Annotated in this window: 55 protein-coding genes and 3 tRNA genes (1 of these 58 cut by a window edge); 19 read left to right on the forward strand and 39 right to left on the reverse strand. The window is 72.5% G+C overall.

Going from position 1 to position 55753, the window contains the following annotated elements:
* The first annotated feature begins 171 nt into the window (after positions 1-171).
* Positions 172-453 carry a hypothetical protein gene (locus tag AB3M81_RS13475; RefSeq protein ID WP_412904430.1) on the forward strand — a complete coding sequence of 94 codons (282 nt, stop codon included), beginning with the start codon at positions 172-174 and terminating at the stop codon, positions 451-453.
* 18 nt (positions 454-471) lie between these two features.
* Here the strand turns inward: AB3M81_RS13475 and AB3M81_RS13480 are convergent.
* The 3 genes from AB3M81_RS13480 to AB3M81_RS13490 all read right to left on the reverse strand — a co-directional run bounded on the left by AB3M81_RS13480 (position 472) and on the right by AB3M81_RS13490 (position 1572).
* A tRNA-Val gene (locus AB3M81_RS13480) sits at positions 472-545 on the reverse strand.
* A gap of 170 nt (positions 546-715) precedes the next feature.
* The gene (locus AB3M81_RS13485; protein ID WP_412904431.1) at positions 716-1189 is read right to left on the reverse strand and encodes a peroxiredoxin; all 474 of its coding nucleotides are present in this window, start codon (positions 1187-1189) and stop codon (positions 716-718) included.
* Positions 1186-1572: a DUF3052 domain-containing protein gene (locus AB3M81_RS13490; protein WP_412904432.1), complete on the reverse strand. Its 387-nt coding sequence runs from the start codon at positions 1570-1572 to the stop codon at positions 1186-1188. The genes AB3M81_RS13485 and AB3M81_RS13490 overlap by 4 nt, the downstream gene beginning before the upstream one ends.
* A 117-nt stretch (positions 1573-1689) precedes the next feature.
* Here AB3M81_RS13490 and aceE point away from each other — a divergent pair, with 117 nt between their 5' ends.
* Together aceE and AB3M81_RS13500 are read left to right on the forward strand one after the other, a co-directional pair.
* Positions 1690-4449 (forward strand): pyruvate dehydrogenase (acetyl-transferring), homodimeric type, encoded by a 2760-nt coding sequence (gene aceE, locus AB3M81_RS13495; protein ID WP_412904433.1) that lies wholly within the window; start codon positions 1690-1692, stop codon positions 4447-4449.
* A 36-nt stretch (positions 4450-4485) separates the two neighbouring features.
* The gene (locus AB3M81_RS13500; protein ID WP_412904434.1) at positions 4486-5574 is read left to right on the forward strand and encodes a phosphatase PAP2 family protein; all 1089 of its coding nucleotides are present in this window, start codon (positions 4486-4488) and stop codon (positions 5572-5574) included.
* Here the strand turns inward: AB3M81_RS13500 and AB3M81_RS13505 are convergent.
* Positions 5508-6488, reverse strand: coding sequence for an alpha/beta fold hydrolase (locus AB3M81_RS13505; protein WP_412904435.1), 981 nt, complete (start codon positions 6486-6488; stop codon positions 5508-5510). The genes AB3M81_RS13500 and AB3M81_RS13505 overlap by 67 nt on opposite strands.
* Positions 6489-6546: 58 nt before the next feature.
* Here AB3M81_RS13505 and AB3M81_RS13510 point away from each other — a divergent pair, with 58 nt between their 5' ends.
* Positions 6547-7059, forward strand: a complete 513-nt coding sequence (locus AB3M81_RS13510; protein ID WP_412904436.1) for a hypothetical protein — start codon at positions 6547-6549, stop codon at positions 7057-7059.
* 16 nt (positions 7060-7075) lie between these two features.
* Here AB3M81_RS13510 and AB3M81_RS13515 read toward each other — a convergent pair whose 3' ends face one another.
* From AB3M81_RS13515 to AB3M81_RS13540, 6 genes are all read right to left on the reverse strand, one after another.
* On the reverse strand, positions 7076-7546 hold the full coding sequence (locus AB3M81_RS13515) for a DUF3145 domain-containing protein (protein ID WP_489671977.1): 471 nt from the start codon (positions 7544-7546) through the stop codon (positions 7076-7078).
* Positions 7547-7703: 157 nt separating this feature from the next.
* Positions 7704-8708: a LacI family DNA-binding transcriptional regulator gene (locus AB3M81_RS13520; RefSeq protein ID WP_412904438.1), complete on the reverse strand. Its 1005-nt coding sequence runs from the start codon at positions 8706-8708 to the stop codon at positions 7704-7706.
* A 188-nt stretch (positions 8709-8896) separates the two neighbouring features.
* Complete coding sequence (locus AB3M81_RS13525) at positions 8897-9340, reverse strand: phosphatase domain-containing protein (RefSeq protein WP_412904439.1); 444 nt, start codon at positions 9338-9340, stop codon at positions 8897-8899.
* A 22-nt stretch (positions 9341-9362) separates the two neighbouring features.
* A complete protein-coding gene (locus AB3M81_RS13530; RefSeq protein WP_412904440.1) occupies positions 9363-10355 on the reverse strand; it encodes an HTTM domain-containing protein in 993 nt (330 codons plus the stop codon).
* On the reverse strand, positions 10352-11125 hold the full coding sequence (locus tag AB3M81_RS13535) for a DUF5819 family protein (protein ID WP_412904441.1): 774 nt from the start codon (positions 11123-11125) through the stop codon (positions 10352-10354). Before AB3M81_RS13535 ends, AB3M81_RS13530 begins: the two co-directional genes overlap by 4 nt.
* A gap of 84 nt (positions 11126-11209) precedes the next feature.
* Positions 11210-13312, reverse strand: a complete 2103-nt coding sequence (locus tag AB3M81_RS13540; protein WP_412904442.1) for a choice-of-anchor G family protein — start codon at positions 13310-13312, stop codon at positions 11210-11212.
* Positions 13313-13576: 264 nt separating this feature from the next.
* On the opposite strand from AB3M81_RS13540, the gene AB3M81_RS13545 reads away from it, so the two are divergent.
* The gene (locus AB3M81_RS13545) at positions 13577-15946 is read left to right on the forward strand and encodes a helix-turn-helix transcriptional regulator (RefSeq protein WP_412904443.1); all 2370 of its coding nucleotides are present in this window, start codon (positions 13577-13579) and stop codon (positions 15944-15946) included.
* A 1-nt stretch (position 15947) separates the two neighbouring features.
* Here AB3M81_RS13545 and AB3M81_RS13550 read toward each other — a convergent pair.
* The 9 genes from AB3M81_RS13550 to AB3M81_RS13590 all read right to left on the reverse strand — a co-directional run bounded on the left by AB3M81_RS13550 (position 15948) and on the right by AB3M81_RS13590 (position 22421).
* Positions 15948-16021: transfer RNA gene (locus AB3M81_RS13550), tRNA-Ile, on the reverse strand.
* Between the two features lie 77 nt (positions 16022-16098).
* Positions 16099-16171 (reverse strand) — tRNA-Asn (locus tag AB3M81_RS13555).
* Entirely contained in the window at positions 16134-16841 is a 708-nt protein-coding gene (locus AB3M81_RS13560; RefSeq protein ID WP_412904610.1) for a sigma factor, read from the reverse strand. The genes AB3M81_RS13555 and AB3M81_RS13560 overlap by 38 nt, the downstream gene beginning before the upstream one ends.
* A gap of 113 nt (positions 16842-16954) precedes the next feature.
* Positions 16955-18835 carry a DNA primase gene (dnaG, locus tag AB3M81_RS13565; protein ID WP_412904444.1) on the reverse strand — a complete coding sequence of 627 codons (1881 nt, stop codon included), beginning with the start codon at positions 18833-18835 and terminating at the stop codon, positions 16955-16957.
* Positions 18836-18886: 51 nt separating this feature from the next.
* Positions 18887-20107 carry a deoxyguanosinetriphosphate triphosphohydrolase gene (locus AB3M81_RS13570; protein ID WP_412904445.1) on the reverse strand — a complete coding sequence of 407 codons (1221 nt, stop codon included), beginning with the start codon at positions 20105-20107 and terminating at the stop codon, positions 18887-18889.
* Between the two features lie 33 nt (positions 20108-20140).
* Positions 20141-20986 (reverse strand): bifunctional DNA-formamidopyrimidine glycosylase/DNA-(apurinic or apyrimidinic site) lyase, encoded by an 846-nt coding sequence (gene mutM, locus AB3M81_RS13575; RefSeq protein ID WP_412904446.1) that lies wholly within the window; start codon positions 20984-20986, stop codon positions 20141-20143.
* Positions 20970-21704, reverse strand: coding sequence for a ribonuclease III (gene rnc / locus AB3M81_RS13580; protein WP_412904447.1), 735 nt, complete (start codon positions 21702-21704; stop codon positions 20970-20972). Before rnc ends, mutM begins: the two co-directional genes overlap by 17 nt.
* Before the next feature lie 10 nt (positions 21705-21714).
* Positions 21715-21900 (reverse strand): 50S ribosomal protein L32, encoded by a 186-nt coding sequence (gene rpmF / locus AB3M81_RS13585; RefSeq protein ID WP_412904448.1) that lies wholly within the window; start codon positions 21898-21900, stop codon positions 21715-21717.
* Positions 21901-21902: 2 nt separating this feature from the next.
* The gene (locus tag AB3M81_RS13590; protein WP_412904449.1) at positions 21903-22421 is read right to left on the reverse strand and encodes a YceD family protein; all 519 of its coding nucleotides are present in this window, start codon (positions 22419-22421) and stop codon (positions 21903-21905) included.
* 342 nt (positions 22422-22763) lie between these two features.
* Here AB3M81_RS13590 and dinB point away from each other — a divergent pair, with 342 nt between their 5' ends.
* Entirely contained in the window at positions 22764-23951 is a 1188-nt protein-coding gene (gene dinB, locus AB3M81_RS13595; RefSeq protein ID WP_412904450.1) for a DNA polymerase IV, read from the forward strand.
* Between the two features lie 10 nt (positions 23952-23961).
* On the opposite strand, the gene coaD is transcribed toward dinB, so the two are convergent.
* From coaD to AB3M81_RS13615, 4 genes are read right to left on the reverse strand one after another with little or no spacing between them, the layout of a single operon-like run.
* Positions 23962-24438, reverse strand: a complete 477-nt coding sequence (coaD, locus tag AB3M81_RS13600; protein WP_412904451.1) for a pantetheine-phosphate adenylyltransferase — start codon at positions 24436-24438, stop codon at positions 23962-23964.
* A gap of 1 nt (position 24439) precedes the next feature.
* Entirely contained in the window at positions 24440-24979 is a 540-nt protein-coding gene (rsmD, locus tag AB3M81_RS13605) for a 16S rRNA (guanine(966)-N(2))-methyltransferase RsmD (protein ID WP_412904452.1), read from the reverse strand.
* Between the two features lie 13 nt (positions 24980-24992).
* Complete coding sequence (locus AB3M81_RS13610; protein ID WP_412904453.1) at positions 24993-27164, reverse strand: ATP-dependent DNA helicase RecG; 2172 nt, start codon at positions 27162-27164, stop codon at positions 24993-24995.
* A gap of 4 nt (positions 27165-27168) precedes the next feature.
* Positions 27169-28764, reverse strand: a complete 1596-nt coding sequence (locus AB3M81_RS13615) for a DAK2 domain-containing protein (protein ID WP_412904454.1) — start codon at positions 28762-28764, stop codon at positions 27169-27171.
* Positions 28765-28873: 109 nt separating this feature from the next.
* Here AB3M81_RS13615 and rpmB point away from each other — a divergent pair, with 109 nt between their 5' ends.
* Both rpmB and AB3M81_RS13625 read left to right on the forward strand, forming a co-directional pair.
* Entirely contained in the window at positions 28874-29059 is a 186-nt protein-coding gene (gene rpmB / locus AB3M81_RS13620; RefSeq protein ID WP_187411817.1) for a 50S ribosomal protein L28, read from the forward strand.
* Between the two features lie 60 nt (positions 29060-29119).
* Positions 29120-30544: an amidase gene (locus AB3M81_RS13625; protein WP_412904455.1), complete on the forward strand. Its 1425-nt coding sequence runs from the start codon at positions 29120-29122 to the stop codon at positions 30542-30544.
* A gap of 108 nt (positions 30545-30652) precedes the next feature.
* Here the strand turns inward: AB3M81_RS13625 and AB3M81_RS13630 are convergent, their stop codons facing one another.
* Positions 30653-31597 carry a thiamine-phosphate kinase gene (locus AB3M81_RS13630; protein ID WP_412904456.1) on the reverse strand — a complete coding sequence of 315 codons (945 nt, stop codon included), beginning with the start codon at positions 31595-31597 and terminating at the stop codon, positions 30653-30655.
* Between the two features lie 98 nt (positions 31598-31695).
* Between AB3M81_RS13630 and AB3M81_RS13635 the strand changes: the two genes are divergently transcribed.
* Positions 31696-31932: an Lrp/AsnC family transcriptional regulator gene (locus AB3M81_RS13635; protein WP_412904457.1), complete on the forward strand. Its 237-nt coding sequence runs from the start codon at positions 31696-31698 to the stop codon at positions 31930-31932.
* A 47-nt stretch (positions 31933-31979) separates the two neighbouring features.
* Positions 31980-32879: an SMP-30/gluconolactonase/LRE family protein gene (locus AB3M81_RS13640; RefSeq protein WP_412904458.1), complete on the forward strand. Its 900-nt coding sequence runs from the start codon at positions 31980-31982 to the stop codon at positions 32877-32879.
* Position 32880: 1 nt separating this feature from the next.
* Here the strand turns inward: AB3M81_RS13640 and AB3M81_RS13645 are convergent, their stop codons facing one another.
* On the reverse strand, positions 32881-33933 hold the full coding sequence (locus AB3M81_RS13645) for a D-alanine--D-alanine ligase family protein (protein WP_412904459.1): 1053 nt from the start codon (positions 33931-33933) through the stop codon (positions 32881-32883).
* A gap of 34 nt (positions 33934-33967) precedes the next feature.
* Between AB3M81_RS13645 and AB3M81_RS13650 the strand changes: the two genes are divergently transcribed.
* A complete protein-coding gene (locus AB3M81_RS13650; protein WP_412904460.1) occupies positions 33968-34996 on the forward strand; it encodes a trans-sulfuration enzyme family protein in 1029 nt (342 codons plus the stop codon).
* 18 nt (positions 34997-35014) lie between these two features.
* Here the strand turns inward: AB3M81_RS13650 and AB3M81_RS13655 are convergent, their stop codons facing one another.
* From AB3M81_RS13655 to leuC, 4 genes are all read right to left on the reverse strand, one after another.
* Positions 35015-36016, reverse strand: a complete 1002-nt coding sequence (locus AB3M81_RS13655) for an NAD(P)H-dependent glycerol-3-phosphate dehydrogenase (protein WP_412904461.1) — start codon at positions 36014-36016, stop codon at positions 35015-35017.
* Positions 36016-36750, reverse strand: coding sequence for a lysophospholipid acyltransferase family protein (locus tag AB3M81_RS13660; protein ID WP_412904462.1), 735 nt, complete (start codon positions 36748-36750; stop codon positions 36016-36018). Before AB3M81_RS13660 ends, AB3M81_RS13655 begins: the two co-directional genes overlap by 1 nt.
* A gap of 68 nt (positions 36751-36818) precedes the next feature.
* Positions 36819-37418, reverse strand: a complete 600-nt coding sequence (gene leuD / locus AB3M81_RS13665; RefSeq protein WP_412904463.1) for a 3-isopropylmalate dehydratase small subunit — start codon at positions 37416-37418, stop codon at positions 36819-36821.
* Positions 37419-37429: 11 nt separating this feature from the next.
* Complete coding sequence (gene leuC, locus AB3M81_RS13670; protein WP_412904464.1) at positions 37430-38827, reverse strand: 3-isopropylmalate dehydratase large subunit; 1398 nt, start codon at positions 38825-38827, stop codon at positions 37430-37432.
* A 56-nt stretch (positions 38828-38883) separates the two neighbouring features.
* Between leuC and AB3M81_RS13675 the strand changes: the two genes are divergently transcribed.
* Positions 38884-39594: an IclR family transcriptional regulator gene (locus AB3M81_RS13675; RefSeq protein WP_412904465.1), complete on the forward strand. Its 711-nt coding sequence runs from the start codon at positions 38884-38886 to the stop codon at positions 39592-39594.
* 1 nt (position 39595) lies between these two features.
* On the opposite strand, the gene AB3M81_RS13680 is transcribed toward AB3M81_RS13675, so the two are convergent.
* Entirely contained in the window at positions 39596-40435 is an 840-nt protein-coding gene (locus AB3M81_RS13680) for a thioesterase family protein (RefSeq protein ID WP_412904466.1), read from the reverse strand.
* 73 nt (positions 40436-40508) lie between these two features.
* Here AB3M81_RS13680 and AB3M81_RS13685 point away from each other — a divergent pair, with 73 nt between their 5' ends.
* Entirely contained in the window at positions 40509-41468 is a 960-nt protein-coding gene (locus AB3M81_RS13685) for a winged helix-turn-helix transcriptional regulator (protein ID WP_412904467.1), read from the forward strand.
* 2 nt (positions 41469-41470) lie between these two features.
* On the opposite strand, the gene AB3M81_RS13690 is transcribed toward AB3M81_RS13685, so the two are convergent.
* Together AB3M81_RS13690 and AB3M81_RS13695 are read right to left on the reverse strand one after the other, a co-directional pair.
* On the reverse strand, positions 41471-41932 hold the full coding sequence (locus AB3M81_RS13690; RefSeq protein WP_412904468.1) for a methylated-DNA--[protein]-cysteine S-methyltransferase: 462 nt from the start codon (positions 41930-41932) through the stop codon (positions 41471-41473).
* Positions 41929-42780, reverse strand: a complete 852-nt coding sequence (locus AB3M81_RS13695; RefSeq protein ID WP_412904469.1) for a DNA-3-methyladenine glycosylase family protein — start codon at positions 42778-42780, stop codon at positions 41929-41931. Before AB3M81_RS13695 ends, AB3M81_RS13690 begins: the two co-directional genes overlap by 4 nt.
* 387 nt (positions 42781-43167) lie before the next feature.
* On the opposite strand from AB3M81_RS13695, the gene AB3M81_RS13700 reads away from it, so the two are divergent.
* The 3 genes from AB3M81_RS13700 to AB3M81_RS13710 are packed head-to-tail and all read left to right on the forward strand — an operon-like array spanning position 43168 to position 45843.
* Positions 43168-44268 (forward strand): S-(hydroxymethyl)mycothiol dehydrogenase, encoded by a 1101-nt coding sequence (locus AB3M81_RS13700; RefSeq protein ID WP_412904470.1) that lies wholly within the window; start codon positions 43168-43170, stop codon positions 44266-44268.
* Positions 44268-44876, forward strand: a complete 609-nt coding sequence (locus tag AB3M81_RS13705; RefSeq protein WP_412904471.1) for an MBL fold metallo-hydrolase — start codon at positions 44268-44270, stop codon at positions 44874-44876. Before AB3M81_RS13700 ends, AB3M81_RS13705 begins: the two co-directional genes overlap by 1 nt.
* Before the next feature lie 49 nt (positions 44877-44925).
* On the forward strand, positions 44926-45843 hold the full coding sequence (locus tag AB3M81_RS13710) for a DMT family transporter (RefSeq protein WP_412904472.1): 918 nt from the start codon (positions 44926-44928) through the stop codon (positions 45841-45843).
* Here AB3M81_RS13710 and AB3M81_RS13715 read toward each other — a convergent pair whose 3' ends face one another.
* The 6 genes from AB3M81_RS13715 to AB3M81_RS13740 are packed head-to-tail and all read right to left on the reverse strand — an operon-like array spanning position 45844 to position 50914.
* Positions 45844-46356 carry a flavin reductase family protein gene (locus tag AB3M81_RS13715; protein ID WP_412904473.1) on the reverse strand — a complete coding sequence of 171 codons (513 nt, stop codon included), beginning with the start codon at positions 46354-46356 and terminating at the stop codon, positions 45844-45846.
* Positions 46353-46862, reverse strand: a complete 510-nt coding sequence (locus AB3M81_RS13720) for an NAD(P)H-dependent oxidoreductase (protein ID WP_412904474.1) — start codon at positions 46860-46862, stop codon at positions 46353-46355. Before AB3M81_RS13720 ends, AB3M81_RS13715 begins: the two co-directional genes overlap by 4 nt.
* On the reverse strand, positions 46855-48204 hold the full coding sequence (locus AB3M81_RS13725; protein ID WP_412904475.1) for an LLM class flavin-dependent oxidoreductase: 1350 nt from the start codon (positions 48202-48204) through the stop codon (positions 46855-46857). The genes AB3M81_RS13720 and AB3M81_RS13725 overlap by 8 nt, the downstream gene beginning before the upstream one ends.
* A 17-nt stretch (positions 48205-48221) precedes the next feature.
* The gene (locus AB3M81_RS13730; protein ID WP_412904476.1) at positions 48222-49064 is read right to left on the reverse strand and encodes an ABC transporter permease; all 843 of its coding nucleotides are present in this window, start codon (positions 49062-49064) and stop codon (positions 48222-48224) included.
* A complete protein-coding gene (locus AB3M81_RS13735) occupies positions 49057-49869 on the reverse strand; it encodes an ABC transporter ATP-binding protein (protein ID WP_412904477.1) in 813 nt (270 codons plus the stop codon). The genes AB3M81_RS13730 and AB3M81_RS13735 overlap by 8 nt, the downstream gene beginning before the upstream one ends.
* Positions 49870-49879: 10 nt before the next feature.
* Positions 49880-50914 carry an ABC transporter substrate-binding protein gene (locus AB3M81_RS13740; protein ID WP_412904478.1) on the reverse strand — a complete coding sequence of 345 codons (1035 nt, stop codon included), beginning with the start codon at positions 50912-50914 and terminating at the stop codon, positions 49880-49882.
* A 152-nt stretch (positions 50915-51066) separates the two neighbouring features.
* Between AB3M81_RS13740 and AB3M81_RS13745 the strand changes: the two genes are divergently transcribed.
* Positions 51067-51978: a LysR family transcriptional regulator gene (locus AB3M81_RS13745; RefSeq protein ID WP_412904479.1), complete on the forward strand. Its 912-nt coding sequence runs from the start codon at positions 51067-51069 to the stop codon at positions 51976-51978.
* Here the strand turns inward: AB3M81_RS13745 and AB3M81_RS13750 are convergent.
* A complete protein-coding gene (locus AB3M81_RS13750; protein WP_412904480.1) occupies positions 51962-53173 on the reverse strand; it encodes a Bcr/CflA family efflux MFS transporter in 1212 nt (403 codons plus the stop codon). The genes AB3M81_RS13745 and AB3M81_RS13750 overlap by 17 nt on opposite strands.
* Positions 53174-53309: 136 nt before the next feature.
* On the opposite strand from AB3M81_RS13750, the gene AB3M81_RS13755 reads away from it, so the two are divergent.
* Complete coding sequence (locus AB3M81_RS13755) at positions 53310-54713, forward strand: FAD/NAD(P)-binding protein (protein ID WP_412904481.1); 1404 nt, start codon at positions 53310-53312, stop codon at positions 54711-54713.
* Positions 54710-55753, forward strand: the 5' portion of a protein-coding gene (locus AB3M81_RS13760; RefSeq protein ID WP_412904482.1) for an LLM class flavin-dependent oxidoreductase. The gene runs 93 nt beyond the window's last position; only the first 1044 of its 1137 coding nucleotides appear in the window; the start codon lies at positions 54710-54712; the stop codon falls past the right edge of the window. The genes AB3M81_RS13755 and AB3M81_RS13760 overlap by 4 nt, the downstream gene beginning before the upstream one ends.

Consider the following 55753-nt stretch of genomic DNA (forward strand, 5'->3'; position numbering starts at 1 on the left):
GACTTAGACATCTCCACTAAGCCGGGAGGTCCTCCTCTTTCACAAGCCCCGTGTCACCAACGTGTCTGCCGAGTACAGCTAGGCGACGCCGATACGACGACGCTGTTCACGATCGCCCACCGCTGGGTCGCCGATCCCGACCCGCTCGTCCAGCGGGCGGCCGTCGCCGCCGTGTGCGAACCGCGTCTGCTGCGCAGCCCCGAGGCGGCCGCCGGGGCGATCGAGATCTGCCGCCGGGCGACGCGGCGACTCGCGTCGATGCCGGCCGACCTCAGCCGCGGACCCGGCGCCCGCACCCTGCGCCAGGCGCTCGGCTACGCGTGGAGCGTGGCGGTCGCAGCGGACCCGCCCGCCGGTCTCGAGGCGTTCGGCGCCCTCGACACGACGGTCCCGGACATCGCCTGGATCGTGACCCAGAACCGGCGCAGGAAGCGGCTGTCCGCCCTGCTGTAGCCGGACCGCGCGCGAGGGTGGGCGAAGAGGGTCTCGAACCCCCGACCTTCCGGGTGTAAACCGGATGCTCTGACCAACTGAGCTATTCGCCCCGAGTGCAGGAGAACGGTAACGCACACCCGGACGAGCGCCCTCCGGAGACGAAAAAGCCGCGCCGCCGGGGTCTCGGGTCCCCGGCGGCGCGGTAGTGCCATCAAACCAGATCCACATGGTCTAGGTGGATGATTTTGGCCCAAAAAACATGGGTCATTCGCCCAAGTTGTCAGGCAAGTGACTGGAGTGCCTCGAGGTACCCGTTGAGCTCGCGAGCGTCACCCAATCCGTTCTCGATCTTCCACCGGACGACGCCCTCGCGGTCGATCACGTAGGTGCCGCGGGCGGCCGCTCCGGGGCCCTCCTGGAAGATGCCGTAGGCCTTCGCGACCGCACCGTGCGGCCAGAAGTCGCTCAGCAGGCTGAAGGAGTAGCCGTCCTGGTCCGCCCAAGCCCGCAGCGAGAACATCGGGTCGCACGAGATGGCCAGCACCTCGGCGTCCGCGTCGTTGAACGCGCTGAGGTTGTCGCGGATCTCGCACAGCTCGCCGGTGCAGATGCCGCTGAAGGCGAAGGGGTAGAACAGCACGACGACGTTGCGGCCGCGCAGCTCGGAGAGCGTGACGTCCTGGCCGTGCTGGTTCTTGAGCGTGAAGTCGGGGGCCGGCATGCCCACCTCGACGACGCCGGTCGAGGCGCTCATCGCTTGTGCGTCCCGAGCTTGGTGGCGACCCAGTTCGGGCCGACGGCGGACGTCGTGGTGATCGACAGCCCGGCGATGGGCGCGGCCTCGCCGATGTCGGCGCCGGAGACGTGTCCCTCGCGGCCCACCTTCGGCGTCAGCAGCCAGACGAAGCCACCCTCGTCGACGTCCTGCAGCGCATCCACGAGGGCGTCGGTCAGATCACCGTCCTCCTCGCGCCACCACAGGATGACGCCGTCGACGACCTCGCCGATGTCGCCGTCCACCATCGCGTGGCCCGTGTGGGTCTCGATCGCCGTCCGCAGCTCCTCGTCGGCATCCTCGTCCCAGCCGAGCTCCTGGATGACGGAGTCAGGTTTGAAGCCCAGCTTCCCCGCGTCCACCGCACCTCCTTGTTCCCTACTTCTCAGTAGGTCGTCATGGTCCTTGCCGGACTCACACTAGCGAACTCCGGGTGGTTTGATGGAGGAGTCCATCCCGACACCCGAGGGAGAGAGCACATGGCCTCATCCGGCCCCGATCGCCCCATCATCCATGGGGGCATGCCGACGCAGCTGCCCGACGTCGATCCCGACGAGACGCGCGACTGGCTGAGCTCGCTCGACCAGATGGTCGACGAGCGTGGGCGCGACCGCGCCCGCTACGTCATGCTGCGCATGCTGGAGCGCGCCCGCGAGCAGAACGTGGGGATGCCCGCGCTGCGCAGCACCGACTTCATCAACACCATCCCGCCCGAGCGCGAGCCGGACTTTCCCGGTGACGAGGAGATCGAGCGCCGGATCCGCTCGTACATCCGCTGGAACGCCGCCGTCATGGTCTCGCGGGCGAACCGCCCCGGCCTGGGCGTCGGCGGCCACATCGCCACCTACCAGTCGGCGGCCAGCCTCTACGAGGTCGGCTTCAACCACTTCTTCCGGGGCAAGGACCACCCCGGCGGCGGCGACCAGATCTACTACCAGGGCCACGCGGCGCCGGGCATCTACGCCCGCTCGTTCCTCGAGGGCCGCTTCGACGAGGCCCGGCTGAACAACTTCCGCCAGGAGCACTCGCAGGGCTTCGGCCAGGGCCTGTCGTCCTACCCGCACCCGCGCCTCATGAGCGACTACTGGGAGTTCCCCACCGTCTCGATGGGCCTCGCGGCGATCAACTCGATCTACCAGGCGCGGTTCAACCGCTACCTGCAGCACCGCGGCATCAAGGACACCAGCGAGCAGCACGTCTGGACGTTCCTGGGCGACGGCGAGATGGGCGAGCCCGAGTCGCTCGGCGCGATCAGCGTCGCCGGCCGCGAGCAGCTCGACAACCTCACGTTCGTCATCAACTGCAACCTGCAGCAGCTCGACGGCCCCGTGCGCGGCAACGGCAAGATCATCCAGGAGCTGGAGTCGATCTTCCTGGGCGCCGGCTGGAACGTCATCAAGGTCGTGTGGGGCCGCGAGTGGGACGACCTGCTCGCCCGCGACACGACCGGCGCGCTGGTGAACCAGATGAACCGCGTCCCGGACGGCGAGTTCCAGAACCTCTCGATCGCCGACGGCGCGTACAACCGCGAGCACTTCTTCGGTCCCGACCCCGAGCTGCGCAAGATCGTGGAGCACCTGTCGGACGAGGACATCGAGCGCCTCCCCCGCGGCGGCCACGACTACCGCAAGGTCTACGCCGCGTTCGACGCCGCTCGCAAGCACCGCGGCCAGCCGACGGTGATCCTGGCGCACACCATCAAGGGGTGGCTGCTGGAGTCGCTCATGGCGCGCAACGCCACGCACCAGATGAAGAAGCTGACCACGGACGACCTGAAGAACTTCCGTGACCGGCTGCGCATCCCGATCACCGACGAGCAGATCGAGTCGCCCGACGGCGCGCCCTACTACCACCCGGGCAAGGACCACGAGCACATCCAGTACATGCTCGAGCGCCGACGCGCGCTGGGCGGCCCGCTGCCGTCGCGCATCGTCAAGGCGACCCCGCCGACCCTGCCGGGCGACGAGGCCTACGCCGACCTGCGCAAGGGGTCGGGCAAGCAGCAGATCGCCACGACGATGGCGTTCGTGCGGCTGCTGCGCGAGCTCATGAAGGACAAGCAGATCGGCTCGCGCATCGTCCCGATCGCCCCCGACGAGTATCGCACGTTCGGCATGGACTCGATGTTCCCGTCGGCGAAGATCTACAGCCCGCACGGCCAGATGTACGAGTCGGTCGACCGCAAGCTGCTGCTGGCCTACAAGGAGAGCGAGAAGGGCCAGCTGCTCCACGAGGGCATCAGCGAGGCCGGCGCCCTGGCGTCGGCGACGGCGGCCGGAAGCGCGTACGCCACGCACGGCGAGCACATGATCCCGGTCTACCTGTTCTACTCGATGTTCGGGTTCCAGCGGACCGGCGACTCGATCTGGGCGATGGCCGACCAGATGTCGCGCGGCTTCCTCATCGGCGCCACGGCGGGCCGCACCACGCTGACCGGCGAGGGCCTGCAGCACGCCGACGGCCACTCCCCCCTGCTGGCGCGGACCAACCCCGCCGTCGTGCACTACGACCCGGCGTACGCGTTCGAGATCGCGCACATCGTGCAGGACGGCATGCGCCGCATGTACGGCGACGAGCCGAACGAGCACGGCGGCACGGGCGAGAACGTCATCTACTACATGACGGTCTACAACGAGCCGCTCGTGCAGCCGGCCGAGCCCGAGGGCGTCGACACGGAGGGCATCCTCAAGGGCGCGTACCGCTACGCTTCCTCGCCCATCGAGGCCGACGCACCCGCGCGGATCCTCGCGTCCGGCGTGGCGGTCCCGTGGGCCCTCGAGGCCCAGCGCGTGCTGGCCGAGGAGTACGAGGTCGCCGCCGAGGTCTGGTCCGTCACGTCGTGGAACGAGCTCGCTCGCGAGGCCGAGGAGGCCGAGCGATGGAACTTCAACCACCTCGGCGAGGACGCCCGGACCCCGTGGATCACGACGAAGCTCGGCGAGGGCGGCCCGACGGTCGCGGTCAGCGACTACATGCGCGCGGTCCCCGACCAGATCTCGCGCTGGGTGCCCGGCACGTGGACGTCGCTCGGCGCGGACGGGTTCGGCTTCGCCGACACGCGCGCCGGCGCGCGCCGCTACTTCCAGATCGACGCCGAGTCGATCGTCGTGGCGGTGCTGGCGTCCCTCGGCCGTGAGGGCCGGCTCGACCCGAAGCTCGCCCAGGAGGCGTTCGAGGGCCTGCGGATCGACGATCCGACTGCGGTCGCGGGCGTCGCGCAGGAGGGCGCAGACGCCTGAGTCATGGCTGTGCGCCGCCACCGTAGACTGTCACGCATGGTCGAACGGTGGTGGCGCGCAGCACGCTCATGGCCCTACACGTTCGGCGTCCTCGTGGCGCTCGCGATCGGCATCACCGCCGTCGTCTACTCGGCCAGGCTCGGCATCGCCCTGAAGGACCCCGAGGGCTTCCTCGGCCCCGCGTACGTCCGCCTGCCGCTCATGGGCCTGGCGTTCTTCGCCGCGGGCATCGTCCCGCTCGCGCTCAAGCGCTCGGGCTTCCGCGGCTTCGGCCGCGGCGTGCGCGAGATCGTGCGCGACGAGTGGTCCTGGGCCCGCGTCGGCCACATCGCCACGGGCCTGCTGACCTTCTACGTCTGCTACGTCAGCTACCGCAACATCAAGGGCTTCCTGCCGGTGCTGCGCGAGGGCGTCAACTTCGACACGATGCTGTCGCGCTGGGACTACTGGCTCATGTTCGGCCACCACCCGGCCGACGTGCTGCACAGCCTGCTCGGCACGGGCCTCATGGCGCAGGTGCTGGCCACGGTCTACGTGAGCTACCTGCCGCTCATCCCGATCACGCTCGCGGCCTTCCTGGTGCTCAACCGCGACTTCTCGCTGGGCGCCTGGTACGCCACCGCCCTGTCGCTCAACTGGGTGCTCGGCGCCGCGTCCTACTACATCTTCCCGTCGCTGGGCCCGGCCTACACGAACGGCACGCTCTTCGACGACCTGCCCACGACGGGCGTCACGCAGCTGCAGGAGTCGCTGTTCATCAACGCGGCGCAGAACCACGAGAACCCGATGGCCGCGCCCATCTGGGGCATCGGCGCGTTCGCCTCGCTGCACGTCTCGGTGACCCTGACGGCCGTCCTGTTCTTCCAGCGCACCGACCAGCCGCGCTACCTGCAGATCACGGCGTGGGTGTACTTCGTGCTCACCGTGATCGCCACGCTCTACTTCGGCTGGCACTTCATCGCGGACGATGTCGCCGGCGCGTTCATCGGCTGGATCTCGGTCGCCCTGGCCGGCTGGGCCACGGGCAACGGGTTCTGGCACCAGCGGCACCACAAGGTTCAGCTGACGGCCGAGGGCGAGTCCGAGTCGGCGTCCGAGACCGGCACGGTCACCAAGCCCGCCTGATCCCCCCGGCGCAGCAGCGCCCGCCAGCGGCCCCGGTGGTACTGCGCCGGCGCCTGCGTGCGGCAGAAGTCCACGACGAGGCGGACGAACTGGTCCGGGTGGTCCTTGTGCGGGAAGTGCCCCGAGTCCTCGAAGACGTGCACCTGCGAGTTCTCCAGCGACGGCAGCTTGCCCGCGTGCGCCACCGGGATCACGACGTCCTGGCGGCCCCACACCATCAGCACCGGCATGAGCCGCGCGAGGTAGGCGCGGTCGGCCATCGTGACGAACTGGCCGCGCCAGTCCAGGACGGTCTTGGCCAGCCGCGTCACGGCGAGGGTCTGGGCGGGGTCGGAGAGTCGCTCATAGATGTCGGCGACCTCGCCGAGGTCGCGCACGAGCGGCACGGGCGCCTTGGCCAGCACGCGCAGCGACGGGCCCGCCACCTCGCGCACGGGGCGCAGCGTCGCCAGGCGCAGGCCGAGGCCGGCGCCGGGCAGCGTGAGCGCCCGGATGAGCGGCGAGACCTCGGATCCCAGTCCCCCGGTGGAGACCAGGACGACCCGCTCGGTGCGCTCGGGGAACTGGTACGCGAACTGCATCGCCACGCCGCCGCCGAAGCTGTGGCCGACGACCGTGACCTTGTCGATCCCCAGGATCGTCAGCAGGTCGCGCATGCCGTTGGCGAAGCCGCCGAGCGAGTAGTCGGCGTTGGGCTTGTCGGACTCGCCGTGGCCGAGCAGGTCGGGGGCGATGACGGTGAAGTGCTCGGCGAGCTGGTCGATGACGGGGAGCCACGTCGTGGAGTCGCACGCCATCCCGTGCAGGAGCAGCAGCGGCGGACCCGAGCCGCGGCGGCGGTAGGCCCGGCGGTACCCGTGGACGACGACGAACTCGACGTCGTCCACGACGTGACAGTCGCCCGGGCCGTTCATTGCGCCATCCTAGGCACGTCGGACGGGCTGCGCCGGGCAAGCCCCGTAGAATCCAAGCGTGACGTCTGCATCCGACCCCCGCCGTCCCGCCGCGCGTGCCGCCGGCTGGCTCGCCCTCATCGGAGTGGCGCTGGGCGTCGCGGTCGGCCTGTTCTCGGCCGGCGCGCTGACCGCCACCGGCGTCACGTCCGCGGACCTGCCCCCGCTGGCCGCGCCCACGACCGAGCCCAGCACCACGCCCACGCCCACCGCGGCGCCCACCACCGAGGCGCCCGAGGACGAGGCGAAGCCCAAGCCGAAGCTGACGCCCATCCCGGGCAACCGCGTCTCCCCCGGCCAGCGCTTCCCGATCGAGGGCGTCATCCCGACCGTCGACAGCGGCACGGTCCTGCAGGTGCAGGTCAAGGACGGCGACGGCCCGTGGGACGACTTCCCGGTCACCGTGGCCGCGCAGGACGGCGGCCGCTTCAAGACCGAGATCTACACGTCGCGCACGGGCGAGCGGAAGTTCCGCGTGACCGACAAGGCCTCGGGCGACTCGACGCCCGAGATCACCGTCACCATCGGCTGAGTCCCCCGCGAGCGGGTCAGATCACCTGGTGCAGCCAGCGCACGGGCGCGCCCTCGCCGGCCTGGCGGAACGGCTCGAGCTCGGCGTCCCACTTGACGCCCAGCAGTCCGTCCAGGGCCTCGTCCATCGTGATCTCGCCCTGGGCCGCCTTGACCCGGAACGCGCGGATGCGGTCCTCGGGGATCAGCACGTCCCCGTGCAGGCCCGTCATGGCGTGGAAGATGCCCAGGGTGGGCGTGAAGGAGTAGCGGGCGCCCTCGCTCGTGGCGGTGGGCTCCTCGGTGATCTCGAACCGCAGCAGGTCCCAGCCGCGCAGGGTCGAGGCCAGGGAGGCGGCGGTGCCCACCGGGGCCTGCCACGACAGCTCGGCCCGGTACGTGCCGGGCTCGGCGGGCTGCGGTGTCCACGCCAGATCGACCTTGCCGCCGAGCACGCCGGCGGCCGCCCACTCGATGTGGGCGCACAGTGCCGACGGGGCAGAGTGCACGAAAAGTACACCCCTCGTCAGGGGGGTGCCGTTCCGGACCGTATTCATGGGTACCTCCCTAGGTGCGCCTTCCCCAGCGATCTCGGGAGATTCCTCGTACACATCATGACCCATGACCGGGACCGCGACAAGGGTCGGGCCCGTCGTGGCGCGGCGATCAGGTCGTCGCGGACACCACGAGGCGCGGGTCGAGACGGATCTGCTGCGCCTCCTGCGCGCCGCCCAGCTGCGCCATCATGAGGCGCCGGGCCACCGCCCCGGTCTCGCGCAGCGGCTGGTCGACGGTGGTCAGCCCGATCGCCCGGGCCAGCACTCCCCCGTCGTAGCCCATCACCGCGAGGTCGTCCGGGACGGTGAGCCGGCGCCGCCGCGCGGCCGCCACGACGGACGCGGCCAGCTCGTCGTGGTGCGCGAACACGGCGGTGGGCCGCGGCCGCAGCGCGAGCAGCTGGTCGAGCGTCTCGTCGGCGTGCACGAAGCCCGGCCCGCACTGGAGCCGCCGGATCGAGTCCTGCGGCAGGCCCGCCAGCCGGAAGGCCGACTCGGCGCCGAACCAGCGCCGCTGGTCGGGCGCCATCGGGTCGGCGACCTGGTTCGCCTCGGCGACGAAGACGACGTGCCGGTGGCCGCGCTCGATGAGGTGCTGGCCCGCGATGAGGCCGCCGCGGTCGTCGCGCACCGAGACGGACGAGAAGCCCTCGTACTCGCCGTCCACGAGCACCGTCGCGAGGCGCCGCCGGATCAGCCGGCGCGCGAGCGTGTCGTCCAGCGGCACGCCCATGATGACGAGGCCGTCGAGTCGCCCGGAGGACGGCAGGGAGGCCAGCAGCGGCCGCTCGTCGCCTCCCGCGTCGTCGTGGTCGAACACGACGACCTCGGTGCGGCCGGTGCGGTCCTCGAGGATCCCGGCGAGGCGCTCGAGGTAGGACGGATGGGCCGTGAACGGCGCGAGGACGCCGATGCGGCCGACGCCGCGCCGGGCCCGGGAGACGGCCTGCTCCTTCGGGACGAAGTCGAGGTCGTCGATGACCTTGAGGACCCGCGCCCGGGTGGACTCGCGGACCTTGTCGGGGCGGTTGAGGACGTGCGAGACGGTGGCGACGGACACGTTCGCCACCTTCGCGACGTCGTAGATCGTGGCGCGGCGGTCAGCGACGGCCACGGTGGTTCCCCCGCCGGCGCGGGGCACGATGGTGCTCGCGCTGGTGGGGCGGCGAGAGCGTGGAGACGACCGTCGCGACAGCGACGCGAACGGAGCGGAACGTCAGGTTCATCGGGCACCCCCACACTCGGGCGATCTACCTCACAGTGAACCGGGGTCCCGGTGGTGTCAAGACGCGCGATCCGCGCTCAGGCCGGGCTGGGGACCAGAGTGACGGACGTGACTCCTGCGGCGTCCAGCAGCGCGACGATCTCGCGGTCGTCCTCCCAGGCCTCGACCACGCGGAAGCCGTCGTCGGCGATGTCGCGCAGCAGCTCGGCCTTGACCTTCGGGGCCGGCCGGTAGTCCGCCGCGAGGCGCATGTAGAGGCCGTCCCACGCGATCTCGTGAGCGGCGAGCCAGTCGATCGTGAGGTCCCGCCAGACGAACTCGCGACCGGTCCACAGCACGATCGCCAGGCCCCGCCGACGGGCGTCCTCGAGCGCCGCCCGCACCGCGGCGTCGGGCGGGCAGCCGGCCGACGCGGCGTGGAAGGCACGGTAGTCGCGGTCGGGGCCCTGCGTGAGGTGGACGATCGCCGAGGTGTCGCACAGGGTGCCGTCGAGATCGAACAGGGCGGCCTCGCGAGTCATGGCCCCATCCTCGCAGCACGGCTCAGCGTGCCGCAGCGGCTCGCACCCCGAGCGCACCCAGCCCGGCATCGAGGCGACTCAGGGCCGGCGCAAGCCGCCTCCGCAGCGCGAGCCAGGTCGAGTCACGCACGAACAGCGTGTCCAGCGCGATCATGGCGAGCGAGAACGACCACAGGCCCAGCAGGGCGGCGATGCCCAGGTGCATGAGCACGAGCGCGACGAGGCAGAAGGCGCGCGTCGGCCGCCACAGGACGGCGAGCGGGAACAGCGTCTGCGTCCACAGCGCCACGAACGTCGCCGCGGTGATGAGCAGGCCCGACTGCCACAGCAGCTCGCTGACGAGCGGCTGGACCTGGAACGCCTCGAGCCGCAGGGCGTAGAACAGCGCGGTCCCCTCCAGCCAGGCCTCGCCCGACAGCTTCCACACGCCCGACACGGCGTAGACCACCACGATCTGGAAGCAGCACAGCACGAGGCCGGCGTTGTGGGCGGCGTTCGCGACGTGGGCCGGGACGAGGCGGCGCGGTGGGCGTCCCGCGGCCTCGCGCCGACGCCGCAGCAGGGCGTCGACGGACAGGTGCGCGCCCAGGTTCGAGAACAGCATGAACAGCAGCGCGAGCCGTGTGAGCGTGTCGCCGCCGTTCAGCACGTACGGGTTGTTGGCCTGCAGGCACACGAGCAGCACGAGCAGCAGGGGCAGCACGACGCGGGTGCCGAGCCCGATCGTGAACAGGACGGCCAGCACGACGAGCGCGAGGAACACGAGGTCGAACGCCGCCGGCGAGCCCTTCGCGAGCAGCGTGTCGAACGTCCAGAAGCCGCGGCGTCGCGCCTCGGGGTCCACCCAGAACGAGGCGTCTCCCCACAGCAGCGCCCGGTCGCGCGCACTGGGCAGGAGCAGGGCCAGGATGGACAGGCCGAACAGGATCCGCAGCACCGCGAAGCTGCGCAGGTGGTGCTGGGCGCCGGTGAACCAGCGCAGCACCCGGTCCAGGAGGACGGCGGCGCGGCTCACGACGCCGCCTCGGCGAACAGCCAGCCGGCGCCGTGCCGCCGGATGAGCTCGCGGTACTCCTGGACCACCCGCGGCGCGACGGTGACGCGCGAGCGGCGCCAGCCGAAGGTCGTCGTGGCGGTGGCGAACTGACGCTCCTCGACGAAGCGGTTCTGGAAGTCGTTGGGGCGCTCGCGCACGATCCGCCACTGCACCTGCTCGATCGGCCGGCCGAACCCCGCGACTGCGTACATCGTCGCGTACCGCATGAGCATGTAGTCCAGACGCAGGAAGCGGATCACGTCCGCGTCCCCCTCCCCCAGCGTCCGGATGAGCTGCTCGTCCGCGACGGCCTCGCCGTCGGCCGTGACGAACGAGTCGCGTGCACGGTCGCGCTGCGCCTCGTCGAGCGCGAGGTAGCGCTGCAGGTAGGTGCCGGCGGCGTTCCAGCTGCTCTTGGCGATGCGGGACGGGACGACGTGCCCGGTGACGGAGCGGTGCTCGATGTCCGTGACGGAGACCCAGTCGGACTGCACGGGGCGGCCGTCCGGACCGCTCCACTGGGCGCGCAGCTCGAGCGTGCGGTCGGTCTTGAGGATGTCCGGGGCGAAGACGCGCCAGTTCTGCCCGAAGTACGGCAGGGCGACGCTGCGGGCCTCGGCGCGCAGCGGGGTTCCCGCCGGGGCGACCACGAGGACGGTGGTCAGCATCACCACGGCCGTCACCGCCAGGGCGACGAGGCCCGTGATGCGGGCGGAGCGGCTCAGCGGCGGGTCGGGGCTCGTGGACACGGATCACCTCTCGGACAGGTGGGCGGGACGACAGGGCGGGCCGGGACCGTCGTGAGACGATCCCGGCCCGCCCTGGGGCATGGATCAGCCGTCGGTGCGTCGGCGGGCGACGACGACCGCGCCGATCCCCAGGCCGATCAGGGCCAGGGCGGCGATCGCCGGCAGGACGCTGCTCGAGCTGCCGGTCGAGGCCAGCGTGCCGTCGCCGTACGGCGCGGTCGCGCTGTTGGACTCGACGCCGCTGGCGTCCGCGTCCGCGTTCGCGTCCTCGCCACCGACGCCGCTGTCGGCGTCGGCGTCCGTCGCGTCCGCATCCGTGGCGTCCGCATCTGTCGCATCGGCGTCCGTCGCGTCGGCATCCGTCGCATCGGCATCCGTCGCATCCGCATCGGTCGCATCCGCGTCCGTGGCGTCGGCATCCGTCGCATCCGCATCGGTCGCATCCGCATCGGTCGCATCCGCGTCCGTGGCGTCCGCGTCCGTCGCATCCGCGTCCGTCGCATCCGCATCCGTCGCGTCAGCATCCGCGGCGTCGGCGTCCGCGTCGGCGTCGGCCTCGTCGAGGGCGAGGACGCTGGCGGAGCCGAGCTCGATGTCCACGTCCGCGATGTCCGGCAGGACCCGCAGCGACAGGGCGCGGACCGTGTAGCTCTCGGGGCCGAGGTCGAGCGCGGCGGCCTGCGCCGTGGTGGTGGGCTGGTCCTGCTCGTTGATGGTGATCCGGGCGATCCGCTCGAGCAGTGGCTCGAGCGCGTCGTCCAGCAGCTCGGTCACGACCGGCTGGACGGCGGCCGTGACGGCGGGCTGGATGCCCCCGACGACCTCGTCCACGGCGGGCTCCAGCGGAGTGCCGATGTCGGTGACGAGTCCGCCCAGGGCGTCCGTGAGCGGCTGCGTGATGTCACCGAGCGGGATCCCGAGGGCCGCGAGGCCGCTCGTGTCGACCGTCGGCTCCGCGGCGCCCTCGCTGCCGAGGAAGCCGCCGAGCGTGCCCGTGACGCTCACGGGCGCCTGGACCACGCCGCCCACCGCGGTGACGTCGAGTCCGATGTCGAGGCCGACGTCGTAGATGCCGTCCGTCACCAGGTTCGTCGTCTTGGTCACGAGCGAGTTCGGGCCGGGACCGACCAGCGCCTCGGTGACGCCGTCGAGGATCGCGTTGACGACCGCGCCGCTGAGGACCTCGGTGTTCGGCGGCAGCGAGTTGAGGTCGTCCACGCCGGCCGCGTCGATGACGAGCGCGGCAAGGTCGACGCCGATCCGTCCGCTCGCGAGGTCGACCGTGACGGAGCCCTCGGCGTTGGACAGGGGCTCGGCCAGCAGCTCGCGACGGACGCTCGTGGAGAGCGCGGCCGTGTCGACCGACAGGCCGCTCAGCTCGGCGTCCACGAGGGGCAGCGAGTCGACGGTGTCGACGACCCCGGTGGTGAGCGTCTCGATCGCCCCGCCGGGACCGACGAGGCCGAGCACCGGCTCGACCGCGTCGTCCACGACGGCGTCGACGTCGTCCGTCAGCGCGGCGACGAGCGGGCTGTCGACGCTCAGTCGCAGGTCCGCCACGGCGTAGTCGCGCGTGACGTCGGCGCCGTCCTTCTCGGCGCGGGCTCCCAGCGCGCCGATCTGGATCTGCGCCTGGCTGATCAGGCGGTCGACCGCGTCGGCCCCGATCACCTGCCCGAGCAGGCTGGTGAGGTTGACCGTCGCGGGCTCGAAGTCGCCGCCGGCCGCGGCGTCGACGTTGAGCGAGCCGTCCTCGTTGATGATGCCCGACGAGGCGACCGAGTTCGTGGTGCTGGGCGAGGCCGCGCGACTCGACAGCGTGCCGAGATCGCCCAGGTACAGCAGGCCATTGCCGTTCGCCGTGGGGGTGATCAGGGGAAGCTCGACCGTCCCCAGGTCCACGTCGACGAGGCCCTCCAGCACGCTGAGGTTCAGCCGGTCCGTGTTCGGTCCGGGGTTCGTGCCCACCTCGGACACGGCGCGCGCCGATCCGGCGACATCCAGCCCGAGGCCCTCGACGAAGAGTCCGTGGCCGTGGGCCGCGGAGTCCGCCGTCGTGGGCACGTCGTCCGCGAGCGCGGAGCTGAGGGCCAGTGCGGGGGCGACCAGCAGCGTCGCCGCGGTTCCGATCGCCAGTCTGCGGGCGCGCCGCGCGCGGCCCGGGGGTCGTGAGTTCTGTGCGTTCACCTTGCCTCGTTTCCTTGCTCTCTCGCGCTTCCCGCGGTGCAACCCGGGGTGACTTCCTTCGGACGCTAGGTCCAGTCGGCGAGAGAGACCACGTGTGCCAGTAGCGCGTAGAGGGACGGGTGGGAATACTGAGACAAACCTCTCGAACACGGAGGGGGCACCCGGCGACGCCGGTCCGCAGCGCGCACGTGCGGCCGCTGGACCCTACGCTGTGACACAGGTCGGGCCGGACGCCGCCGGTCCACTTCTCGGGGATGGATCGACGTGCAACGACTGTTGGGGACCCCGTCCACCCAGGACGTGAGGGAGCTGGCGCGCGAGATCGTGGGGATCGTGCGCGACGGCCGCGCCGTGCTGCTCACGGGTGCGCAGGGCACGGGCAAGTCCGCCGTGCTGCAGGAGGTGCGGACCGCACTCGCCGAGGACGGCGTCCCGCTCACGGAGGCGCACGACGACGCATCGGCGCCGCCCAGCGTCCTCGTGGCCGACGACCTCGTCCTGGGTGGGCCCGGGCTCCTACGCCGCGTGCTGGAGCACGAGGGCGGTGTCGTGGTGGGCTTCGAGTCCGGCCGGCACCAGCGCGCCTACGCGACCGACGTGCTCGACGCGGTCTACGGGGCGCAACCGCTGGGCCGCGCGTCCGAGGACGTCCAGCGCTTCCACCTCGATCCGCTGACCGAGGCCGAGATGACCCGATTCCTGCACGAGCAGTCCCCCATGCCGCTGGACTCGGCCGCCGTCGACGCCGTCACGGCGCTCGCGCTGGGCCGGCGGTCGTGGGCCCTCGACCTGCTCCAGCTCCACGCGCAGGGTCAGGTGCAGGCCGACCCGCATCCGAGCATCAGCGCGACGCTCTCCCCCGGTGACGCTCCCCTGCCCGCACTGCAGCGACTGCGCCGTGCGCTCGGCGCGGTCCCGGACGACTGCGCGGCCGCGGCGGTGGCGCTCTCGGAGGTGGAGCCGCTCGACGAGCTCGCGATCGGGGCGCTCATCGACGCTCCCGTCGTGGAGGCGCTCACCCGCGCGGGCATCCTCGTGCCGCTCGACCAGGAGCAGCACCTGTCGGTGCCGGGCTTCGTCGCGGCGGCGCTGCGGCACCAGAGCCCGCTGGACCGCGTGGAGCACTGGCGTCAGCGCATCGCCGCGGGGCTGCTCGCCCAGGCGAGCCTCGGTCTGCCGATCTCCGAGCGCGAGGCCCAGCTCTGCGCCCGTGCCTGGACGTCGTGCGGGACCGTCCCGGCCGAGGTGGCGGACGTGCACCGCGACCTCGTCGTCCGGACGATCTCGCGCCTCACGGCCTTCGGCACGCCCGCCGAGATCCGTGCCGCCGTGCTGGCCTCGACGTCCCACCGGATCGAGCTGCCGACCCTGGCGCGCGCCCGCGCGATCGCCGCCCTGGGCAACCCGCGCGAGGCGCTCGCCGTCCTCGACGACCTCGTCGAGGACGATCCCGCCTCCACCACCTCGACCCGGCTCGTGCGGCACGTGCTCGCCGCCCAGGCCTCGGCGGACCCCGGGGCCGGGACGGACCGTGCCGCCGAGCTCGTCCTGCACCTGTGGAACCGCACCGAGCCCCTCGGGGACGACGTCGTGCGCCTGCGCCGGATCGCGGCCGAGCACGCCGATCCCCTCGTCGCCACGCTCGCGGCGCTGCTCGTGGACGTGGACGCCGTGTGGGACTCGCGCGTGCCCCCGTACACCGGCTCGGTGCTGGCCCCGCGTCCCCTGCCGGCGTCACGCCTGCCCGCGACGGGCGCCGTCTGCGACGCCGCCAGTGCCGCGCTCGTCGCGCAGGGGCTCGTGCTGCTGCTCGCCGGCGAGAGCGCGGCCCGGCGCGACCCGCTGCTGGAGGTGGCCGCGCGCCTGCCGGACGTCGACTACCACCGCCGCTGGCTACGGCACATGGTCGCCGCCGGCACCGCCGCGACGTTCGGCGAGATCCAGCGCTCCCGCGCGGAGTGGGAGCGGTTCGCCGAGGCCGTCCCGCGGCTGCTGCCGCTGCGGCTGCGCCACCTCGTCGACCGGGTCGGCGCCGCCCTCACGGCCGTCGCGGAGTCCCGGGACGAGCCGGTCGACCCGACCCTCGACGACGAGCTGCCGTACCGCGTGCTGCTGTACTTCGCCGGGCTGCACGGGCCGCTGCAGCGGTTCGGGACCGGCTTCCGGTCGGCCCCCGGGACGCTCGCGCTCGTGCGCCTCGCCCGGGCGCACCTCGACGCGGCCGGCGAGCGCAACCCGGCGCGCCTCGTGCGCATCGCCGAGCACTTCGAGACCTACCAGATGTGGCTGCCGAGCGCGTACGCCCTGCGCGACGCCCGGCGCATCTACCTCGGTCGCCGAGCCGTCGGGCGCGTGCGCGAGTGCGACGAGGCGCTCGCGCGCATCCACGCCGAGATCGACCGTCACGCCCCCTGGCGCGAGGCCGAGCCGGCCGACGTCCCCGTCACGCTGACCCCGCGCGAGCTGGTTGCGGCGCGGCTCGCCGCCCAGGGCCTGCGCAACCGCGAGATCGCCGAGCGGCTCGAGTGCGGCGTGCGCACGGTGGAGTCGCACCTGGCCCAGGCGCGCGCCAAGCTGGGCGCGACCACGCGCGCCGAGCTGGCGCGGCTGCTGCCGCGGCTCGACCCGCTGTGAGTAGGGCGGGTGGGGCTCGAACCCACGACCCAAGGATTATGAGTCCTCTGCTCTGACCGGCTGAGCTACCGCCCCGTCGCCGTCCGAGCGTACAAGCGCCCGCTGCGGACAGGCGAAAGGCCCGGTTCCTGACGGAATCCGGGCCTTGTCCGCTCCCCCGATTGGACTCGAACCAATAACCCTTCGATTAACAGTCGAATGCTCTGCCAATTGAGCTACGGGGGATCGGCTCCTTCACAGGAGCACGGCGACTAACAATAGCAAGTCCGTTTCGCAGATGCGAAAGGGCCCTCCCCTCCCGATCGCGCACCTGCCAGCGGGTCAGCCCGAGGTGCTCGGCGACCTCGGCGATCGTGAGGCCGACTCCGTCCTCGCACAGCAGGCCGAAACGCAGGCCGACCACCGTGGCGAGGTCCTCGGGCAGGTCGGCGAGCAGGTCCGTGCCCGAGGCCGGGATCACCTCCGCGGCCACGGCCGGCGGGGCCGGCGGTGGAGTCATGGCCCGGGCGATCCAGGTCCAGGCGTAGGTGGCCAGTCGGGTGCCGCGGTCGGGGTCGAAGTGGTCGACCGCCCGGATGAGGCCCTCGGCGCCCGCGGCGACCGCCTCGTCGAGGTCCGCCCCGCGGTGGCCGAGCCGCAGCGCGTGCAGGGCGACGTTGCGCAGGTGGGCGCAGACGAGCTCGTTGCGGGCGAGCGGGCTGCGGTGCTTGACCCGGGCGAGGGCGAGCTCGACGTCGAGCGGCAGCGGGGACTGGGCGAGGGCGTGGGCGACGAACGGGGACACGGCCCCAGCCTCGGCGGCCGGGACGCGGCGGGACAGGGGTCGGTGCGGCGTTGTGGACGCCGTGGGGCTCGTGCACAGGCGCCGCTCCCCCGCTGCAGGGGCCGTCGGCACCAGGCTCGTCGAGTGGCGCAAACAGGGGTCGCGAGTGGCGCAGAAGCGCCCGCCACTCGGCGAGTGGCGGGCCGATTTGCGCCACTCGCGGAACCGGGCGGGCGGGAGGGCGGTCAGCCGCTGAGGGCGCCGAGGGCGCGCTCGCGGATGCCACGGCGGCGCTGCTCGAGGGCGACGAGGCTGCCGAAGATCTCGGCGTACTCGGGCGCCGTGGGGTCGGTCCGCTGCAGGCGCGACTTGACGTCGTCGATCTGGCGGGACACGGCCAGCTCCTGCAGGCGCGCCAGGATCGCCGGCACGACCGTCGAGGCGCTCTGCTCGGAGGCGTGGAGCGGCTCGACGGCGGCGACGCCGAGGACGCGGCGCAGGTCGTCCCCGGGCAGCGCGTCCGCGACGGCGGGCAGCCAGCCGGCGTCGGGCTGTGTGGGGAGACCGCGCGCGACCATGTGCCGCCAGATCTCGCGGGCGACGGGGTGGACGAAGTCCTCGTCCGTCAGCTCGGCCGCGACCGGGGCCGCGAGGTGCGGGAACTGCGCGAGCGCCTTGAGGGCCTCGCGCTCGTCGGCGAACTGCGGCGCGCCGAAGCTCGCGAACACCGGCGGCGGCGCAGCGGGCGCCGGCTCGGGCTCGGCCGCGCGCGTGGCGCGCTGCGGGGCGGGGCTCTTCTCGGCGCGGCGGTGCTCGGCGCGCACGAGGTCGATGTCGACGCCGGCGCGCGTGGCGATCTCACGCAGGAACGCGTCGACCTTGGACGCGTCGCGCACCGAGCCGGTCAGCCGCACCGCGTCGCGCACGGCGTCGATGCGCTGGTCGCCGCGGTCCAGGTCGTAGCGCGCGAGCGTGTTGTCCAGCACGAACCGGTACAGCGGGATGCGCGAGGAGATGAGGTCGCGCACGGCCTCGTCGCCGTCGGCCAGGCGCAGGTCGCACGGGTCCATGCCGCGACCCTCGACGGCCACGTACGTCTGCCCGGTGAACTCCTGGTCGCCCTCGAACGCCTTGACCGCCGCCTTCTGGCCCGCCTCGTCGCCGTCGAACGTGAAGATGACCTCGCCGTGGAAGGCGTCGTGATCGAGCATGAGGCGGCGCAGCACGCGGGCGTGGCTCTCGCCGAACGCCGTGCCGCACGTCGCGACGGCCGTCAGGACGCCGGCCTGGTGGCACGCCATGACGTCGGTGTAGCCCTCGACGACGACCGCCTGGCTCTGCTTGCGGATCGGGTCGCGGGCGAGGTCGATGCCGTAGAGCACCTGCGTCTTCTTGTAGATCGGCGTCTCGGACGTGTTGACGTACTTGCCGCTCATGAAGTCGTCGTCGAACATGCGCCGCGCGCCGAAGCCGATGACCTCGCCCGAGATCTCCTTGATCGGCCACAGCAGGCGGCCCTGGAACGCGTCGAACAGCCCGCGCGCGGAGCGGCGCGCGAGGCCGCCCACGACGAGCTCCTCCTCGGTGAAGCCCTTGCCGCGCAGGAAGGCGGTCAGCGCCTGGCCGGACCTGGGCGCCCAGCCCATCTGGAAGAGCTCGGCGGCAGCCTGGTCGAAGCCGCGGTCGGTGACGAGGCGGCGCCCGGGCATCGCCTCGGGCGACGAGGTCAGCTGCTCGGCGTAGAACTGCGCCGCCAGCTTGTGCGCGGCGAGCAGCCGCTGGCGCTGGCCCGGGTCGCGGCGCGGGCCCGTGGGCGCGCCCGACTCGTCGTAGCGCAGCTGGATGCCGACCTTGTCCGCGAGCCGCTCGACCGCCTCGGCGAAGCCCAGCCCCTCGATCTCCATGACGAACTTGATGGCGTCGCCGCCGGCCCCGCAGCCGAAGCAGTGGTAGAAGCCCTGCGCGGGACGGACGTTGAACGACGGCGTGCGCTCGTCGTGGAAGGGGCACAGGCCCTTGCGCGCGCCACCGCCGGCATTGCGCAGGGTGACGTACTGCTCGACGACCTCGTCGATGCGGACCCGCTCGCGGACGAGCTGGATGTCCTCGTCCTTGATGCGTGCCATGGGGGCCATCCTAGGCGCCGGGGTCGAGCCCCGGACGCCGATCCACCGGTCTCAGCCGAGCAGGCGCCGTGCCCACTGGACGGCGGACGCGTCGGTGAGGCTCGCGACCTGGTCCACGATGACGCGCAGCCGGGCCGCGTCATCCGCCGCCGCGCGGAAGTCCTCGGCGAACTCGGGCTCCAGCTCGCCCTCGCCCTTGAGCCGCAGGTGGGCGACGAGGCCCTTCAGCAGGTCCCGCTGCTCGTCGAGGTCCTTGACCCGCAGGTCCGCGCGCATGATGTGGTGCGCGGCGAGCGACTTGAGCACGTTGATCTCGTCGAGGGTGTCGCGCGGCAGCTCCAGCGAGGCCTCGTAGCGCACGAGCGGGCCGCTCCCCCACTGCTCGACCGTGGCCTCGTAGGCGGCACCCGCGAAGCGGCCGATGAGCGCGCTCGTGAGGCTCTTGAGGACGGCGCGCGACGGGCGGTCCCCGGTGTACGGGGCGGTGGGCCACTCGCGCAGCCCGCGCAGGCGCTCCAGCGCCGCGTCGAGCCGGTCGTCGGTCGCGGACGGGTCGTACCAGTCCCGGGCGACGCGCCACGAGTCCGGCGTGTCCAGCTCGCCGACGAGGCTGATCCAGCCGCCGACGATCCCGTCCTCGATGTCGTGGACGGAGTACGCGATGTCGTCGGACAGGTCCATGACCTGCGCCTCCATCGTGAGCCGGCCCTTCGTGCCGAGCCAGTCGAAGATCGGCAGGTCGTCCTCGTAGACGCCGAACTTGGCCGTGTCGCGCTCACCGCGGCGCCACGGGTACTTCACGCACGACGAGAGCGTCGCGCGGGTGAGGTTGAGCCCGACGCTGCGGCCGGCGTGATCGACGGTTTTGGCCTCGAGCCGCGACAGCAGCCGAAGGGTCTGGGCGTTGCCCTCGAACCCGCCGATCGAGGCCGCGACCTCGTTGAGGGCGACCTCGCCGTTGTGGCCGAACGGGGGGTGCCCGAGGTCGTGCGAGAGCGCGGCGGAGTCGACGATCTCGGGGTCGCAGCCCAGGCTCTTGCCCAGCTCGCGGGCCACCTGGGCGACCTCGAGGGAGTGGGTCAGCCGGTTGCGGACGAAGTCGTCGGTGCCGGCGCCCATGACCTGGGTCTTGCCGGCGAGGCGGCGCAGGGCCGAGGAGTGCAGGATGCGCGCCCGGTCGCGCTCGAAGGCGGTGCGCTCGGACCGCTTCGGCGGCTCGGGCACGAAGCGCTCGCGCGCCTCGTCGCCGTACAGGCCCTCGGACTGCGTCACGCGGTCACCCTAGCGAGGAGCGCCCCGGCCGGCTCACCATCGGCCGTTGCGCGGCCGCGGCTGGCACGTGGGGCAGCGGAAGGACGAGCGGTTCATGAACGGCTCGCGGACGATCGGCGCGCCGCAGCGCGGGCACGGCTCGCCCTCCTGCCCGTACGCGTTGAGCGACCGGTCGAAGTACCCGCTCTGGCCGTTGACGTTGACGTAGAGCGCGTCGAACGACGTGCCGCCCTGGGCGAGCGCCTCGGTCATGACGTCGCGGACGTGCCCGAGCAACTCGAGGCCCTCGGCGACCTTGAGCCCGCGGGTGTTGCGGGCGTAGTGCAGCCGGCTGCGCCACAGCGCCTCGTCGGCGTAGATGTTGCCCACGCCCGAGACGAGCCCCTGGTCCAGCAGCGCGCGCTTCACGCCGGTCTGGCGGCGGCGCATGCGTCGGACGACCTCGGCGTCGTCGAACGCCTCGTCGAGCGGGTCGAGCGCGATGTGCGCGATCTCGGCGGGCGGGTCAGTCTCGCTGACGGACATGCCGCCGAAGATGCGCTGGTCGACGAACCGCAGCTGCTGCCCGTCGTCGAGGTCGAGCGTGATGCGCAGGTGCCGCGGGGCGGGCGCGTCGGGCGCGCTGATGAGCGCCTGCCCGCTCATGCCCAGGTGGGTCAGGATGCTCGAACCGTCGTCGAGCGCGAGCCACAGGTACTTGCCGCGGCGGCGGGCCGCCTCCACCCGGCGGTGCGCCAGGCGGGCGACGAAGTCGGTGGGTCCGGGGCCGTGCCGGCGGACGGAGCGGGCGTCGAGCACCTCGACCGCGGCGATCGTGCGCCCCACGACGTGGTCGGCCAGGCCGCGGCGGACGACCTCGACCTCAGGAAGCTCCGGCACCGGCGCTCTCGTCGGCCTGCTGCGCCTGCGCCTCGGCCATCGCCGTGATGGCGCGCCACGCGATCTCGGCCACCATCTGCTCGGCGTCCTTCTTGGAGCGGCCCGTGCCTCCCTCGAAGCGCAGGTCGCCCAGGACCACCGAGGCGGTGAACGTCTTGTCGTGGTCGGGGCCGGTGCCCTCGAGGACGTAGACGGGGACCCCGTGGCCGTGCAGCGCCGAGATCTCCTGCAGCGACGTCTTCCAGTCCAGGCCCGCGCCGAGCTCGGCGGCCTGCGCGATGACGGGATCGAAGATCGCGTGGATGACGTCGGCGGCGCGCTCGATCCCGAACTCGATGAAGATCGCGCCGAGCACGGCCTCCATGGCGTCGGACAGGATCGAGGGCTTGTCGCGTCCCCCGGACGCCTCCTCGCCGCGGCCCAGCCGCAGGTGGTCGCCCAGGCCGAGCGTGCGCGCGACCTCGGCGAGCGCCTTGGCGCTCACGACGGCGGCGCGCAGCTTCGCGAGCTGCCCCTCGGGCAGGTCGGGGTGGCGCCGGAAGAGGGTCTCGGTGACGACGACCCCGAGCACCGAGTCGCCCAGGAACTCGAGGCGCTCGTTGTTCGGGACCTGGCCGTTCTCGTACGAGTACGACCGGTGAGTCAGGGCATGCGTGAGAAGCTCGGGGTCCAGGTCAGGGACCCCGAGCGTCTCCTTCAGTGCCTCGAGCTCGGGCACGTCGGACAGGTCAGAGGACCTGTCGCTGCTGGCCGCGAGCGCCGTACTGGCCGCACTCGGCGCAGGCGCGGTGCGGCAGCACCTTGGCGTTGCACGCCGGGTTGGCGCAGTCGACGGTGACGGTCGCCGTCGTCTTCCACGCCGAGCGGCGGTGACGGGTGTTGCTGCGCGACATCTTCCGCTTCGGGACGGCCACGATTACTCCTCAGGTCGTTCGGTCAGTTGGGTCAGCGCCGACCACCGGGGGTCGATCGCGTCGCCGTGTGTGTGATCTGGATCGTCCGCGAGCCGGAAGCCGCACTCGGGGCACAGTCCCGGACATTCCGGATCACACAACGGGTTGTGCGGCAGTGCGAGCACCACCGCGTCCCGCAGGACGGGCTCGAGGTCGATCATCTCGGCCTCGACGGCCAGCTCGTCCTCGCCCGCGCCCTCGTAGAGGTAGAGCTCCTGGAAGTCCACGTCGACGTCTTGCTCGACAGGCTCCAGGCAGCGCACACACTCGCCGACGGCGTGGACCGAGGCCGTCCCGGTGGCGAGGACACCGTCCATCACGGCCTCGAGCCGTAGCTCGAGATCGATGGGCGATCCCTCGGGAACACCGAAGACGTCCAGGCCGAGGTCCGCCGGTGCGTCGAGGACGAGCTCGTACGACTTCTCGGTGCCGGGCCGACGACCCAGCACCTGGGTGTCGAACACGAACGGTCCGGAAGTCACGTCAGCCCCTCATCGAGTGCACCAGAGATCCACGACCCGCAAACGGGCCAGCGTCAATCGTACCCCGCCGGCTCACGTGAACGCGAATCGCCCGGGTGCGGTGCCAGTTTCCCCGGTTAAGCAGGAGAACTCGCACTGAACGCGGGTTGCGAACCACGCTGAGTCATGGAGAACCTCGCGAAGTCGCCGGCCTCGCTCCCGGCGGCGGTTCCACCGCTCGTCCGTTCGCCTTCTCCACCGGACGAGGTTTCCCGTCACTGAGCGTGGAGAGCAATCCTCGTGAAGTGGGAGGAAACCCACTTAACCGGGGAAACCGTCAGTGCCCGGTGGGACGCTGGAGGGGTGGAGGCGGACGCGCGACTGGGGTCCATCCTGCACGCCGACCTCGATGCGTTCTACGCCTCGGTCGAGCAGCGGGACGACCCCCGGCTGCGCGGCAGGCCGGTCATCGTGGGCGGCGGCGTCGTGCTCGCCGGGTCCTACGAGGCGCGGGCGCGCGGCGTGCGCACGGCGATGGGTGGGCGCCAAGCGCTGCGGCTGTGCCCCGACGCGATCGTCGTCCCGCCGCGCTTCGACGCCTACGTGGCGGCCAGCAGGGCGGTCTTCGCGATCTTCCACGACACCACTCCCCTCGTGCAGGCGCTGTCCATCGACGAGGCCTTCCTCGACGTCTCCGGCCTGCGCCGGCTGCGCGGGCCGTCGCTGCCGATCGCGCGCGAGCTGCGCGAGCGGGTCCGTCGCGACGTCGGCCTGCCCATCTCGGTCGGCATCGCCCGCACGCCCTACCTGGCCAAGGTGGCCAGCGCCCTGGCCAAGCCCGACGGGCTGCTCGCGGTGCCCCTCGACGGCGAGCTGGCGTTCCTGCACGCGCTGCCCGTCGAGCGGCTGTGGGGCGTCGGCGACGTCACGGCCGGCAAGCTGCACGCGGCGCGCCTGCGCACCGTGGCCGACGTGGCGCGCCTGACACCGGGCGAGCTGTCGGCGATCGTCGGCAAGGCCGCCGGGCACCACCTGCACGCGCTCGCGTCGGGCCACGACCCGCGACGCGTCCAGACCTCCACGGGTCGCCGGTCCATCGGCGCGCAGCACGCGCTCGGCCGGGGCCGGTCGTTCGCCGAGGCGGACCTGGCCCTGCTGGCGCTGTGCGACAAGGTCGGCCGGAGGCTGCGCCGGGCGGGCCGCACCGCCGCCACCGTGACCGTCCGGCTCCGGTTCGGCGACTTCCGCACGTCGACCTCGTCGCGCACGCTCCCCCGGCCCACCGAGAGCACGTCGGCGATCTCGGACGTCGCCCGCGGGCTGCTGCACGCGCGCCGCGCCGAGATCGAGCGCGACGGCATCACGCTCGTCGGGGTGGCCCTGTCGGGACTCGACGGGCACGGCGCGCAGCTCGCGCTGCCGCTGGAGGGCGAGGCCGACCCGGCGCTCGACGCGACGCTTGACCGGGTCGCCGAGCGGTTCGGCACGAGCGCCGTCCGGCGCGGCAGCCACGTGGGCCGCCGTCAGGAGCGGCGGTCGCCGATCGAGTGAGCCCCGCGGCTCAGTGGCCGAAGGCCTCGTCGAGCGCGTTCATGACGTGCTTGGGCACCAGGCCGTTGACGTCGCCACCGTGGCGCGCGACCTCCTTGACCAGGCTCGACGCGATGAACGTGTAGTCCGGCGAGGTCGGGATGAAGACCGTGTCGATGCCCGTGAGGTTGCCGTTCATCTGGGCCATCTGCAGCTCGTAGTCGAAGTCCGACACGGCGCGCAGGCCCTTCACGATGGCCTGGACGTCGTTCTGGGCGCAGTAGTCGACCAGCAGGCCCGAGTACGAGTCGAGCGTGACGTTCTCGAGGTCGCGCACGGCGTCGCGGATGAGCTCGAGGCGGCGGTCGATCGGGAACAGGCCGGCCTTGCTCTCGTTGACCAGGACCACCACGACGACCTCGTCGAACAGGAACGAGGCCCGTTCGATGATGTCGAGGTGACCGTTCGTGATGGGGTCGAAGGAGCCGGGGCACACCACGCGCGTCATGTCAGCGACCGTACCAAAGGCGCGTCTCGCCGTACGCCTTGTCCCGGAGCGGCTCGAAGCCGTCGGGCCACGTGAACGGGTCGCGGCTGGAGCGCTCGACGACCACCACGGCGTCCTCGGCCAGCAACGGCCGCAGCTGCGCGACGATCGCGGCGACCTCGGCGGTGGTCACGGCGTACGGCGGGTCGAGCAGGACGAGGTCCCACGGCCCGACCTCGTTCGCGACGAACCGCTGGGCCGTCGTGCGGTGCACGCGGGCCGGGACGCCGAGGTCGGCGACGTTGCGCTGGATGACGCGCGCGGCCCGGGCGTCGGACTCGACGAGGTCGGCGTGGTCGGCCCCGCGCGAGACCGCCTCGAGGCCGAGGGCGCCGGACCCGGCGAACAGGTCCAGCACCCGCACGCCCTCGAACCCACCGAGCAGCGACGCGAGCGAGGAGAACAGCGACTCGCGCACCCGGTCGGACGTGGGACGCGTGCCGTCGCCCGGCGGCGTCGCGAGGCGGCGCCCGCCCCAGCGTCCCGCGATGATCCTCGTCATCGGCTCCCCTGCCTCATGCGCGCTCCAGGTACTCGGCGCGCTCGGACTCCTCGAGGCGCCGGATCGAGGCCTCGAGGTCGGCCGGCACGTCGCCGGACTCCAGCGTCCGGACCGCCGCGTCACGGGCGTCCGCGATGATCTTCTCGTCCCGCACGACCGACAGCAGCCGCAGGCTCGAGCGGACGCCGGACTGCTGGGCGCCCAGCACGTCGCCCTCGCGACGCAGCTCGACGTCGAGCCTGGACAGCTCGAAGCCGTCGGTGCTGGCGGCGACGGCCGCGAGGCGCTCGCGCGCGGGCGTGCCCGCGGGCGAGCCGGTGACGAGCAGGCACAGGCCCGGCTCGGAGCCACGGCCCACGCGGCCGCGCAGCTGGTGCAGCTGGGAGACGCCGAAGCGGTCGGCGTCCATGACGATCATCATCGTGGCGTTCGGGACGTCCACGCCGACCTCGACGACGGTGGTGGCGACCAGCACGTCCAGGTCGCCGGCGGCGAACGCCGACATGACGTCGTCCTTCTCGTCCGGCGGCATGCGCCCGTGCAGGCGGCCCAGCCGCAGGCCGGCGAGCGGTCCGTCGGCCAGCGCGTCCGCCAGCTCGACGAGGCCCACGGTGGGGCGCTTCTCGTCGCCGTCGTCGTCCCCGGGCGGCTCGGCGTCCTCGTCGGTGGCGGACTCGCCGATGCGCGAGACGACGACGTAGGCCTGGCGGCCGCGCGCGACCTCCTCGTGGACGCGCTGCCACGCCCGGTCGAGCCACGCGGGCTGCTCGGCGACCGGCACGACGTTGGTCTGGATGGGCTGGCGCCCGGCGGGCAGCTGGCGCAGCGTCGAGACCTCGAGGTCGCCGAACACCGTCATCGCGATCGTGCGCGGGATGGGCGTGGCCGTCATGACCAGCACGTGCGGACTGACCCCGTCGGCCGCGGCGGCGCGGTCGGACAGGGCCGCGCGCTGCTCGACGCCGAACCGGTGCTGCTCGTCGATGACCACGAGGCCGAGGTCGGCGAACCGCACGGTCTCCTCGAGCAGCGCGTGCGTGCCGATGACGATCCCGGCCTCGCCCGACTGGATCTCCAGCAGCGCCCGCTGGCGGGCCTTGGCGCCCATCGAGCCGGTCAGCAGGGTGACCCGCGTGGCCTCGTCCGCGCCGCCGAGCATCCCGCCCTTGGCGAGGTCGCCCAGCATGCGCTCCATGCTGCGGTGGTGCTGCGTGGCCAGGACCTCGGTGGGCGCCAGCAGCGCGGCCTGCCCGCCGGAGTCGACGACCTGCAGCATCGCCAGCAGAGCCACGATCGTCTTGCCCGAGCCGACCTCGCCCTGCAGCAGGCGGTGCATCGGGTGCGTGCCCGCGAGGTCCTGGTCGATCTCGGCCGCGACCTGCGCCTGGCCCTCCGTCAGCGAGAACGGCAGCCGCTGCTCGAACGCCACCCGGATGCCGTCGCCGCGCCCGGGCCGGGCGGTGGCGCGCCGCTGCCGCGAGTCGAGCCGGCGGCGGGCGAACACGGCCTGGACCTCGAAGGCCTCCTCGAAGCGCAGCCGCGTCTGGGCGAACGCCCAGTCGGCGCGCTTGCGGGGCCGGTGGACGTACTCGTAGGCGGTGGGCGCGTCGAGCAGGCCGCGCTCGTGGCGGATCGCGGCGGGGATCGGCTCGGGGAACTCGTCGACGACGTCGAGGGCGACGGCGACCGCGCGCTCGACGTCCCACGTGGTCAGCCCGCCCCCGGCGGGGTAGATCGGCAGCGCGCCGCCGCCCCGGCCCAGGTCGGCGAGCGTCTTGCCCTCGGGCAGCTCGCGCATGTGCGGCGACGCCAGCTGCAGCCGGCCCTGGTAGACCGAGACCTCGCCGGACAGCAGCTGCTGACTGCCGACGGGCGTCTTGGCGACGGCGTACTGGTTGAAGAACACCGCCTCCATCCGGTTGCGGCCGTCCGACAGCGTCACGACGACGCGGAACTTGCGCGGGTTGTTGCGGAACGACAGCTTCCTGACGTCCAGCACCGTCGCGACGAACGCGACGACCTGCCCCTCGGCGAGGTCCTCGAACGAGTCGGGGTGCTCGAGGTCGATGTAGCGGCGCGGGTAGTGGCGCAGCAGGTCGCCGACGGTGCGGTGGCCGAACGCCTTCTCCAGCTTCTTGGCCGAGTCGCCCACGACCTTGGACAGCCGGGTCTCGAAGTCGATCACGCGCTCACTCCACCGCCAGGAACAGCGGGTAGGTCTCCTGGTCGCCCTCGAGCACCTCGACGTCGACGTGGGGCGCCTCGTGCCGCAGCCGCTCGCAGATGAGCTCGGGGGTGCCCTCGCGGCAGTCGCGGCCGACGACGAGGGTGACGATCTCGGCCGTGGGCAGGTCGAGCCGCTGCAGCACCTCGAACGCGACGTCCTCCTGCGCCGATCCGACGATCGCGAAGTCGCCGTTCACGACGCCCAGGACGTCGCCGGCGCGGCACGGGCCCGCCATCGTGATGCCGTCCTCGGCCGCGATCGTGACCGCGCCGTGACGGGTGGCGCCGGCCGCGTTCGACATGGCGACCACGACGACGTCGAAGGGCCGGCCCGGGTCGTGGACGGCGAGGGCGGTGAGCGCCTGGACCTGGACGGTCGTGGGCAGCACCGCGACCCGCGCGCCGGCGTCGCGGGCGGACGCGGCGGCGGCCTCGAACATCGGGATGTGGCCCGCGCGGTTGGGCAGGCAGATGACCTCGTCGGCGTGGGCGGCGGCGATCGCCTCGGCGACGCGCGCCACGGTGAGCTCGTCGTCGGGACCGAACGGCACGGCGACGGCTCCCGCCTTCTCGGTGAGCTCGGCCAGGCCGGGGCCCGTGACGGCGCTGATGATGGCGCGGCCGGTGCGCACGGGGGCACGGCCCGCCACCTGGTCGGCGAAGTGGATGACCGAGATCCGGAAGGGCGAGCCCGCCGCGATGCCGGCCTCGATCGCGGCGCCGACGTCGTCCACGTGCACGTGGACGTTCCACAGTCCCTCGCCGCCCACCACGACGAGCGAGTCGCCGAGCGGGTCCAGGGCCTCGCGCAGCGCCGGGATCCGGTCGTCCTCGGTGCGCAGCAGGAACATGACCTCGTAGGCCGGACCGGTCTCGTCGAGGTCCTGCCCGGGCACCGTGACCGGCACCGGGACGGTGGCCGGGCGCGGCGACGGCCGGCGGCCAGTGAGCGCGTAGGCGACGGAGTCGAGCACGACCACGAGGGCCCGCCCGCCGGCGTCCACCACGCCGGCGCGCGCGAGCAGGTCGAACTGCGTGGGCGTCAGGGCGAGGGCCTCGCGGGCGGCGCCGGAGGCGATGTCGAACAGCCGCTTCGGGTCGTCCTCGTGCTCGGTGGCCTCGCGGGCGGCGCGGGCCGCGGCGGCCGCGACCGTGAGGATCGTGCCCTCCTGCGGCCGGCCGACGGCCCCGTACGCCGCCTCGGACGCGGCGACGAGCGCGTCGGCGACGTCGGTCGCGCTGAGCGGGCCCCGGCACTCGCGCAGCACGCGCAGGCTGCCGCGCACGAGCTCGGCCAGGATCGTGCCGGAGTTGCCGCGCGCGCCCATGAGCAGGCCCTCGGCGTAGCGGCGCATGACCTCGACGTGGTCGGCCTCGGCGGGCAGGTCGTCGAGCGCCTCGCAGCCCGCCACGAACGTGAAGTACGCGTTGGTGCCGGTGTCGCTGTCGGGCACCGGGAAGACGTTGAGCGCGTCGATCTCGTCGCGCGCCAGCCCGAGCGACTCGGTGCACAGACGCGCCCACGTCCGGAACCGCTGGGCGTCGATCTGCAGGGCCATGGGTCGAGACTATCGAGGACCTCGCGGGAGCCGATTCGACCTACGCGTGTCGCTTCCGCTACGATGGAGAGGTTGTTTTCCCCCGAGTAACAGTTCAGGAGTGGTCGCCGTGGCAGCCGTCTGCGATGTGTGCGGCAAGGGACCGGGCTTCGGCCACAACGTGTCCCACTCGCACCGACGCACGAAGCGTCGTTTCGATCCGAACATCCAGCGCGTTCGCGCCACTGTCGAGGGCACCCCGAAGCGGCTCAACGTCTGCACCGGTTGCCTGAAGGCGGGCAAGGTCTCGCGCTGAGACGTTCACGACTTTGACGACAACGGCGGCCTTCGGGCCGCCGTTGTCTATTGTGCGAGGGTGACCCGCATCCACGCCTTCGGCGATGACGTCCTGTCCGACCTCGATGCCGTGGGGGTGGCGCAGCTCATCGCCTCGGGCGAGGCGAGCCGCACCGAGGTCCTCGAGGCCGCCCTGGCCCGCATCGACCGGGTCGACCCCGTCCTGCGCGGCATCGTCGACGACGACCGCGTCCGCGCGACCGTCCGCGCCGAGCAGGACCACGACGCCCACGCCCCCTTCGCGGGCGTGCCGGCGCTGATCAAGAACAACACGCGCTTCGCCGGCCTGCCCACGCGCTCGGGCTCGGCCGCGATGCCGGCCGACCCGGCGCCCGAGAACGAGCCGTTCGCGGAGCAGCTCGTGGCGACCGGCGTCAACATCGTCGGCACCAGCAGCCTGCCGGCCTTCGGCCTGACCGCGTCCACCGAGTTCGTCGACCGCGAGCCCACCCGCAACCCGTGGAACCCGGCGTACTCGTCGGGCGCGTCGTCCGGCGGCTCTGCGGCCCTCGTCGCCGCCGGCGCCGTCCCGATCGCGCACGGCAACGACGGCGGCGGCTCGATCCGCATCCCCGCCGCCGCGTGCGGCCTGGTCGGTCTCAAGCCCACGCGCGGCCGGGTCGCCTCGGCCAAGGAGATGGAGGGCGCGCCCGTCGACATCGTCTCCAACGGCGTGCTGACCCGCAGCGTCCGCGACACCGCCGTCTTCCTCGCCGCCGCCGAGCGCTGGCGACCCGTCGCGCGGCTCCCCCGCGTCGGCCACGTCGAGGGTCCGGGCAGCCGGCGCCTGCGGATCGGCCTGGTGACCGAGACCCTGCACGGCGAGCCGCTGGACCCGGACACGCAGGTCGAGCTGGAGCGCGTCGCGACGCTCGTCACGTCACTGGGCCACGAGGTCGAGACGATCCCCGTCCCGGTCGATCCGTCGTTCGAGCACCACTTCGTGCAGTACTGGCGGGCCCTGGCGTTCTCGATCGAGTACGGCGGCAGGTACCTCATCTCGCGCGACTTCGACCGCGACCGCATCGACCCGTTCACGCACGGCCTGTCGCGGGCGTTCATCCGGTCGATGTGGCGCACGCCCGCCGCGATCCGCGCGCTCAAGCGCAGCGCGGCGGAGTACAGCGGGTTCTTCGCGCACCACGACCTCGTCATGAGCCCCACGCTGGGCCACGCCACCCCCGAGCTGGGCTGGCTGCACCCGGGCGTGCCGTTCGACGAGGCGTTCGCGCGCCTGCGGGCGTACGTGGCGTACACGCCGCTCAACAACGCCTCCGGCGGTCCGGCGATCAGCCTGCCGCTCGCCCGCTCGGCCAACGGGCTGCCGCTGGGCATCCACTTCTCGGCGGACCACGGCGACGAGCGCACGCTGCTCGAGCTCGCCTACGAGCTCGAGGCGGCCTCGCCCTTCGCGCGCATCCAGGACGAGCCCGCGCTCGTGTGACCTCGATACGACGTCTCGCAAGCTCGCCGTCTACTCGATCACCGGGGGCTCACCCCGTCGGTCGAGTAGCTGGCGAGGAACGAGCCGCGTATCGAGACCACGCCCTGCTCAGGTCCAGTGGCGGTGGCCGGTGCCGCCCTCGTAGGGGGCGCCGGCGACCGTGACGCCCTCGCCCGCGCGGACCTCGCCGATGCGGGTCCAGCCCTCGGGCAGGGGCGAGCCGGCGGGGAACGTCGCGGCGAGCGCGTAGTCGTCGCCGCCGGCCAGCACGAACCTCAGCGGGTCCACGCCGCCGAGCGCGCCGGCCACGGTGCGGACCGGCTCGGGGACCTCGAACGCCTCGGGATCGACGTCGATCGCGACGCCGCTCGCCCGGGCCACGTGGCCGAGGTCGGCCAGCAGGCCGTCGCTCACGTCGATCATCGCGGTGGCGCCGGCGATCGCGGCGGCGGGACCGGCGGCGTACGGCGGGTGCGGCGAGCGGTGCTCGTCGACGGCCGCCTTGGGCGAGCGGAAGCCGCGACTCAGGGCGCCGTAGCCCGCCGAGGCGAGACCCAGCGTGCCCGCGTACGCGACCTGGTCGCCGACCCGGGCGCCCGACCGCTTGACGGGACGCTCGGCGTCGCCGAGCGCGGTGATCGAGATGACGATCTGCTCGGCGGCGGACATGTCGCCGCCGACGACGTGGGCGCCGACCTTGGCGCACTCCTCGACCATGCCGCCGATGAGGTCCTTGACCCACTGCACGGGCAGGTCGCCCGGCGCCGCGAACGCGACGACGAGGGCCGTCGCGACGCCGCCCATCGCGTTGATGTCGGAGAGGTTCGCGGCGACCGCCTTGCGGCCGATGTCGGCGGCGGTGGACCAGTCGCGGCGGAAGTGCCGGCCCTCGACGAGGATGTCCGTCGCCGTGACGTACGTGCCGTCCGCCGTGGCGATGTGCGCCGCGTCGTCGCCGGGGCCGATCAGGACGTAGTCGCTCGTGCCCAGCTGCTCGCGGACGAGCTGGATGAGGGCGAACTCGCCCACCTCGGCGATCGTGGCGTCACTCATGGGTCCCTCGCTGGCTCATGGGGACATTGTCTCAGCCACTGGCGCCCACCCCCGGCCGCTGCGGTAGCGTGTCATGGCCCCACGAAAGGACTTCTCCGATGGCTGTTCACGCGTACGTCCTCGTCCAGACCGAGGTCGGCAGGGCCAGTGAGGTCGCGGCCGCGATCGCCGGCATCGACGGCGTCGAGAACGCCGAGAACGTCACGGGTCCCTACGACGTCATCGCGCGCGTCGAGGGCCCGTCGGTCGACGAGCTCGGCACGCTCGTCGTGACCCAGATCCAGAAGGTCGCGGGCATCACCCGCACGCTGACCTGCCCGGTCGTCCGCTCCTGAGCCCGGCCCCCGTGTGACGGGGGTCACGCCTGTGGTGGGATGGCGCCATGACGACCTCCAGGCAGATCCGCACCCTCGTCGCCGGCATGGCCTACACCGAGTGCCCTCGCTGGCACGAGGACCGGCTCTGGTTCAGCGACTTCTACACGCACACGATCCGCTCCGTCCGTGAGGACGGCTCCGACCTGCGCACCGAGGTCGAGGTGCCCGCCCAGCCGTCCGGCCTGGGCTGGCTGCCCGACGGCCGACTCGTCTACGTCTCGATGAAGGACCGCAAGGTCATGCGTCGCGAGGCCGACGGCGCGCTCGTCGTGCACGCCGACGTCACCGACCACGTCACCGGCCACCCCAACGACATGGTGGTGGACCACCTCGGCCGGTGCTGGCTCGGCAACTTCGGCTTCGACCTCATGGGCGGCGCCGACATCGAGACCGCGGCGCTGCTGCGGATCGACCCCGACGGCACCGTGACCACCGTCGCCGAGGACCTGTGGTTCCCGAACGGCATGGCCATCACGCCCGAGGGATCCCTGCTGGTCGACGAGACGTTCGGCAACCGCGTCACGGCGTTCGACATCGAGGCCGACGGCAGCCTGGCCAACCGGCGGGCGTTCGCGACGTTCGGCGACCTGCCCTCGACGCGGAACCTGGCCCAGGCGCTGGGCGAGGGCGTCGTCGCGCCGGACGGCTGCGGACTCGACGCCGAGGGCGCGCTGTGGATCGCCGACGCGCTCAACGGGCGCGTGCTGCGCGTGCGCGAGGGCGGCGAGATCCTCGACGAGGTCCAGCCCGGCACGGGCGTCTTCGCCTGCCTGCTCGGCGGCAGCGATGGCCGCACCCTGTTCATGTCGTGCGCGCCCGACTTCGACGAGCACGCCCGCAGCGCGGCCCGCGAGGCCGAGATCCGCACCGTCACGGTGGAGGTCCCGCACGCGGGCCTGCCGTGACTCAGCGCAGGCCGGTGGGGCGCGCGAGGGCGAGCCGGATGAGCCGCTCGACGAGCTCGGGGTACTCCACGCCGGACGCCTGCCACAGCTTGGGGAACATCGAGAACGGCGTGAAGCCGGGCATCGTGTTGATCTCGTTGATCACCAGGCCGCCGTCGGCGCTGTCGGTGAGGAAGAAGTCCACGCGCGCCAGGCCCTCGCAGCCGATCGCGTCGAACGCCTGCAGCGCGTACTCGCGGATGCGCTGGCGCACGGTCTCGGGCAGGTCGGCCGGGACGATGTTGGTGCTGGTGCCGTCGAGGTACTTGGCGTCGAAGTCGTAGTACTCGTGGTCGGCCTCGGCCGCGACGACGATCTCGCCGACCTCGCTGGCGATCGGCATGCCGTGCTCGTCCTGGATGACGGCGCACTCGACCTCGCGCTTGTTGGCGGCGGCGGCCTCGATGATGACCTTGGGGTCGAGGTCGCGTGCCGCGAGGACGGCCTTCTCGAGGTCGGCCCAGTCGTGGACGGGCGTCACGCCGGAGCTGGATCCGGCACGGGCCGGCTTGACGAAGACCGGAAGGCCGAGCGCGTGGATGCGCGCCTCGGCGCGGTCGCGCTTGGCGTCCCATTCCCACGGCTGCACGGTGACGTACGGCAGCTGGGGCAGGCCCGCCGCCGAGAACACGGTCTTGGTGAAGGGCTTGTCCATGCCGACCGAGCTGGCCAGCACGCCGGCGCCGACGTAGCGCACGCCCGCCATCTCGAGCATGCCCTGCAGCGTGCCGTCCTCGCCCCACGGGCCGTGCAGGAGCGGGAACACGACGTCGAGGTCGCGCACGTCGTCCCAGTCGAAGGCTGGCAGCTCGCCCCGGACGGCGGGCAGCGTGCCCGGCGCGAGGTCGGCCCAGTCGGCGGTCTCGCGGACCCACCGTCCGTCCGTGGTGATGCCGATGGGGACGATGTCGTACCGGTCACGGTCGATGACCGCGAGGACCTCACGGGCCGTCAGGCACGACACGCCATGTTCGCTGCTGCGTCCGCCGAAGACGACGCCGATCGTGGTGCGCATCGTCCCGAGCCTACTCTCCTGTGACACTGGAGCCATGGAACCCGACACCGTGACCGTCATCGCAGGACGCCCCGCGCACGAGCCCGGCGCCCCGCTGAACGCCCCCATCACCCTCGCGAGCTCCTTCCACGCGGGTGGCTCGTTCGAGTACGGGCGGCACGGGAACCCGGCCTACGAGGCGTTCGAGCAGGTCGTCGGCGAGCTCGAGGGCGGCCGGGCCCTCGCCTTCGCGTCGGGCATCGCGACCGCCGCGGCGACGCTGGGGCTGCTGGAGCCCGGCGCGGTCGTGGTCCTGCCCCGTCACGGCTACAACGGCACGACGAGCCTCGCGCAGAGCGGGCCCTACGAGGTCCGGCTGATCGACCCGTCCGACACGGCCGGCAGCATCGACGCGTTCGCCGGCGCGGACCTGGTGTGGCTCGAGTCCCCGACGAACCCCGCGATGGAGGTCGGCGACCTGCCGGTCCTCGTGCGCGCGGCGAAGGACGCCGGCGCCCTCGTCGCGGTCGACAACACGTTCCGCACTCCCCTGCGCGACCGGCCCCTGTCGTACGGCGCCGACATCGTCACCCACTCGGCCTCGAAGCTGCTCGGCGGACACAGCGACCTCGTGCTCGGCGTGCTGGCGACGCAGGACGACGCGCTGTACGACCGCCTGCTGCAGCACCGCTCACTGCACGGCGCCATCCCGGGCGCGCTCGAGTGCTTCCTCGCCGTCCGCGGCGTGCGCACCCTCGCCGTCCGGCTGGACCGGGCCGAGGCCAGCGCGGCCGTCCTGGCCGACCGGCTCAAGGCGCACCCGGCCGTGGCCGAGGTCCGCTACCCCGGGTTCGGCTCGATGGTGTGCTTCGTCATCGAGGACGCCGAGCACGCGCAGCGCGCCACCGAGTCCAGCCGCGTCATCACGCACGCGACGAGCCTGGGCGGCGTCGAGTCCACGTGGGAGCGCCGCCGCCGCTTCCCCGCCGAGCCCGAGACCATCCCCGGCGGCCTGATCCGGCTCAGCGTCGGCATCGAGGCCGTCGAGGACCTCTGGGCCGACATCGAGGCCGCCCTGGGCTGAGCGGGGCCGGGCGGACCGTCAGTGGGTCTCGGGCTTGGTGGAGCGGCTGATCAGGGCGTTGACCAGCTCGAGGGGGGTCATGTCGCCCTCGACGAGCGCGCGCACGTGCTCGACGATCGGCATGTCGACGCCGTGCATCTCGGAGAGCTCGGCGACCGACGTGCAGGACTTGACGCCCTCGGCGACCTGGCGCGTGCCGGCCATGATCTCCTCGACCGTCATGCCGCGACCGAGCTTCTCGCCGAAGGTGCGGTTGCGCGACAGCGGCGACGAGCACGTGGCGACGAGGTCGCCCAGGCCGGCCAGGCCCATGAACGTCATCGGGTCGGCGCCCATCGCCATGCCCAGGCGCGCGGTCTCGGCGAGGCCCCGGGTGATGACCGAGGCCTTCGTGTTGTCGCCGTAGCCCAGTCCGTCACACACGCCCACGGCGAGGCCGATGATGTTCTTGACGGTGCCGCCGAGCTCGCAGCCGACGACGTCGGTGTTCGTGTACGGGCGGAACGCGGGCGTGTGGCAGTACTTCTGCAGCTGCAGCGCGACGGCCTCGTCGGCGCAGGCCACGACGCTCGCGGCGGGCTCGCGCTGGGCGATCTCCTTGGCCAGGTTCGGGCCGCTGATGACGGCGATGCGCTCGGGGCCCGCCCCGGTGACCTCGGCGATGACCTGGCTCATGCGCAGGTGCGAGCCGAGCTCGACGCCCTTCATGAGGCTGACCATGACGGCGGACGGCTCGATCAGGTCGCCCCACGCCTCGAGGTTGGTGCGCAGCGTCTGCGACGGCACCGCGAGCACGACGATCTCGGCGCCCGCGAGGGCCGCGGCGGGATCGGTCGAGGCCCGCACGGTCGCCGGCAGCTCGAGGCCCGGGAGGTACTCGGTGTTCTCGTGGCGCTCGTTGATGTTCTCGCACGTCTGCTCACGGCGGCCCCACAGGTGGACGTCGTGGCCGGCGTCGGCCAGCACCACCGAGAAGGCGGTTCCCCACGACCCGGCTCCCATGACTGCTGCAGTGACCATCAGCGCTCCTCGTATCGGGTCTTGGGCTTCTTGAGCGTGCGCACGTCGATGCGCGGCGCGGTGGGCCGCTCGCCGCGGATCTGCGCCTGCAGGTCCGTGATGGCGTCCATGAGGCGCTCGGTGGCCTCGTGCACCTGCTGCGCGGTGGCGTCCGGGCCCAGGCCTGACAGGTCGATCGGCGCGCCGACCCGCACGTGCATCGTCTTGCGCGGGAGCAGCCGGAACTCGCGGCGGTACGGCCACATGATCTGCTGCGGCCCCCACTGCGCGACGGGCACGAGCGGCGCGCCGGTGGCCAGGGCGATGCGGACGGCCCCGTCACGGCCCGACATCGGCCAGGCCTCGGGGTCACGCGTCATCGTGCCCTCGGGGTAGATCGCGATGATGCCGCCCTCCCGGACGGCCTCGGTGGCGGCGCTGAGCGACTGCGCGGCGGCGCCGGTCCCGCGGTAGACGGGGATCTGGCGGGCGGCCACGAGCAGCCGACCGATGACCGGAATCGAGAACAGCGGATCCTTGACCAGGAAGCGCGGCGGGATGTCGTGGTCGACGAGCCAGTGGCCGAGCACGAACGGGTCGATGTACGACAGGTGGTTGGCCGCCAGGACGTAGCCGCCCTCGCGCGGGAGGTGCTCCTCGCCGCGCCAGTCGCGCCGCATGACGACCATGAACAGGGGCCGCAGGATCCACACGACGACGCGCAGCACCGGCGGCAGCGGTCGGGTGCGGGACATGGGATGAACCCTAGTACGGCAACGGCGCGGGCCCGGCGAACCGGTGCCCGCGCCGTCGTCGGCGGGTGTCAGAGCGTGGCCGGCTTGAACGACGGACGCTTGGACTCGTACGCGGCGATGTCGGCCTCGTGGCCGAGCGTGATGCCGATGTCGTCGAGGCCCTCGAGCAGGCGCCAGCGCGTGTAGTCGTCGATCGTGAACGAGTCCTCGATCGCGTCGGGGCCCTCGCCGGCGCGCACCGTGCGCGACTCGAGGTCGACCGTGACCTGCGCGCCCGGGTTGGCCTCGAGGTACGCCCACAGCGCGGCGACGACCTTCTCGTCGACCTGCGCCGCCAGGAGCCCGGCCTTGCCCGCGTTGCCGCGGAAGATGTCGCCGAAGCGCGGGCTGATGACGGCCTTGAAGCCGTAGTTCTGCAGCGCCCACACGGCGTGCTCGCGCGACGAGCCCGTGCCGAAGTCCGGGCCGGCCACCAGCACGGTGGCCTCGCGGTACGCGTCCTGGTTGAGGACGAACTCCGGGTCGCCCCGCCACGCGGCGAACAGGCCGTCCTCGAAGCCCGTGCGGGTCACGCGCTTGAGGTACACGGCGGGGATGATCTGGTCGGTGTCGACGTTGCTGCGGCGCAGCGGGGCGCCGACGCCGGTGTGCGAGGTGAACTTGTCCATGCTGATCGTCCTCAGAGATCGGCCGGCGAGGCCAGGTGGCCCGCGACGGCGGTGGCGACGGCGACGTCGGGCGAGACCAGGTGCGTGCGCCCGCCCTTGCCCTGACGGCCCTCGAAGTTGCGGTTGGAGGTGGAGGCGCTGCGCTCGCCCGGCGTGAGCTGGTCGGGGTTCATGCCCAGGCACATCGAGCAGCCCGCGCCACGCCATTCGGCGCCGGCCTCCTTGAACACGACGTCCAGGCCCTCCTCCTCGGCCTGCAGGCGCACGCGCACCGAGCCGGGGACGACGAGCATGCGGGTGCCGTCGGCGACCTTCTTGCCCTGGATGAGCTCGGCGGCACGACGCAGGTCGCTGATCCGGCCGTTGGTGCACGAGCCGACGAAGACCGTGTCGACCTTGATGTCACGCATCGGCGTGCCGGCCTCGAGGCCCATGTAGCGCAGCGCGTTGGCCGCGGCCTCGCGCTCGTCCGGGTCCTCGAACTGCGCCGGGTCCGGGACGGCGCCCGACAGCGCGACGCCCTGGCCCGGGTTGGTGCCCCACGTGACCCACGGGGTGACCTGGGAGGCGTCGAGCGTGACGACCTTGTCGAAGTGCGCGTCCTCGTCGGTGACGAGGCTGCCCCAGTACTCGACGGCGGCGTCCCAGTCGGCACCGGCCGGCGCGTGCGGGCGGCCCTGGATGTAGTCGAACGTGGTCTGGTCCGGCGCGATGAGGCCGGCCTTGGCGCCCCACTCGATGCTCATGTTGCAGATCGTCATGCGCTCTTCCATGGAGAGCTTCCGGATCGCCTCGCCGCGGTACTCGACGATGTACCCCTGGCCGCCGCCGGTGGTCTCCTGCGTGATGAGCGCCAGGATCAGGTCCTTGGCGGTCGAGCCCTCGGGCAGCTCGCCGACGACCTCGACGGCCATCATCTTCGGCTTGGCCTGCGACAGCGACTGCGTGGCCAGCACGTGCTCGACCTCGGACGTGCCGATGCCGAAGGCGATCGAGCCGAACGCGCCGTGCGTGGACGTGTGCGAGTCGCCGCACACGATCGTCATGCCCGGCTGCGTCAGGCCCAGCTGCGGGCCGACGACGTGGACGATGCCCTGCTCGATGTCGCCCATCGGGTGCAGGCGGACGCCGAACTCGGCCGCGTTGCGGCGCAGCGTCTCGACCTGCGTGCGCGACACGGGGTCGGCGATCGGCTTGTCGAGGTCCGTCGTCGGGATGTTGTGGTCCTCGGTGGCGAGGGTGAGGTCGGGGCGACGCACCGTGCGGCCGGAGAGGCGGAGGCCGTCGAACGCCTGCGGGCTGGTGACCTCGTGAAGGAGGTGCAGGTCGATGAACAGCAGGTCCGGTTCTCCCGGGGCGGAACGGACGACGTGGTCGTCCCAGATCTTCTCGGCGAGCGTCTTGCCCATGATTTTCTCCAACTTCGGGGGTTGCGTCTCACAATGCGATACGGCAGTATCAAGACATGGACAACTCTAGCGGAGTCGGCGTTCTCGACAAAGCCGCCCTCGTTCTGGCGGCCCTGGAGCCGGGGCCGGCGACGCTGGCCGGGCTCGTCACGGCGACGGGCCTGGCGCGTCCCACCGCCCATCGTCTCGCGGTCGCCCTGGAGCATCATCGGCTGGTCGCGCGCGACATGCAAGGACGCTTCATCCTCGGGCCGCGGCTGTCCGAGTTGGCCGCCGCCGCCGGCGAGGACCGCCTGCTCGCCGCCGCCGGGCCCGTCCTGGCGCGCCTGCGCGACATCACCGGCGAGTCGGCCCAGCTGTTCCGTCGCCAGGGCGACCACCGCGTGTGCGTCGCCTCGGCCGACCGGCCCACCGGCCTGCGCGACTCGATCCCGGTCGGCAGCCAGCTGACGATGTCCGGCGGCTCCGCCGCACAGGTCCTGCTGGCCTGGGAGGACCCCGAGCGCATGAACAAGGGCCTCATGAAGGCCAACTTCTCCGCCGCCGAGCTGTCCGCCGTGCGCAAGCGCGGCTGGGCCCAGAGCGTCGCCGAGCGCGAGCAGGGCGTCGGCTCGGTCTCGGCCCCGGTCCGCTCCCCCAGCGGCAAGGTCGTCGCCGCGGTGTCGGTCTCGGGCCCGCTCGAGCGCCTCACCCGCCAGCCGGGTCGCATGCACGCGCCCGCCGTCGTCGCGGCCGCCGAGCGGCTCAGCCAGAACCTGCGCCGCTGACTTAGCGGGCCTCGACCAGCAGTGCCTGGGAGACGCGACCGATCGGCCCCTGCCCATCGTGAAGGACGGCGGTGCTCGTGCCGGCGCCCTCCGCGCCGATCCGCGATTCCGCGACCAGTCCCACCCAGTCGCCACGCGGCGGGGTGTGCACGTGGATCGTCACGTCGGTGTTGAGGAACGTCCAGTCCCGTGGGTCGACGCGCATGCCCACCCCGTTGGCGCAGTCGGCCACCATCGCGAGCCGCTCGAGATCGGTCGGGGACTCACCCTCCACGAGCGCCATCTCGGGGCGAGCCCATGCCGCCGTCGGGCCACCGCGCGCGCCGATCGGATCGCGCACGACCCAGGTGAGACCAGCGACGAAGCCACGGTTGAGCACCGAGGAGATCCGCTTCGCCGGGTCCTCCAGCTCCTCCGCCGTGACCGGCTCGAGCCGCTCGTCGGGCACATGGTGCGCGGGCCGCGTGTCGCTCGCGGCGAGGCGCCATGCTCGCGCGACCGCCACCACCGCGTGCTCGCCGCCCGGCCCTCGCTGGCACATCTGCGCCTCGAGCAGGCTCACCTTGCGCCCGCCCCGCGCGACGCGCGCGCTGACGGTCAGCTCGTCCATGACCACCGGGCGCAGGATCTCGACGGTGATCCGCGCGATGTGGCCCTCCAATTCGGTGGGCAGTCGGTCCATCGCCCGTGTGAGCAGCGCCGTGACCGGTCCGCCATGCTGCAGCCGGTCGTCCCACGGCCCGATCGATAGCGTCGTCGGCGCGAAGGTCTCGCCCCCATCGGCGGCGACCGAGAGCCGCTGGTAGCAACCGGTGGGGACTGACGACTCTTCCGTGGACACGCCCGCACCGTACTGCACCCGACGGACAGACAGACGTGCCCGCGCGACGCCGTGGCGGATCTAGGCTTCGGTCGTGACGATCTTGCACGGACTCGGGAACGCCGCCCCCGAGGACCGTTCGCAGCCGGCCAACGCGATCTCGCAGGGCTTCAGCATCCTGGGCGACGAGTGGACGCTGATGCTCCTGCGCCTCGCCCTGCTCGGCCGCACCCGCTATGTGGACTTCGCGGCCGCCCTGCCCATCTCGCACGCCGTCCTGACCAATCGACTCGCCAGCCTGGTCTCGTCAGGGCTGTTCGAGCGGCGTGAGTACCGGCAGCGGCCGACCCGCTCGGAATACGTGTTGACCCAGCGTGGCTGGACCACGTGGCCGATCCTCGTGGCGATCTGGAGCTGGGAGCGGCGCTGGGTCGCGGAGCACTCGTACGACACCCCACCGTTGCGTCACGCGGCGTGCGGCGAGGAGATCACGGCCGTCCTGGTCTGCTCGGCGTGCGGTGAGCCTGCCGGCGCTCTCGACGTCGAGAGCGCGTGGGGCCCCTCGGGCGGCTGGCGGCGCAGCGTGCCGGAGGCGACGACCCGGCGCCGCTCCCCCTCCCGCGGGATCGCCGTGGAACACAGCTTCTACCCCGACACGATGGCGATCATCGGCAACCGCTGGTCGTCCGCGCTCGTGGGCTCGGCGATGCTCGGGATCCGGCGCTTCTCGGACTTCGAGGCCGCACTCGGAGCGCCGCCCAGCCTGCTCTCGGGACGCCTCTCGCAACTGTGCGACCGCCACATCCTGACGCGGTCCACGGACAGCACCGGCCGCGCCGACTACCGGCTCACCGAGCGCGGGCGGGCGTTCTACCCGGTGCTCGTGGGCATCGCCCGCTGGGCGGAACGGTGGTTCGGTGTGCCCGAGGCCCCGGTGATGGAGTCCACGCACGTGTCGTGCGGGCAGCGATTCGATCCCAGGCTCTCGTGCAGCAACTGCCATCACCCCCTGAGCGCCGACTCGCTCGAGCTCGACCACCACCATCTCGCCTGAGCTCAGAACAGGCCGGGCTGCTCCAGCTCGAGAAGGGCGGTCTTGCGCTCGACCCCGCCGGCGTAGCCGGTCAGCTTGCCGTCGGATCCGACGACGCGGTGACAGGGCACGACGATGGGGATCGGGTTGGCGCCGTTGGCCGCGCCGACGGCCCGCGAGATGCCCGGCTCGTAGCCCAGGTCCGCCGCGATGCGCCCGTACGTGACGGTCTCGCCGTACGGGATCGTGCGCAGGTACGCCCAGACCTTCTTCTGGAACTCGGTTCCCTCGGCGGTGACGGGCAGGTCGAACTCGCGCCGCTCGCCGGCGAAGTACTCCGTGAGCTGGCGCTCGACCTCGTCGAGCAGCGGGTCCTCGACGCGGTCGCCGACGGGCTCGGCGTCGAACTCGATGCGGGTGAGCAGGCCGGCGTCGACATGCAGGCGCAGGCCGCCGATCGGCGAGTCGATCCAGCGTGTCTTCATGCGATCCTCCACAGGTGCAGTGAGGCGTACGACCGCCAGGGCCGCCACCGGTCGGTGCGCGTCCGGTCGAGTCCCTCGCGCGCGAGGACGCGGCGCAGCACGAGGTCGGTGTCGAGCAGGACGTCGGGGTGGCCGAGCGCCCGCATCGTGAAGTAGTCCGCCGTCCACGGCCCGATCCCCCGGATCGCGAGCAGTCCATGCCGCGCGGCCGCCCGGTCGGCGTCGGGACCGAGGTCGAGATCGCCGGTGGCGACGGCGTGCGCCACGGACAGGATCGCCCCGGCACGGCCGCGCGGCATGGCGAACTCCTCGGGCACGGCCTCGGCCAGCGACTCGGCCGTGGCGAAGGCATGGGTCAGCCCGTGCGCACGTGCGAGCGGCAGGTCGACCTCGATCCCGCGCGAGCGCGCGATCCGGCCGAGGATCGTGCGCGCCCCCGCGACCGAGACCTGCTGGCCGACGATGGCGCGCACGGCGACCTCGAACCCGTCCACCTGTCCCGGCAGCCGGATGCCGGGGACCTTGTCGACGAGGTGGGCCAGCAGCGGGTCGGCCGAGAGCGCCGCGTCGATGGCCTCGGGGTCGGCGTCGAGATCGAGCAGCCGCCGGCTGAGCCGGACGGCGAGGTCGACGTCACCCGGGTCCGTGAGCTCGTACCGGGCTGCCACCCGGTCGGCGTGCAGCGTCAGCTCCATCACCGCCGGGCCGTGCGGCAGCGCGAGGACGCGCGCGTACGTGCGGTCGCCGACGGCCTCGACGCCCTCGATCGCGCGTGGGCGCAGCCAGGCGAGCAGGCCGTCGCCGTCGAACGGCGGACGCACCTCGAGCTCGACCTCCACCGCCTCCATGGGTCCATCCTGTCCCACGCCACCGACAGTCATGCGATGTCGTCGGCCCGCTCGGGCGGGCCTCGCATCGTCTCGGCGGCACGCAGCAGCTGCCGCGTCCGTCCCGCGTCCTGGCGCAGCTCCCGACGGGGGCCCACGTGGCGGTGCTGGAGGCGTCCTCGGCGACGTGGGCCTGCGTTCGTTCGATCTCCTCGAGCCGCTCCGCGAGCGCCGCCGCGGTGGCGTCGCACGCGTGCCCACCACATAGGCTCATGTGTTCGAAGTTCAGCCCCTTTATCCCGTCATTCCACTCCTAAAATCACGCCCTCGGCCTACCGGGGACACCACCGCTCGCCACTGTCGGACCGGTCTGGCAGGCTCGAAGGAAGCCGAGTCAAGGAGGACACCGTGCAGCAGGTCAAGGGCGTCATCGCCCGCGCCAAGGGCGCACCCACCGAGCTGGTCACCATCAACATCCCCGACCCCGGGCCCGGTGAGGCCGTCGTGGCGATCCAGGCCTGCGGCGTCTGCCACACCGACCTGCACTACCGCGAGGGCGGCATCAACGACGAGTTCCCGTTCCTGCTCGGCCACGAGGCGGCCGGTGTCGTCGAGGCCGTCGGCGAGGGCGTCACCGAGGTGGCTCCCGGCGACTTCGTCGTGCTCAACTGGCGCGCGGTCTGCGGTGAGTGCCGCGCCTGCAAGCGCGGCGACCTGCAGTACTGCTTCAACACGCACAACGCCGAGCAGAGGATGACGCTCGAGGACGGCACCGAGCTGACTCCCGCGCTCGGCATCGGCGCGTTCGCCGAGAAGACGCTCGTGGCGGCCGGGCAGTGCACCAAGGTCGACGCCGGCGCCCGCGCCGCCGCGGCCGGACTGCTGGGCTGCGGCGTGATGGCCGGCATCGGCGCGGCGATCAACACCGGCGCCCTGACCCGCGGCCGATCCGCCGCCGTCATCGGCTGCGGCGGCGTCGGCGTCGCCGCGATCGCCGGGGCCGCGCTCGCGGGCGCCAGCCCGATCATCGCCGTCGACATCGACCCGGCCAAGCTCGAGGCGGCGAAGCGGATGGGCGCCACCCACACCGTCGACTCCTCGCAGTCCGACCCGGTGGAGGAGATCAAGCGCATCTGCGCCGAGACCTACGAGGGCGCCGAGGGCGCGGACGTGGTGATCGAGGCGGTCGGCCGCCCCGAGACGTGGAGGCAGGCGTTCTACGCCCGCGACCTCGCCGGCACGCTCGTCCTGGTCGGCGTCCCCACGCCCGACATGACGGTGCCCGACCTGCCCCTCATCGACGTGTTCGGCCGCGGCGGCGCCCTCAAGTCCAGCTGGTACGGCGACTGCCTGCCCAGCCGGGACTTCCCCATGCTCATCGACCTGTACCGCCAGGGCCGGCTCGACCTCGACGCGTTCGTCACCGAGGAGATCGGCATCGGGGACGTGGAGGCGGCGTTCGACAAGATGCACCACGGCGAGGTCCTGCGCTCGGTGGTGGTGCTCTGATGACCGCGCGCATCGACCACGAGGTCGTCTCCGGCACGTTCAGCCTCGACGGCGAGACCTTCGACGTCGACAACAACATCTGGGTCGTCGGCGACGACAGCCAGTGCGTCGTGATCGACGCGCCGCACGACGTCGACGCGATCATGGACGTGGTCGGCGACCGCACCGTGACCGCGATCGTGCTGACGCACGCGCACGACGACCACTGCCGAGTCGCGCCGGCCCTGCGCGAGCGGACCGGCGCGCCGATCTGGCTGCACCCCGACGAGCGGCCGCTGTGGGAGCTGACGCACCCGAGCGAGCAGTGGGACCACGACCTGACGGACGGCACCGAGATCACCGTCGGCGGCACGACGCTGCGCGCCCTGCACACGCCCGGCCACGCGCCGGGCGCCACGTGCCTGCTCGTCGACGACCTGGGCTGCGTCTTCACCGGCGACACGCTGTTCCACGGCGGACCGGGCGCGACCGGCCGGTCATACAGCGACGCCGACCTGATCCGCGAGTCCATCGGCGCCCGGCTGTTCACGCTGCCGCCGGAGACGATCGTCCACACCGGTCACGGCGAGGACACCACCATCGGGGCTGAGGCCAGCCGCCAGGGCTGACTCCCATGGCGTGATCTCGAGGCACCGGGCCGGCCTCTAGTCTGAGCGCGTGAGTTCACGCCTCGGACTGCTGCAGGTCTGCGCGGCGGGCGTGCTGTGGGGCACGGGCGGCCTCGTCGTCACGGTGCTGCACGAGCGCGACGGCGTGGGCGCGATGACCGTCAGCGCGTGGCGCATGCTGCTCGCGGCGGTCGCGCTCATCGCCTTCGTGCTGCTGACGCGCCGCTGGGCCTCCGTCCGCCGGACGCTGCGCGAGCACCCGCTCGTGGCGGTCACGGTCGGCTGCGGCACGGCGATCTACCAGGGCCTGTACTTCGTGTCGGTGCTCATGGCGGGCGTCAGCGTCGCCACCGTCGTCTCCCTCGGGCTGGCTCCCGTGCTGGCGGCGGCGTGGGAGCACGCGCGGGCGGGCACCCGTCCCACGCCGCGCGACCTCGCCGTCCTGGCGGCCGCCCTCGTGGGGCTCGTGCTCATCAGCGTGACCGCCCAGCACGGGACCTCCGCTCCGAGCGACCGACCCGTGCTGGGCCTCGTGCTGGCCGTCGCCGCGGGCGCCACGTACGCGGCGACCACCGTGCTGGGCCACACGCTCGCCCAGCACGTCGACCCGGTCGCCCTGACGACGTGCGCCACGAGCGCGGGTGCGGTGCTGCTGGCACCCTTCCTCGTCGTCGCCGCGGTGGCCGGAGAGCCGGTCGCGGGCACGTCGCCCGGCTCGCTCGCCCTGCTGCTCTACCTCGGCGTCGCCACGATGGCCCTGTCGTACGGCCTGCTCTACGCGGGCCTGCGGACCACCTCCGGGTCGGCGGCCACCGTCGCGACCCTCGTCGAGCCGATCTCGGCCGCCGCCCTCGCCGCGGTCCTGCTGGGCGAGCGCATCGGCGCCTGGGGACTGCTGGGCGGCGCGCTCATCCTCGCGGCCGTGGTGGGGTTGCGCCCCGAGGAGGAGCGCCCGGTCCCCGCGTAGTCAGAACGTCCCCGCCGCGGCCATCTGGCCGAACACGCTGCGGTGGAACAGCAGCGGTCCCCCGTCCGACCGATGGTCCACGGCGTGCAGTTCGAGCAGCACGAGGATGTGGTCGCCCGCCTCGACCTCGCGGTGGATCGTGGTGTCGAACGTGGCCATGCCGTCGTCGATGAAGATCGCCCCCTCGGGACTCGTGCTGAGCGCCACGTCGGTGAACCGCTGCTCGACGGGGCCTGCGAGCCGGCGGCACAGCGGACCGTGGTGACTGGCCAGCACCGTCACCCCGAGCCGCTGCGCGCGGCGCAGGTCGGGCCACGTCTTGGACGTCGCCGCCAGGTTGATCGACACCAGCGGCGGGTCGAGGCTCACGCTCGTGAAGCTGCTGGCCGCGAGGCCGACGGGCACCCCGTCGACCTCGGCGGCCACGGCCACGACGCCCGAGGGAAAGTTCCCGAAGGCCTCGCGCAGGCGGACCGGATCGAGGTCCTGGTTCGTGGGGAAGTGCGCGGTCATGCCGCCGCCCGCACCAGCGAGTGGACGATCGGCCGCGTCGTCTCGAGCCACGGCTCGTACGCGGCCGGGTCGTCGTACTGCGAGTCCAGGACGAAGAGCCCGCGCCCGGGCACGGTCGCGCCGAGCTCGGTCAGGACGGGCCGCAGCGTCAGCTCGGGCGCCAGCGCGTGCCCCGGCCCGGCGCCGAGCAGCAGCGGCACCGCGAGGCCCCGCAGTCCCGTGCCGCCGGCGAACCGGTCGAGGAACAGCTTGAGCAGTCCCGTGTAGGTGCCCTTGTAGGTCGGCGAGGCCACGACGACGAGGTCCGCTCCCCCGACCTTCGCGACGAGCTCGGTCACCTCGGCCGAGCCCCAGTCGAGCAGCGATGCGCCCAGCGTGGCGAGGTCCACGACGAGGCCGGGCTCGCCACCGGACAGCTCACGGGCGACGTGCGTGGCGGCCGTCAGCGTGCGCGACGCCGGCTTCGGATTGCCGACGACGACGGCGGTGCGGATCGACTCAGACAACGCGTGCTCCTTCCACGGACCCGGAGTACAGCGACTCCGGACGGCTCAGGCCGAAGTGGTCGCGCAAGGTGGTGCCGGTGTACTCGGTGCGGAACAGGCCCCGGTCCTGCAGGATCGGCACGACCTTCGTCGTGAACTCCCGCAGCAGCTGCGGGTACAGCGGCGGCATGACGTTGAAGCCGTCGGCCGCACCGTTCTCGAACCACGCGGTGATGACGTCGGCGACCTGGGTGGGCGTGCCGGCCACGACGTTGTGGCCGCGGGCGCCCGCGAGGCGGTGCAGCAGCTCGCGCAGCGTCGGGCGGTCGCGCTCGACGATGTTCGCGATGACCTGCAGGCGGCTGCGGTTGTTGTCGAGCACGTTGCCCGCCTCGCCGAAGACCTCGCGCGGGACCGGCCGGTCCAGTTCGAGGTGGGCCAGCGAGACGCCGGCGAGTCCCTCGAGCTGCGCGATGCCGTACGCCGGGACCGTCAGGGAGTTGACGTAGCGCTGCAGCTCCTCGGCCTCGGCCTGCGTGTCGGCGATGAACGGGCTGATGCCGGGCAGGATCTTCACGTCGTCGGCGGAGCGGCCGAACGAGACGGCGCGCTGCTTGATGTCGGCGTAGAAGGCCTGGGCGTCCTCGATCGTCTGGTGCGCCGTGAAGATCGCCTCGGCGTTGCGGCCGGCGAAGGCGCGGCCGTCGTTGGACGACCCGGCCTGCACGTAGACCGGCCGGCCCTGCGGCGAGCGCGGGGCGGCGAGGGCGCCCTCGACCTGGAAGTGCGTGCCCACGTGGTTGATCGGGTGGACCTTGGACTGGTCGTAGTACACGCCGGCCTCGCGGTCGACGAGGATCGCGTCGTCCTCCCAGCTGTCCCACAGCTTGGTGACGACGTCGAGGAACTCCTGGGCGCGCTGGTAGCGCTCGGACGCGCTCGGCAGCTGCGTGAGGCCGAAGTTCCTCGCGACCGCCTCGGACTGCGTCGTGACGATGTTCCAGCCCGCTCGGCCCCTCGACAGGATGTCGAGCGACGAGAACAGCCGGGCCAGGTTGTACGGGTCGTAGAAGGTCGTCGAGGCCGTCGCGATCAGGCCGATGCGCTCGGTCTTCGCCGCGATGGCGGCCAGCCGCGTGATGGGCTCGATGTGCGCCGGCGGCCGGTAGGCGGTGGCGCCCCACAGGCCGGGTCCGTCGGCGAAGAAGACGGCGTCGAGCTTGGCGGCCTCGGCGATCTGGGCGTTCTCGGTCACGAAGTCGATGTCGTACACGCGCTCGGCGGCTGAGTCGGGGTGGCGCCACGAGGCCTCGTGGTGGCCGGTGTCGTGGAGGAAGGCGTTGAGGCTGAGCTGGCGGGTCATGGTGGTCTCCTTGGAGGTCAGGCGGCACGCCACTTGCTGAAGCGGCGTTCGAGGGCGACGAGTCCGTAGTTGACGGCCACGCCGATGAGCGAGGTGGTGAGGATGGCGGCGTACATCTTCGGGATCAGGAAGTTGTACTGCGCGTAGTTGATGAGGAAGCCCAGTCCGGCCTCGGCGCCGATCATCTCGGCGGCGATGAGGACGAGGATCGCGGCGGCGCCCGAGATCCGGATACCGGTGAAGATCGTCGGCACGGCGGCCGGGAACGCGACCTTGCGGAACGTCTGGATCGGCGACAGTCCCAGCACGCGCGCCGACCGCAGCAGCTGCGGGTCGACGCTGGCGACGCCGGCGATCGTCGACAGCAGGATCGGGAAGAAGCACGCGTACAGCACGATCGCGACCTTCGAGGTCTCCCCGAGCCCGAGGATCAGGATGAACACGGGCAGGATCGCCAGCGCCGCGGTGTTGCGGAACAGCTCCAGCGTCGGTGTGAAGAACTCCCGGACGGGCCGGTACCAGGCGATCGCGGCCCCGAGCGGGATCGCGAGGGCGATGGCCAGGGCGAATCCGATGACCGACCGCTTGAGGCTCGCCGACACGTGGCGCCACAGCTCGCCGTCGAGGACCATCCCCCACCACTCCTGCAGCACGACGTGCAGCGGCGGGATGGAGTAGGCGTCGACGATCCCGAGGCGGGGCGCGAGCTCCCACACGGCGGCGAGGGCGACGAGGCCCGCGGCGCCGCGCGTGACCGTGAGGGTCCTGGTGCGGCGCAGGGAGACGCCCTTGGCCTTCGCGGCCTCCTCCTGGCGGGGGTTGGGGCGGGCCTGCGTCTTCTCGCTGAGCAGGTCAGACATGGGCCAGCTCCTTCACGGCGGACCTCTGGCGCAGCAGCGACCAGATGTGGTGGCGGTACTCGGCGAACTCGGGCGTCGCCCGGACGTCGACGTCCTCGGCGCGGGAGCGGTCGAGGTCGATCGTGACGATCTCCTTGATCCGGCCCGGGCGCCCCGACATGACGGCGACGCGCTGCCCCAGGAACACGGCCTCCTCGATGTCGTGCGTGATGAACACGACCGTGGTGCCCGTGTGCTCCCAGATGCGGACGAGCTCCTCCTGCAGGCGCTCGCGGGTCTGCGCGTCGAGGGCGCCGAACGGCTCGTCCATCAGCAGGACCTGCGGCTGGTACGAGAGGCTGCGCGCGATGGCCACGCGCTGCTTCATGCCACCGGAGAGCTCGTGCGGATAGCGGTTCGCGAACTCGCCCAGGCCGACGAGGTCGAGGTACTCGCGCGCCCGCTGGGCCCGCTCGGACCGCGACAGGCCGCCCTTGGCCTCGAGTGCGAACTCGATGTTGGCCTGCGCCGAGCGCCACGGCAGCAGCGTGTACTGCTGGAACACGACGCTGCGGTCCAGTCCCGGCCCCGTGATGGGCGTGCCGTCGATCGTGAGGGATCCCGACGTCGGCGACGCCAGGCCCGAGATCAGGTCCAGCACGGTCGACTTGCCGCAGCCGGACGGCCCGACCAGCGTCAGGAACTCGCCCGCCCGGATGTCCAGGTCGAGTCCGTCCAGCGCGACGAACTCGCGCAGCCTCTTGTCCTCGTCGCCACGGACCCAGAAGGTCTGGCCGACGTTCCTCAGCTCGATGCGTGAACTCATGGCTGCCTCCTCAGGCGTTCGGGTTGAGCTCGTTGGTGTAGACGTCGGAGACCTTGACGTCCTTGGCGTCGATGTCGCCGCGGCTGTCGAGCCAGTCGACCCACCGCTGGATGTCCTCGTCGTGGATGACGGGCTTGGGGTCGACGCCGAGCGTGCCGGGGAAGTTCGTCTCGATGGCCTCGATGTAGTCGCCGTAGCCCTCCTTCTCCAGGTATGGGAAGTAGACGTCGAAGATCTCCTGCTTCGAGTGCGTCTCGATGAACTCGATCGCCGCGGCGACGCCCTCGACGAGCTGGCGCGACGTCTTCGGGTTCTTCTCGATGAACTCGGTGCGCAGCGTCAGTCCGCCGCCGGCGTAGGGCTCGCCGACGACGTCGACGTCCGTCACGAGCGTGCGCAGCGGGTACTGCTGCTCGGTCTGCTTCTTCGACTGGAAGCTCAGGACCGCGGCGTCGACCTTGCCGCTGCCGAGCGCCTCGGGCGTGTTCAGCGGCGGCAGCGGGACGAGCGTGATCCTCTCCTGCTCGGCGTCACTGAGGCCCTGCTGGTCGAACCAGGTGTCCAGCACGGCCTCCTGGTTCGCGCCGAGCGTGTTGACCGCGATCTTCTTGCCCACGAGGTCGCGTGCCGTCCTGATCGAGGACTTCTCCAGGACCGCGAGGCTGGAGTTGGTGGTCTCGTTGGAGCCGTAGAACGGGATGACCGCCTTGATCGGCGCGCCCGTCGCGACCAGCTGGGCGATCGCGCCGTAGAAGGCCGATCCGCCGATGTCGGTCTGGTTCGACACGAGCGCCTGGAGGGCCTGCGGCCCGCCGGTGATGTCGCCCACGCGCTTGAGGGTCAGCCCCTCGAACTCGCCCAGGGCGTCGGCCAGCAGGAAGGCGTCGACCGCGCCGGCGTAGCTCTGGTAGCGGATCGTCGTCACCTCCTTGCCGTCGTCGGCGCCGGCACTGCCACAGGCGCTCAGCCCGCTCGCGGCGGTCATCGCGGCGGCGGCGACGACCAGGGCCCGGCTCAGGCGTTGGCGGATGCTCAGGTGCTTCATGGGAGTGCCTTGTCTCGTGGTGGGTGTGCGTTCCTTCGAGCCACGAACCTAGGGACGGCGCACCGGCCCTCCCGGCGGTCTCACGAGGCGGGAGATCGGGTGAGAGGCGGTGCCGATCACATACTGTCGCCGTCGTCGACCGGGAGGATCACATGCGACTGGAGCAGCTCGAGTACGTCCGTGCCGTCAGCGAGCACGGGTCGCTGCGCCGTGCCGGCGAGCACCTGCACGTCTCGCAGCCGGCGCTGAGCGAGGCGATCACGAAGCTCGAGCACGAGCTCGGCGTGAGCCTGCTCGACCGCCACCGCTCGGGCACGCGCATCAACGAGACCGGCCGCGAGCTGCTGCCGAGGATCGTCGAGGTGCTCGATGCGAGCGAGCGGCTCCGTGCGGCTGCGCGCGGCGAGTCGCGGTTCCACCGCCCCACCCGGATCGGCAGCGTCTACTTCGGCGTCACGGCGGTCGTGCTGCCGGCCATGCGCTCGCAGGAGGTCGACGATGAGCACACCGCCGTCGACCTGCGTCAGATGCGGCACGAGGAGGTCCAGAACGCGCTGCGCGACGGATCGATCGACATCGGCCTGGTCACGCTGCTGCCGGGCGACGACACCCATCCCGACCTGGTCGCGACCGAGCTCGTGAACGGCCGTCCGGTGGCGCTGCTCCCCGCGGACCACGCGCTGGCGGCGAAGGCGTCGGTGACGATCGACGAGCTGCGCCAGGAGGTCTACGTGGGTGCCCGCACGGGCTACCTCATGCACCGCGTCGCGTACCGCGTCTTCGGTGACTCGCCGCCGCTGAAGTGGCACACGGCGGACAGCGCCGACGTGTGCCGGCGCATGGTCTCGTCGGGCCTGGGCGTCGCGCTCATGCCCGACTTCACGCTCGTGGACGACCCGCTGGAGGCGGCGGGGACGCTCGTCGTGCGGCCGCTGCAGGACGAGGACACGGTGATCCGGATGGTGATGCTCCGCCGGCGCGGCGCGCGCCCGACGCCGGCGGCCCAGGCGCTCTTCGAGCACCTGCAGCACCACGCCGCGCGGCACGTCACCGCCGCGACCTGACCCCCAGCGCGAAGACCGTGGCCGCGAGCGCCACGATCGCGGTCATCACGGCCGCCATGACGACCTCGGGACGGTCCTCGGACAGCAGCCCCGAGACGGGCGTGACGGCCGCGCTGATCGAGAACATCATGAAGCCGAGCATCGCCGAGCCGGCGCCGTTGAGCCCGCGGGCGTGCTGCATCGCCAGGCCCATGGCGTTGCTCATGACGAGGTTCGCGGCGAACACCTGCAGCACGACCGGGCCCACGAGCAGCAGCGGCCACGGCGACAGCGCCGCCGCGATCATCAGCAGGCCCGCCACCAGCCCGCCGGCGAGCCCCGCGGCCATCGTGCGCGTCGGCGGGACACCCACGCGCGCGAGTCGCGCCGAGACGAGCCCCGCCGCCACCATCCCGAGGGCGTTGCCCGCCACCGCGATGCCGTACACGAGCGGCGAGAGCCCGAGCACCTCCTGGTAGACGAACGGCGAGGACGCCACGAAGCACATCACGGCGCCGACGCTGAGCCCCACGGTGGCGGCGTGGACGAGGAAGGGCCGGCGCCGCATGACGCGCACGAGGTCGACGTAGGACAGCCGCGCCACGCGGGCCGCCGGCGGCAGGGTCTCGCGGACCAGCACGACGGCGGCCAGCAGCTGCACGGCGACGATGCCGGCGAAGACGCCGAGGACGGCCCGCCAGGGCAGCACGGTCGCCAGCAGGCCGCCCAGCAGCGGCGCCGCCACGGGCGTCGCGGCGTGCACCGTCATGAGCAGCGCGAGCGCCCGGACCCCTTCGCGTCCCGGCGCCAGGTCCGACACCATCGCGCGCACCACGACCATCCCGGCGGAGGCGGCGAGCGCCTGCGCGAACCGCGCCGCGACGAGCGCCTCGATCGTCGGCGCCAGCACCACCACGACCGACGCCACCAGCGTCAGCGACGTGCTCACCACGAGCGGAGTCCGGCGACCGAAGCGGTCCGAGATCGGTCCCCAGACCGGCTGGCCGATCGCGACGCCCGCGACGTACGCGGTCAGCGTGAGCTGCACGCCAGCCGCCGACGCGCCGAGGTCCGCCTCGATCGCAGGGAAGCTGGCGAGGTACAGGTCGATCGCCAGCGGCGACGCCGCCGCCATGAACGCGTAGAGCACCAGCCGTCGTGCTGAGAGGGCTGTCCTGGTCGGGGGCGGCGCGGTGGCCGTGGCCGTCGTGGTCATGTCTGCACTCAGTGCGCACGGGCGGCCTCGGCATTCCCGCCGCTGAACGGCGTTTCCGATCACGGTGACGGCTCGGCCGTGAACACATGCTGGACGCTCCGCAAAGACGACAAAGTCATGTTGTTTACTTGACAACGTGACCGACACCCGTGCCCTCCGGCCCACCGTCCTCGTCGTGGGCGGCGGGGCGGCCGGTGCGCTCACGGCGCTGCACCTCGCGCGGGAGGCCACGTCCGAGGTCGAGGTCGTCGTCATCGACCCGGCCGTGCGCCTGGCCGCCGGCACCGCGTTCTCGACCACGGATCCCGACCACCTCCTGAACGTCCCGGCCTCGGGCATGAGCGCGCTGCCCGACGAGCCCGGCCACTTCGCCCAGTGGCGCTCGCGCACGACCGGCGCCGAGGTCGACCCGCACGAGTTCGCCCCGCGGCGGGAGTGGGGCCGCTACCTCGCCGAGACGCTCGACGCGTCCGTGCGCGGCTCGCGCGTGACGCTGCGCCACGTCCGGGCGACGGCGACGTCGGTCGACCGGGCCGGCACCGGCGTCCTGGTGGGCCTCGACGACGGACGCCGCCTCGCCGGGGACGCCCTCGTCGTCGGGACGGGCCTGCCGGCGCCGTCCCCCTCGTGGGCGCCCGAGGCGATGCGCGCCAGCGACCGCTTCGTCGTCGACCCGTGGGCGCCCGGCGCCCTCGCCCGAGTCGACGAGGACCCCGGCCGCCTGCCCGACGTCCTGGTCGTCGGGACGGGCCTGACGATGGTCGACGTCGTCACGACGCTGGCTCGTCGGCCCGACCGCTTCCTGCACGCCGTCAGCCGCAGCGGTCGGCTCCCCCGCCGCCATGCCGACGGCCCGCAGGCACCCGTCGTGCCCGACGTGACGCAATGGGGCCACGACCTGGCCTCGATCGCCGACCACACCCACGCGCACCTGCGCGAGGCCGAGATCGCGACGGGCGACTGGCGCCCCGGACTCGACGGCCTCCGCCACCGCGTGCAGGACCTGTGGGGACGCCTCGACGAGCGTGATCGCCTCGCCTTCCTCGCGCGGTACGCCGCGGCATGGAACCGCATCCGGCACCGCGTCCCCGGCCCCAGCGCGCAGCGGATCGACGGCCTCACCGCCGCCGGTCGCCTCACCACCTCGGCCGCGCGCGTCACCGGCGCCGAGGCCGTCGCGGACGGCCTGCGCGTGACGCTCGAGGACGGCACCGTGCGCGAGGTCGGCTGGGTCGTGAACTGCACGGGCCCGGATCTCGACGTCCGCGACCTCGGCGACCCTCTCGTCGACGGCCTGCTCGAGAGCGGCCTCGCCACGTGCGCCACCGCCGGCATGGGCTTCCGCACCCGCGACGGGCGCCTGCTCGACGCGACCGGCACGGTCGGCGCGCCCGTCTGGGTGCTCGGCGCACTGCGCCGCGGCGAGCTGTGGGAGTCCACGGCCGTCCCCGAGATCCGCGTCCAGGCCGCCGCCGCGGCGACCGCCGTGCTCACCACGATCGCCCCGTCCCCCACCCTGACCGAAGGGATCCCCCGATGACCACGAGCCTGACCTTCGACTGGTTCCTGCCCACGACGGGCGACAGCCGCGCCCTCGTCGGCGGCGGCCACAGCGTCCCCACCGACCTCGGGCGGGACGGCGGCACTGCGGGCACCGCCGGCGCCTACCGCGAGCCCGACCTCCGCTACCTCGCGCACGTCGCCCGCACGGCCGAGGACCTCGGGTTCGACGCCGTCCTGACGCCCACGGGCACACCGTGCGAGGACGCGTGGGTCGTCGCGTCCGCGCTCATCCCCGAGACGACGCGACTGAAGTTCCTCGTCGCGCTGCGCCCCGGCCTGATCAGCCCGACGCTGCTGGCGCAGATGGCCTCGACGTTCCAGCGCCTGTCGGACAACCGGCTGCTGCTGAACGTCGTCGTGGGCGGCGACCCGTCTGAGCAGCTGCGCTTCGGCGACACCGTCCAGAAGGACGCCCGCTACGAGCGCGCCGCCGAGTTCATCCAGGTGTTCCGGGACGCCTTCACCGAGTCCGGCAGCAACTTCAGCGGCGAGTACTACGACGTCACCGACGCCCGCACCCGTCGGCCCGGCCAGGTGCCCGGGATCTACCTCGGCGGCTCCTCGGCGGCGGCCGGGCCCGTCACCGCCGCCCACACCGACGTCTACCTGACGTGGGGCGAGCCGCCGGAGGCCGTGGCCGAGAAGGTCGAGTGGATCCGCAAGCTGGCCGACGACGAGGGACGCACGGTCCGCTTCGGGGTCCGCCTGCACACGATCACGCGCGACCGCTCCGAGGACGCGTGGCGGATCGCGGGCGACATGCTGCGCGGCCTCGATCCCGCCGCCGTCGCGAAGGCGCAGGACGCGCTCGCCTCGAGCGAGTCCGTGGGCCAGCAGCGCATGCGCGAGCTGCACGGCGGCCGCTTCGACCGCGACGACCCGCACTCGCTCGAGGTGCACCCGGGCCTGTGGGCCGGCGTCGGCCTCATGCGCAGCGGCGCCGGCACGGCGCTCGTGGGCAGCCACAGCGAGGCCGCCGACCTCATCGAGCAGTACGCCGCCGTCGGCATCGAGGAG

It is taken from the genome of Aeromicrobium jepli, from assembly GCF_047246605.1.
Lineage (GTDB): Bacteria > Actinomycetota > Actinomycetes > Propionibacteriales > Nocardioidaceae > Aeromicrobium.

Excerpts from the sequence above, each read along its gene's own strand:
- AB3M81_RS13525 (WP_412904439.1), bottom strand. The coding sequence starts at position 9,340 with ATGACTCGCGAGGCCGCCCTGTTCGATCTCGACGGCACCCTGTGCGAC.
- AB3M81_RS13500 (WP_412904434.1), top strand. The coding sequence starts at position 4,486 with ATGGTCGAACGGTGGTGGCGCGCAGCACGCTCATGGCCCTACACGTTC.
- leuD (WP_412904463.1), bottom strand. The coding sequence starts at position 37,418 with ATGGACAAGTTCACCTCGCACACCGGCGTCGGCGCCCCGCTGCGCCGC.
- AB3M81_RS13730 (WP_412904476.1), bottom strand. The coding sequence starts at position 49,064 with ATGTCTGACCTGCTCAGCGAGAAGACGCAGGCCCGCCCCAACCCCCGC.
- AB3M81_RS13640 (WP_412904458.1), top strand. The coding sequence starts at position 31,980 with ATGACGACCTCCAGGCAGATCCGCACCCTCGTCGCCGGCATGGCCTAC.
- AB3M81_RS13615 (WP_412904454.1), bottom strand. The coding sequence starts at position 28,764 with ATGGCCCTGCAGATCGACGCCCAGCGGTTCCGGACGTGGGCGCGTCTG.
- AB3M81_RS13715 (WP_412904473.1), bottom strand. The coding sequence starts at position 46,356 with ATGACCGCGCACTTCCCCACGAACCAGGACCTCGATCCGGTCCGCCTG.
- dnaG (WP_412904444.1), bottom strand. The coding sequence starts at position 18,835 with ATGGCACGCATCAAGGACGAGGACATCCAGCTCGTCCGCGAGCGGGTC.
- AB3M81_RS13630 (WP_412904456.1), bottom strand. The coding sequence starts at position 31,597 with ATGAGTGACGCCACGATCGCCGAGGTGGGCGAGTTCGCCCTCATCCAG.
- AB3M81_RS13750 (WP_412904480.1), bottom strand. The coding sequence starts at position 53,173 with ATGACCACGACGGCCACGGCCACCGCGCCGCCCCCGACCAGGACAGCC.
- leuC (WP_412904464.1), bottom strand. The coding sequence starts at position 38,827 with ATGGGCAAGACGCTCGCCGAGAAGATCTGGGACGACCACGTCGTCCGT.
- AB3M81_RS13745 (WP_412904479.1), top strand. The coding sequence starts at position 51,067 with ATGCGACTGGAGCAGCTCGAGTACGTCCGTGCCGTCAGCGAGCACGGG.
- aceE (WP_412904433.1), top strand. The coding sequence starts at position 1,690 with ATGGCCTCATCCGGCCCCGATCGCCCCATCATCCATGGGGGCATGCCG.
- AB3M81_RS13635 (WP_412904457.1), top strand. The coding sequence starts at position 31,696 with ATGGCTGTTCACGCGTACGTCCTCGTCCAGACCGAGGTCGGCAGGGCC.
- AB3M81_RS13485 (WP_412904431.1), bottom strand. The coding sequence starts at position 1,189 with ATGAGCGCCTCGACCGGCGTCGTCGAGGTGGGCATGCCGGCCCCCGAC.
- rsmD (WP_412904452.1), bottom strand. The coding sequence starts at position 24,979 with ATGACGAGGATCATCGCGGGACGCTGGGGCGGGCGCCGCCTCGCGACG.
- AB3M81_RS13705 (WP_412904471.1), top strand. The coding sequence starts at position 44,268 with ATGACCGCGCGCATCGACCACGAGGTCGTCTCCGGCACGTTCAGCCTC.
- AB3M81_RS13505 (WP_412904435.1), bottom strand. The coding sequence starts at position 6,488 with ATGAACGGCCCGGGCGACTGTCACGTCGTGGACGACGTCGAGTTCGTC.
- AB3M81_RS13740 (WP_412904478.1), bottom strand. The coding sequence starts at position 50,914 with ATGAAGCACCTGAGCATCCGCCAACGCCTGAGCCGGGCCCTGGTCGTC.
- AB3M81_RS13695 (WP_412904469.1), bottom strand. The coding sequence starts at position 42,780 with ATGGAGGCGGTGGAGGTCGAGCTCGAGGTGCGTCCGCCGTTCGACGGC.
- AB3M81_RS13660 (WP_412904462.1), bottom strand. The coding sequence starts at position 36,750 with ATGTCCCGCACCCGACCGCTGCCGCCGGTGCTGCGCGTCGTCGTGTGG.
- AB3M81_RS13655 (WP_412904461.1), bottom strand. The coding sequence starts at position 36,016 with ATGGTCACTGCAGCAGTCATGGGAGCCGGGTCGTGGGGAACCGCCTTC.
- AB3M81_RS13650 (WP_412904460.1), top strand. The coding sequence starts at position 33,968 with ATGGAACCCGACACCGTGACCGTCATCGCAGGACGCCCCGCGCACGAG.
- AB3M81_RS13645 (WP_412904459.1), bottom strand. The coding sequence starts at position 33,933 with ATGCGCACCACGATCGGCGTCGTCTTCGGCGGACGCAGCAGCGAACAT.
- AB3M81_RS13735 (WP_412904477.1), bottom strand. The coding sequence starts at position 49,869 with ATGAGTTCACGCATCGAGCTGAGGAACGTCGGCCAGACCTTCTGGGTC.
- AB3M81_RS13690 (WP_412904468.1), bottom strand. The coding sequence starts at position 41,932 with ATGAAGACACGCTGGATCGACTCGCCGATCGGCGGCCTGCGCCTGCAT.
- coaD (WP_412904451.1), bottom strand. The coding sequence starts at position 24,438 with ATGACGCGCGTGGTGTGCCCCGGCTCCTTCGACCCCATCACGAACGGT.
- AB3M81_RS13675 (WP_412904465.1), top strand. The coding sequence starts at position 38,884 with ATGGACAACTCTAGCGGAGTCGGCGTTCTCGACAAAGCCGCCCTCGTT.
- AB3M81_RS13725 (WP_412904475.1), bottom strand. The coding sequence starts at position 48,204 with ATGACCCGCCAGCTCAGCCTCAACGCCTTCCTCCACGACACCGGCCAC.